Here is a 56,767-nt window from a genome sequence, read left to right on the forward strand (position 1 = left end):
GTTTGTGTATTCCGGTCGTAGGAATACCAAATGTTAATGTCGTAAGTACCGACTACCTCCACGTGGTCCCCGGCCTTCACCGCTTCATACTGGTTGTTAATAATCCAGGCCCCAAGAATACTAGTGGGATTATGAGGCGGTGTGACCGTGTTGGTGATCTGCGAAAATTTGCGACCTTTGCCGCAGACAGCTTTAGTATAGATCTCTCTGCTCTGCACATCTTTATCTAATGACATCCTTTCAACCTCCTCCATACAATCATTCATTACAATTGTATGCAGGACATTCGTCTAGGGTGACAAAAACTTTTCCATCTTTTTGCGAATTATTCCTAGTAGATATAGCAGAGCGGACGCCGGATTTGGCGGCTCGGCTTTTTTTGCATTTTCTTATGCGCGAAACGGCGCTTGGCGTCCCAAAGGCACCCCCGGCAGCATCTGTTTGAGCTGTACCGCGCCTTCGTCTTCTTTCACACCCTATGCGGTATGCCTAGCGCCTATGACGCAATCGGGCGGGCAGCAGCCGCAGCGCTTCCTTTTTAAGCTATGTTAAGCTACTTAATCTATTTAACCCGAACCCCTTCGCACAACGCTTGCCTTCTCCCGGCGGACAGCGCCGCTCATTTGAAATAAAAATGCCCGGGGATCTCTGCGCCTCCGGGCATGCGGTTTATTTTTTGCGGATCAGCTTTCCTTCCAGGTAGGCGACTCCCTGGTACATTAACGTCGCGGCGACCGCAATCAGCAGCACGCTGCCGATCACCAAGGTAAAATTGAATACCTGGAAGCCGTAAATGATTAAGTAGCCGAGCCCTTCCTTGGATACGAGAAATTCTCCTACAATGACGCCGACCCAGGAAAGGCCTACATTTACTTTTAGCGTCGATACGATCGTAGGATAGGAGGCCGGGAGAATTACCCTCTGGAAAACCATCCGTTTATTCCCGCCGAAGACGCGGATGACCTTCGTATAGTTCGGATCGACTTCCTTAAAGCTGTTGTACACTACAAGTATAGTAATAATCACGGTGATCGACAGCGTCGTCGCTATAATGGAAACGACACCCGGTCCGAGAGCGACAATAAACAGAGGGCCGAGCGCTACCTTGGGCAGGCTGTTTGCCACAACGATATACGGATCCAGCACCCGGGACAGGAAAGGGACCACCAGATGATGGCAGCGGCCGCCGTACCGAATAAAGTGCCCAGAATAAATCCCGCGACCGTCTCCCACAGCGTTACGCCCAGATGGATCCATAAGGAGCCGTCCACAGCTTTTGAATACAAGAGCGCAATAATTTTGGTCGGATAGCTAAAAAGAAGCGCATCGATCCACTGCCAGCGCCCGGCCATTTCCCATAGGGCAAGGAACAGGACCAGAATCGCCAGCTGCGTCAGACGAACCTGTATTGTCGTCCTTCGCGCCGCCGTCATAAACCGTTCATATTCGCGGTCCGCCAATTCTTTCACGGCCGCCGCTGTCTGCGCGAGCTCCTCCGACTGCCGGGTCTTCACCTGCTCATCATCCACGATTATCCCCTCCCTTCGTCTCCATCTCTTCGAAATACCCCCATAACCGATGGAACAAATCGTGGAAGCCGCCGGCTTCCCTTGCCTTAAGGGGCAGCGCCTCGCGAATGGCGGACGGCACCTCGACCGTCGTCAAAATCCGTCCCGGATGCGGCTGGAGCACCACAATCCGGTCGCTCATCGCTATGGCCTCCGTGATATCATGGGTAACCAGAATCGCCGTCTTGCCCCTGGATTTCAAAGTAATTGACACGAGATCCTCCAGCTGCAGCTTCGTCTGATAGTCGAGAGCGGAAAAAGGTTCATCCAGAAGCAGAATGTCCGGCTCAACCGCAAGCGTCCGTACGAGAGCCACCCGCTGGCGCATCCCCCCGGAGAGCTGATGCGGATATTGGTCGGCCACATCGCCGAGTCCCATATCCTCGAGCAGCTCCAGTACGAGCTTTCTCGAAGCCTCGTTACGCTTAGCCATCAGCTCCAGCCCGATAGAAGCATTGTCATAGATCGTCAGCCACGGAAACAAGTAGTCCTGCTGCAGCATATAGCCGACCTTCGAGCTCGGCTGCTTGATTTCTTCCCCCGAGACGCGGACCGTCCCCGCCGAGGGCGTCAGCAGGCCGCTGATCAGAGAGAGCAGCGTTGTTTTGCCGCAGCCGCTCGGCCCGATCAGACTGAGGAACTCCCCCTGCCGCACATTCAGCCGGATATGCTCCAATGCAAGAAAGGCGCCCCGTTCGTTCACATACACATGAGAAAGATTGTCAACCTCTACGACGTTACTCACGCTTCCCCTCCTCCTGGGACGGCAGGCTCGCCGCCCCCTTATTTCACCGATTGCTTCGCCTTCTCAGCGAACTGGTTATTGACCAGTGTCTTATAGTCTGCGCGCTGCTTCAGCTCGCCGGCCGACTGCATGACATCCTGCAGATTGTTCCACTCCTGCTCGTCGATAATGCCGTCCGTTGCGAACGAGCCCTGCTCCTTATAGCGTTTGACCGAGCTTTTAATGATTTCTTTGTCCGTATCGGGAAAATACGAAGCGATGGCATCGGCGATTTCATCGACGCTGCTGGCTTGAACCCAGTTCTGCGCTTGCTGAACCGCATTGGCAAATTTTTGCACGACGTCGCCGTTTTTATCGATATAGCTTTTCTTCGTCATAAACACCGTGTAAGGCAGCTTGCCGCTCTCAACACCGAAGGATGCGATAACAGAGCCTTTGCCTTCCTTCTCGAACATCGACGCCTGCGGCTCGAACAGCTGCACGTATTCCCCTGTGCCCGAAGCGAAAGCCGACGCAATGTTGGCAAAATCGATGTTCTGAATCAGATTCAAGTCCTGCTGCGGGTTAATGCTGTGCTTCTTGAGCGTAAATTCGCCGGCCATCTGCGGCATGCCGCCCTTGCGCTGGCCCAGGAAGGTCGAGCCCTTCAGCGCATTCCAGTCGAACGTGCCGTTAACCGCCTTGCGCGCCACCAAAAAAGTACCGTCCGTCTGCGTCAGCTGTGCAAAATTGATCACCGGATCTCCGCTGCCTTGCTGCTGCACGTAAATCGAAGTTTCCGAGCCGACGAGAGCCACGTCGATACCACCGGACAGCAGAGCCGTCATCGTCTTATCTCCACCCGGCGTCGTGGTCAGCTCAATGTCCAGTCCCTGCTCTTTAAAAAAGCCTTTGGCAATCGCCGCATATTCCGGCGCATAAAATAACGACCGCGTCACTTCGCCGATTCTCACCTTGACGGCGTCCTCCGTTTGTTTCGGTCCGCAAGACGTCAGCAGCAGCGCCGATGCCGTCAGCAGGGCAATCGCCCCGCTCATCCATTTGATACGCATAGGCCAGTCCCTCCACCCACATGAAATTGATTTGTTGCGATAGTGTATGCAGATGCCCAAACAATGGTTAACGCCCGCCGCCGGCAAAACCGGTCAGCAATCGAGAAGATAGCTGCTCATAAGACTGCACGCCGCATTTCAAACCGGAAAAAGCCATTCCAGCACGGGAGGTGTCAGGAACAGCTTGTTGAAATGCAGGGTTTCATTTTTTTCGTCGAAACTTGTCATTTCTTTTTGATAATGATTCTCAGAATCATTGACAAGCGAAACACCCGCTTTTACAATTAGATAAGATTGCGCGCTATGCAGGCAATGTACGGCGTGCCCTATTTTATTTTGACGGAAAGCAGGCCTCTATTTTATGGGTACAGAAAATCATCATCAGACTTACAAATGGATCGGGCTTATAGCCGGTCTGCTTGTTTTGGCCGCTGCGTGCGTATGCAGTGTCATGTTCGGCATCAATCACTATACTTGGGATGACATCCTTACCTCTTACACGGCCTTTGACGGCTCCAACAAGGATCTGATCATTCAGTCTACACGCGTTCCCCGGGCGCTTATCGCCGCTCTGGTCGGCGCCAGCCTCGCCGTTGCCGGAACTTTGATGCAGGCGATCACGCGAAATCCGCTGGCATCCCCGAGCATCTTCGGCGTCAACGCAGGTGCTGCCTTCGCTCTTGTGCTTGCCGTCGTATTGTTCAATGCATCCGGCACCCAGCAGTTCACCTGGATTGCTTTCCTCGGCGCAGCCATAAGTGCCGCGGGGGTTTACTTCCTCGGCTCCATCGGCCGCGACGGCCTGACTCCGATCAAGATTACGCTTGCAGGTTCTGCCCTGACCGCGTTCTTCGCTTCCTTGACTCAGGGGCTGCTGCTGTCCAACGGCAAAGCGTTCGACCAAGTACTGGTCTGGCTTGTCGGCTCGGTAGCCGGAAGAACGATGGAAACGTTCCAGTCCGTCTTCATTTATATGCTGGTCGCTCTTCTCGGATCGTTCCTGCTTGCAGGTCATATGAACGTGCTCTCCATGGGCGACGATGTTGCCAAAGGCTTAGGGCAGAATACGATCTACATCAAAGCGGCGGCTGCCGTCGTGATCGTGATTTTGGCAGGGGGCTCTGTAGCTATGGCCGGTCCGGTCGTCTTCGTAGGCATCATCGTACCTCATATTACTAGATATCTGGTCGGTATCGATCACCGTTGGGTTCTGCCTTATTCCGCTGTGATTGGCGGTCTTCTGCTTGTCAGCGCGGATATTGGCGCACGCTTTATCGCAATGCCCAAGGAAGTTCCTGTAGGGGTTACTACAGCGATCATCGGCGTTCCCTTCTTTGTCTATATCGCCCGCAAAGGAGGCAAAGCACAATGAACCCCTGGAATCGGCATCTGGTTTTACGCGGAAAGCTTTTTTCCTACCTTATACATAAAAAAGCGGTTACCGTTACGCTCTTGCTGCTGCTGGCAACGGTAGCGCTTATGATCATCAGCACGGGGATCGGCAGCGTGTTTATTTCCCCGCCGAACGTAGTTCGCGCGATCTTCGGCGTCGGCGACGGCACGAACGATATGATCGTCCGCGCTTTACGGCTGCCCAGAATCGTCGTTGCCTGCCTGGTCGGCGCTTCATTGGCCGTGTCCGGAGCGATCCTGCAAGGAGTCGTCAGAAATTCGCTGGCATCCCCGGACACCATAGGAATTACCGGCGGCGCTACGCTCGGAGCCGTCACGTATTTCTTCTTTTTCTCGGATAAGATTACGATCCATCTGCTGCCCGTATTTGCCGTAGCCGGCGCCTTTGCCGCAGCCCTGCTCATCTACATTCTGGCATGGAAGCACGGTGTCACTCCGCTGCGTCTCGTTCTGATCGGAATCGGGTTTTCAGCAGCCATGAGCTCGATTTCCTACATGATGATGATTTCCGGACCCATTGTGCTGGCGAATCAATCCATGACCTTTATGACCGGCAGCGTCTACGGCGTGTCGTGGGCCAAAGCCGTGCTGCCGCTGCTCCCTTGGATCATCGTGCTGCTGCCGCTCATCTTCGTCTATTCCCGGCATATTAACATTCAAGAGTTGGGCGAAGATGTCGCCCGAAGCGTCGGAAGCCATGTGCAGCGCCAACGGTTCGTGCTGCTGCTGTTCAGCATAGCGCTTGCCGGTGCGGCGGTCGCCTTTGGCGGAGCTATCGGCTTCATCGGCCTGATGGCGCCGCACATAGCCCGGAAGCTTGTCGGTCCGAGCTTCGGCGCTCTACTGCCGGTCTCGGCTTTTATGGGAGCCATCGTCCTCCTGCTGGCGGATCTGATCGGACGGAGTCTTCTCCCTCCGCTGGACATTCCGGCAGGCGTGTTCACCGCTTGCATCGGGGCTCCTTTCTTCGTCTACCTGCTGTACCGTTCGCGTAATCACTAAATGCATCTCTTGCTGCTGAAGGATTCAGCCAAACCTGCAACATGAAGGAGAAATCTGTATGCCAGCCATTCAATCCAAAGATCTATGTCTCTACTACGGTGACACTTGCATATTTAAGGATCTCGACGTTTCCATTCCCAAGGGAAAAATAACCGTCTTTATTGGAAGCAACGGCTGCGGCAAATCGACGCTGCTGCGTTCGCTCGCCCGTCTGCTGCGGCCCAAAAGCGGCCAAGTGGTGCTCGACGGCAGCGACATCGCCTCCATGTCCACCAAAGAAGTCGCCCGCCGCATGGCGATTCTGCCTCAAGGGCCGAGCGCCCCGGAAGGTCTTACGGTGCTTCAGCTCGTGAAGCAGGGGCGGTATCCGTACCAGAACTGGCTGCAGCAGTGGTCCCAGGAGGATGAGAACCAGGTCCGCCGGGCTCTGGAGCTGACCCATATGGAGGAGTTCGCCGGACGCGCGGTCGATTCGTTGTCGGGCGGCCAGCGTCAGCGCGCATGGATCGCCATGACTTTGGCTCAAGGGACGCCGACGATTCTCCTTGACGAGCCAACGACTTATCTCGATCTGGCGCATCAGATTGAAGTGCTGGACCTGCTGTACGATCTGAATGAAAAAGAGCAGCGCACCATCGTCATGGTGCTCCACGATATTAACCTTGCCTGCAGGTACGCTCATAACCTGGTGGCGATCAAGGACAGAAAAATATACGCCCAAGGCAGTGCGAACGAAATCATTAACGAGTCGTTAATGCAGGAGGTATTCGATCTTCCATGCCAGATCATGGAAGACCCGATATTCGGAACGCCAATGGTCGTTCCATACAGCAAAGGCATCTACGCCGGGAAGCAGCGCCCGTCCGCCGAAGCGGTACCGATGGGCTAGTTTTAAGCTCTGCCTGAACCACCCGCCAGCCGGTTTAGGAGGCTCTTCAAGGGCCTCCCTTAATGCCGCAGCAGGGCCAGTAGGTAAGTGCGCTGCTAAGAGGCACTAGTCCAGCAAGCACTAAGAATAAGCAGCCTTGGCGAGGCGGCCGTTCGAACCCCACATCAACAAACAAGCCCGGCGCATACAGGTTAGCATGCGCCGGGCTTGTTTTTATCCTTTTTCCTTCGGTCTACAGCTTGTAAATATCGCCGAACTTCTCATGGAAGTACTGAACCAGATAATCCGGATTCAGCTCCTCCCCTGTCACTTCCTTAATAATTTCATTCGGGCTAAGCAGCTTGCCGTAGCGGTATATTTTATCCGAGAGCCATTCCTTTATCGGAATGAGACTGCCGCTGCTGATCAGTTGATCATAGTTAGGCAGCTCCTTGCGAAGCGTGCGGGTAAACTGTGCCGCATACATGTTGCCGAGCGCGTAAGAAGGGAAGTAGCCGAAAGCGCCGCCTGCCCAGTGAACATCCTGCAGTACGCCCTCGCCATTGTTCGAAGGTGTTACGCCCAAATATTCCTTGTACTTCTCGTTCCATACCTCCGGCAGGTCAGCCACGCGCGCAGCCCCGCTGAACAACGCTTTTTCGATTTCATAACGAACCATAATATGTAGGTTATAAGTCAGCTCATCGGCTTCAATCCGGATTAACGAAGGCTTCACTTCGTTGGACGCCCTGTAGAATTCCTCCGCCGTCACCTGGTCGAACTGCCCCGGATACTGCTTCTGCAGGTCGCCGTAGTAACGGCTCCAGAAGCCGCGGCTGCGTCCGATCATGTTCTCCCAGAAGCGCGACTGCGATTCATGGATCCCCATCGACGTTCCCGTACACAGCGGGGTGCCGATCAGATCAGGCGAAATGTTCTGCTCGTACAGCGCGTGGCCGCCCTCATGAATCGTACCGAACAAAGCGCTGTTGACATCGTCCAGCAAGTAGCGCGTTGTAATGCGAACGTCTCCCGGATTCAGACCTGTGGCAAAAGGATGGACCGTTTCATCCAGCCGCCCCGCCTCAAAGTCGTAGCCCATTTCCTTCAAAATAAATAAGCTGAACTGCTTTTGCTTCTCTTTCTCGAAGGTTTGCTTCAAAAACTGCGTGTTCGGCTTGTGAGGCGATGCCTGAATCGCTGCCAATAACGGAACGACCTTTTCTCTCAGCGCGCCGAAAACCTGATCAAGCTTCTCGACGGTCATGCCGGGCTCGTACATATCGAGCAGCGTATTGTATTTATGCTTCTCATAGCCCCACAGCTCGATAAATTCCAGATTGGTGGCGACGATCTTCTCCAGATAAGGCTGGAATGCAGCGTAATCCGATGCTTCCTTGGCATCCTCCCACACCGCCTCCGCCTGCGAGGTCAATACCACGTAGTCCTGGTACGTTTGCGGCGGAATTTTTTTGCTGCGATCATATTCCTTCTTCGTCTCCGTTACGATCTTGCGGTCGACCCGATCCAGGCGCTCGAACTGTTCCTGCTCGGAGAAATAGTCCAGCATGTCGCCCATTTTGTCGGACACGGACATTTTAAACAGCTCGCCGGACAGTACGCCAACCGCTTCCGAACGGGTCGCGATCCCTTTTCTCGGAGCTCCCGTGCGCATGTCCCAGTACATCAGGCCAATCGCTTCCTCATAGCCTTTCATCGTCTTCAGATACGCTTTGAAGTCTGACAGCCTGCTGTCAAAAGTATCGGTTGTCAAATTGCGGCACCCCTTTTCGGTAGGATAAATTGATCATACTTCGTCTGCACAGGAGAAGCAAATTCCCTGCCGTTATGGTAAACTAACAGGAAAGAGAGGAGTGAGAAGAGATGATCCACATTACTTTTACAGAAGCTGCCTCGGAACGGCTCACGAAGCAATTGGCCGGCCGCCCGGGCGAAGTGAAGCTCGTCTTCGATTCGGAGGGCTGCGGCTGCTCGGCCAACGGCGTACCTACGCTTTGGATCGTTGACCGCGCGGAAGAGAAAGATTTGAGAGCCGAAGGCTCCCCTTTCGAGCTGTTGTACGAGAAAAAGCATGAAATTTACTTCGAGGACCGTATGTCTCTCGATTATCAGTCCGGCAGCTTTGTGCTGAAAAGCACCGGCCAGATTTATAATACGAATATGCAGCTGATCGATAAACGACAGGTGGAAGCATTGAACTAACAGAAGCTTCGCCTAATGAAAAGAGGACATCCGCCCCATGCGAATGTCCTCTTTCCTCTGTCTATCTGCCCATGGGCCCGGCTTAGTTGTCCTCGCCCTTCTCGATAATATCCAGCTTGCCGGTCTCCGGATCGATGACCAGACCATGTACCGGAATATCAGGTACCAGCGGGTGATTCCGGATCAGCTCCACGCTGTTGTGCACGCTCTCCGTTACATCATTGAAGCCTTTCAGCCAACGATCGATGTCCAGACCGGAATGCTTCAAGGTGAGCAGCGTTTCTTCCTTAATCCCTTGCTCGATAAATTTCTCCTTGATTTTCTCCGTATTGACGTTGCTCATCCCGCAATCATAATGGCCGATGACGAAAACCTCTTCCGCCCCCAGCGCATGAATCGCAATAATGATACTCCGCATAATCCCCCCGAACGCTGTGGATACCATCGCGCCCGCGGCTTTAATAATTTTCACGTCGCCATTCTTGATGTTCATGCTTGCAGGAAGCAGCTCGATTAAACGAGTGTCCATACATGTCAAGATGACGATCCGCTTGTCCGGAAATTTGGAGGTTAAATAAGGTTCGTATTTTTTTTGCTCGACAAAAGAACGATTATAATCCATAATTTCTTCTAAAAATTTACTCATGCTGCTCCGCCTTCCTATCCTGTGGTTTCTCTCTACCTCTTGCTGTTCCTGCTTGGTAATAAGGTATTCCTTTTATTTTAAATGATTTTGCTTCATAAATCTAGAATTCATTGTCCCTGCGGTTATTTCTTCATATTCGGGCTCAGACGGCCTTCAAGCAGATCCATCAGCTGCTGTTCTACGTTGTCCGGTACGTCCGCATCGCCGCCCGTCAAAAGCTCGCCGTCATCGGCTTCAAGGGAACCGGGTCCGGCCGGCGCCTGTGCATTGCCGGGATCCTGAGGGTCCAAGTGCTCCTTTTCTCTCTCCTGCCTCCGGTCTTGAAAATCCTTGATCATCTGCTCCCGCTGCTCGGGTGTCAGCTCTTCCCATGGCTTTTTATCCGTAAAGGACTGCTTGCGGTTCTGCAGATGCTCCTGGAACTCATCGACATAAGCTCTCTGCTTTAGCGTAAGCAGCCCGACAATTTGCTGCTGGTCCGATTGGGAAAGCTCGCCGTCCGTGCTGTTGCGTCGAACCAGCGGAAGCATTGCTTCCGCCTGCTGCTTGGTCAGCATGAGACCGTCCTTTTTATCCATCTGAACGAGACCCTGGAACAAGATCACCATGTCGCGCTCCTTCGGGCTCATGATGTCATCCTGCTTCACTTCCGAAGGCTCCGGGGGCTGTTCGACAGCTTTGGATATGCTGCAACCGCTTAACAGAACAGCCATACCGAGCAATAAGCTGATCCATTGTACACGCCGATAGCTCACAGCCCTCCCCCTTCCCGCGCGAAAATATGCCGTCACGCCTTACTTAGTGACAGCATACTTGTTAACTTTGATAAAACTATGAGTGAATTGTAAAAAATGTGTAAATTAATACAGATCGCTATATAAAGGGAAGCGGACCTTAAATTCCGTTCCTTGTCCCGGCGTGCTGCTTACAGCAATGGTTCCTTTCAGCCCGTTGACCAGATGCTTCACAATGGTCAGGCCCAAACCTGTGCCTTCATTCACGGAAGTGCGGGCATGCTCCACTTTGTAGAAACGATCCCAGATCCGCACGAGCTCCTCCTCCGCCATCCCGATCCCCGTATCCCGCACCGTTACAACCGCATGCTCCTCCTCTACGCTTAAAGCCACGGTTACACTGCCTCCGGCCGGAGTGAACTGCCTGGCGTTATACAGTAAATTTTGCAAAATCTGTGAAAACCGGTCCATATCCAGCTCCGCCATAACCGGGCCTTCTTCCTCGGGAGGCAGCTCCTCCCTAAGGATAAGCTGCTTCTCGGCCATTGGGGTCTTGACCAGCTCCAGCACCTCTTGTATGGCTTCCCTCAGCTCTACCGGATACGTCTTGAACACGTCGACACCGTTCTGAATGCGGGCCAGGTCCAGCAGATCGTTAACCAGCCGCTGCAGCCGCTGCACTTCCTCATCGCATATCCGCAGATAGTGGCCGTATTTCTCCTCGGGAATAATTTTGTCGTTCATCGCTATGATGAATCCGCGCAGGGTCGTTAACGGCGAACGCAGCTCATGCGACACATTGGCCAGGAAATCCTGCCGCGCATCCTCCCATTCGTTCAATTGGTCGATCATGAAATTGAAGCTTTTGGCCAGCTCGCCGACCTCATCCCCGCTGGTCACCGGCACTCTGACCGTCAAATCGCCTCCAGCCACCTCCAAGGCGGCGCGGTTCATCTGCTGCAGCGGTCCTGCAAGCTTCCTTGACAGGATATACAAAATAATGCCTACGGCAAGCAGCGAGAACACCAGCGGCGCGATAATGTTCCAACGGACGGCCGTGAGCGCCTGCCTTACCTCGATTACCGGTACGTTCATAAAAATGACGATAGGGTCTCCGTTCAGCTGCGCCGGGGCGTAATAGGTCAGCAGCCCCGAGCTGGAATATTCATCGAACTTGTACTGACCCGCAACAAATCCGGTATTTCCCTTCAAGCCGTCGATAAACAGCCCGTCCATCGATTTGGGGATCAGCGCCCCTTCCTTCTCGGAAGATCCGTTCAGCAGATTCCCCCGGGAATCGACCAGCCAGACATGCCCGTTAAAGCTTCTCGCTATAATCCGGATGCCGAAGCGAAGCTCGCGGGTCGAAATCGTGCTGTCCTGGAACGATGTCAAAATTTTGTTTACCTCGCTTAAGCGCGAAGTCAGCAGCTCCTTTTTATCCTTATAAAACATATCCGTAAAGTAATAATTCCAAAATACGGCCAAGCCGATAAAAAATAAAATACAAGTCGCCAGGAACGACAAAAATATTTTGATATAAAAGCTCTGGTACCATCGTTTAATCATGATGGCTTACCTCAAACGAATATCCGATGCCCCACAGCGTCTGGATCGCCCATTCGTCGCTTGCGCCGAGCTTTTTGCGCAGGTTTTTGACGTGCGCGTCCACGGTCGCGTCCCCCCGCTGAAATCAAAGTTCCAGACAAAGCCGAGCAGATCCTCGCGGGAGTATACTCTGCCCGGATTCGAAGCAAGAAAATGCAGCAGCTCGATTTCCTTGGGCGTCAGATCCACCCTCGCTCCGTTCAGCGTCACCTTATACTGCTCGGGATCGATAATCAGCGATCCGATGCGCTGCACCTGCTTGACCACCTTCACCTGTGCGGTGCTGCCCGTCCCGTTCTGGTACTGCGTGCGGCGAAGCACCGCTTTCACGCGGGCTATCAGCTCGTTGGGATCGAACGGCTTGACGATATAATCGTCTACGCCCAGATTAAACGCCCGCAGCTTGTCGATCGACTCGCCCTTGGCCGTCAGAAAAATAATCGGCGTCTGGGCGACTGGCCCCGGCTCGCTCCGGATCAGAGAGCACAGCTCGAAGCCGGAACGGTCCGGCAGCATAATATCGAGCAGCACCAGGTCGGGCGTGTGCTCCTTCACCATCTGCAGCACCTCGCTGCCCCGGTACACGATCAGCGACTCGTACCCGGCATGCTCCAGATACAGGCGAATCACTTCGACAATGTTCGGTTCGTCATCGACGACAACAATTTTGCCCAGCTTCACGTTGCTCATGACTCATCCCTCTTGCCTGCCGCTTTGCGTCTGCGGCTGCGCTCCCGCTCTTCAATGACGGAGCTCCGGTCCCGCATCGTATGCTTATGAATCAAATAAGTATCGCTCAAGTCGCTGGCGCAAAGCCAGGACAGCTCCTGCTCCCCGCACTGCTGCATACAGAAGTTCATCAATTCAGGGTCTGCAATCGGCAGGTTCGAAATCCGAATAAGGAATACCGGGGGTGTGCAGCGCCTCAAGTCTTTCATTCAGCATCTTCCTCAGCTGGACAGGATCCAACCCGAGACGAAGCATACCGGCGTCCGTCAAATTATGCAAGGCTTGCATCAGCATTTTGACCGCACCCTTCAGGTTGCCTCTGCGATGGTGGTACATCGATACCGCGATTTGGATCAGCCCGACATAGTTCGAAGACAGCGGGTCTTCCGGGTGCTCCTTCCAGTATTCCTCCATGACTTCATGGCATTCGAAAAAATCACGCTCCGCGTGAAAGTACATCAAATAATCGATATAAGCTTTCGGATACAGCATATACTCAAACCGCCTCTACTTGATCGAAAATGATATCTCTTATTATTGTAACAAGAAGGGATAAAAACTGAAACCTTTGTCTAGATTATTCGTAGTACAGCAATGTAACCGAAATCTAAACTTTTTGGAGGGTTCGACGTATGTTGAAAAAAATGTCCTTACTTCTGATGGCTTGCTTGGTCGCTTTATCGTTCAGTGCGGTAAGCGCTGTAGGCGTAGCGGATGCGAAAGCATCGTATAAAGCTCCTAAGAAAAGCTTCAGCCCAGGCACCACTACGCAAACACCGAATACCAACAGCGGCGTCAAAACCGATCCGGCGGCTTCCAAAACGCCGACAACCGGCGCGACAAACCCGACGACGGCTACGAAACCCGGATTTTTCAGCGGCGGCGGCTTCATGAAAGGCATGCTGATCGGCGGTTTGGCCGGTATGCTGTTCGGCGGATTGTTCGGCAATATGGGCTTTCTCGGCAATATCCTCGGCTTGCTGATCAATGTGATGGCCATCTTCGCCGTTATCGCGATCGTGATCAAGATCGTTCAGTATTTCAGAGAAAAGCGCAAGTACAACGAGCAGCCTAAACGTTATTAATCTTAGCTTGTAAACGAGGTCGTAACCATGAGATTAACCGAACAGGACATTATCAATGCGATCTGCCTCCATATGGCGGAACGCAAACAGCTTCAGCCCACCCAGATCGAAGTGGAAATGATGTGGGATGAAGATTACGGCTTTTCCGCCGAGGTGCATGCGGAGGGACGAAGCCAGATTATTATCGCAGCGAACATTCTCGAAGCCGTAGAGCGTTACTTGCTCACTCAGATGAACGTGCGCGTGTTCCGCGATCAGATTCATTTGAAGCTGGAAGACGAGATTATCGCAGATATCGCGTAACATTCTCATACTGCGGTACGAGCGGTATGAGTACGCAAGGTCGCTTTCCCCCTCTTGAACGAGGCGGGGAAAGGCTAGCTTTTTTTATATGAAAAAGCCGACTCTAGCAAGCTACTACAATTTTCCTATGCAACTTATTGCTGCCTTGGTGCGTTTAAGATTAATAGGATAGATTTAGTATCTACTAGAAAGAGGCTGATGCATGTTGTTGAAAAGAAAACCCGTCCTGATCGCTGCAGCGATGGCACTCTTCCTTTCCTCCGCCGGTTCAGCCATGGCAGCTGCGGACAAGACATCCAAATACCGGGTCTATCAGGATGATCGGCTCCTCTTGGAGACGGCGGACTACCCGTCGGCGGAAAGCTACGCAAAGCAGTTCACCAGCAGCCACGTCGAAGAAATCAATACCCGCAAATGGCTGTGGAACAACTATCCGCGCTACAAAGTCTATCAGAGCGGCTACACCAGCTCCGCCTGGGAATTCGCTACCCTCGATCAAGCGGTGCGTGAAGCTTCCCGCTGGGGTCACGCTGCAGTGCGCGATCTTCAAAGCGGCGGCTGGGTATGGGACAATTACCCGAACTACCAAGTCTACCAAGGCGATACGACGCTGGCTTCCTGGTCCTTCGGCACGCTGGGCGAAGCGAAGGCTGAGGCCGTCAAGTGGGGGAATGCCCACATTATCGATCTGAATTCGCACCAATGGGTGTGGGACAACATCCCGGATGCCCGCAAAGCGGAGCTGCGCGCGTCGACCGACAAGGTGTATCGAATCTATCAAGGCACCTACTCTGCAGACAGCTGGTCTTACGCCTATCTGGAGGACGCCGTCAACGCTTCGCTTCAATGGGGGAACTCGACGATTGTCAGCACCGAGAAAAGCAATCAGGTCGTCTTCTCCAACGTGAAGAAATACCAAGTGTATCAGTATGACAATGCCCTGAACTCATTCCTAAGCATAGACGACGCTATCGCGTATGCCAAACAGTTCGACCATACCAAAATTTACGACAGCGAGACCGCGGCCAAGCTTGCTCTGTGGACGAATTATCCTTACTACCAAGTATATCAAAGCGACCGATGGATCGGCGACTTCTCAAATCTGACCAATGCCCTCAGCTACGCCATGGCCTACAGCAACGCTTCCTTACGTCTGCTCGACGGCGGAGCGAACGTGTGGGATAACTTCCGCAAGCTGCAGTTCTGGGGATGGAACGGGAGCTCGAGCGACACTACCATTCGCAATCAGGTGAATGTGACATCCGGACTGGATGTGGTGTCCCCGACCTACTTTACTTTGGCTGACGCCTCGGGCAACCTATCGGATACGTCCAACAAGGATACGGTAACCTGGCTTAAAGCGCAGGGCTATAACGTGCAGCCGCTCATCAGCAATCAATTCGATGCGGCGCTGACGACCCAATTCTTAAGCAGCGCTGACGCGCAAAGCAAGTTTATCGATGCATTGGTCAGCAAAGCCGTACTGCTCGGCGTGAACGGATTGAATATCGACTTTGAAAGCTTGTCCGGAAAAGACCGCGCGGCCTTCACTGCCTTCGTGCAAAAAATAACCGACGCCGCCCATGCCAAAGGCCTGGTCATCTCCATCGATTTGCCTCGCGGCAGCGCCAAATGGAATGCCCAGACCGCCTTCGATCATGAGAAACTCGGCGGCATCGTAGATTACATCATCTCGATGACCTATGATCAGTATTGGAAAGGCAGCACCGAAGCCGGTTCCGTCGCCGGTCTGCCTTGGGTTGAAGAAGGCGTGAAGGAATTTCTCGCCTACGGTATCCCGCGGGATAAGCTGATCATCGGCATTCCCTTCTATGTGAGGGAATGGCAGATCGACAGCGCCGGCAAGCTGGTCAGCACCCGCGCGCTGCTGATGAAGGATCTGCCCGCGCTGATCGCAAGCAAGAATGCGACGCAAACGTGGGACGACCAGTTCCAGCAGTATAAGGTGGAATACAGCGAAGGCGGCTATCGCTACGTCTTCTGGCTGGAGGACGAGAATACCGTCGACGCCAGACTGGATATCGCACAGAAGTACCAGCTGGCCGGCGTAGCGGCCTGGCGGCTTGGATACGACAACGCGGAGCTGTGGAAGTCTATGATTCAGAAGAAATAAAGCTCTCCCGTATAACCGGGAAAGCCTATGTAAAAGCCCGAAGGGAACGGACTTGTTCTAAGTCCGGTTCCTTCGGGCTTTTTTTGCTTGCGCAGAGCTTTTTTTATACGCATGCGAATGCCACACGGTATTCGCCCCGGCGCCTCTTAAACTTGCAGATAGCCCTTTTTTTCAAGCTTTACCCGTTTCCTGCTATATATCTGTTACCAGATCGGCACAAAACCGTTGATTTCCTCAAGTACCGAATCAATTTCATTCAACACATCCGCTGCCAATACAACACCGCTTGCTTTAACATTCTCCTCTATTTGCGACAAGCGGCTTGCTCCAACGATGGCCGAACTTACTCCAGGCTGTCTTAATGTCCAAGCCAGAGCCAGCTGTGACAGCGTTAATCCGAGTCCTGCGGCAATGGTTTCCAGCTTGCCGACACATTCCAGGACATCGTCCTTCAAATAGCTGCTGATCCAGCGATTAATATCGCTATTGGCCGCGCGGCTTTCCGAAGGGATCGGTTGACCCGGCTTGTATTTGCCGCTCAGAATGCCTTGAGCCAACGGTGAAAACACGACTTGTCCCAAGCCTGCTCTTTCCGAGGCCGGCAGCACTTCTTTCTCAATATAGCGGACCAGCATGTTGTAGATCGGCTGATTTGAGATGAGAGGCCGCAAATTTAATTTTTGTCCAATATGCGCAGCTTCCGTTATTTGTGCGGCAGACCATTCGCTGACACCGGCATACAGCACCTTGCCCTGAGCGATCAAATCGTCTAACGCGCGCAGCGTTTCCTCTAAAGGCGTCTCCGGATCAAACCGGTGGCATTGATACAAATCGATATAGTCCACACCCAGCCGCTTCAGACTGGCCTCGCACTGCTCCACAATATGTTTTCTCGACAACCCTCTATCATTAGGTCCCTCACCCATCGGAAAAAACAGCTTTGTCGCAAGGACGTAGCTTTCCCTCGGGAAATCCTGCAGCGCTTCTCCAACGACCTTCTCTGAGGCGCCCCGATTATAGGCGTTAGCTGTATCGAAAAAGTTGATTCCTTGTTCATAGGCAAACTTGATACAATCTGTCGCAGCTTGCTTCTCCACAGCTGTTCCGTAAGTTAACCAGCTGCCCAATGCAATTTCACTTACTTTTAAACCGCTTCTGCCCAAATTTCTGTATTTCATATCGTGCCTCCCGTTATTTAGTCAAGCTTTTTCATTCTTAGCTTAAAATAGTCCTCATTTTGCAGCTCGTCTGCCCGTTCCTGCAATTTCACCGCATCTTCATGGATCGAGACGACCCTGCCGTGATAAGCGTCCAGCTTGCCTTCAGCAATAAGATGCGCCAGCGCCGGGGCCCGATCGGGAGAAGCGTCTCTTTTTCCTCAAACGCCTGTGTAATACGCGGGAAATATTTGCGGCCTGCTTCGGTTTCCCTTTGATATTTGGTCATATCGGTATCATTCAAACCGGGGTCCAGAGCTACCGCCATGATACCGCTGCCCTGAAGCTCTGCATCCAGATTTTCTGTAAAACGGGCGATAGCTGTTTTGGACGTACCGTAGCCGTTTCCGTATTTGAATTCCCCGATTGTGCCTCCGCCTACCACATTAATAATTTTTCCATGTCCCTGTTTGAGCATGAGGGGAACCGCAGCTTGAACGCAATGAAACACGCCGAACAGATTCGTGCTGACATCATTCAGCCATTCCTGCGGATCTACTTCCCAAGTAGGGCCTATGGCAGCGAAAGCCCCTGCATTATTAATCCAGACATCAACGGAATCAACCATGCCGCGTAGTTCTTCCGCCGCTTTTTGTACGGACTCCCGCTTCTGAACGTCCATAGGCAAGCACCGGCTTGCGGAAGAGATGGCGCGAAGCTGCTGTTCAAGCTCACCCAGCAGCTGTTCATTTCTGCCCGTTCCTATCACGGTATAACCATGATTTGCAAAATACATCGCGATGTTTTTGCCGATCCCTCTCGTGGCCCCGGTAATTACAGCTACTTTTCCCGAAACTCCCATACCTTGCACCTCCTTATGAGTAGTTCTATAAAAATCCTTCTTGATTTTTTATGATACATGAATGCAAGAAATTAATGAAGAACTGACTTATTCTTCTATTAGTAACCTTCAAGTAACCAAAAATAATAAAACTTTCCTTACCGGCTCAAACCAAGTACCCCTTTTCATTAGTAGAACATCCTATAACAAACCAGTCCGAGCCACAGAGCGCAAGCGATCCAAACCGCGACGAACAGCGCTCCTATGAACCAGTTTTTCGGCTTGCCATTCTTCCGAATCTCTTCTGCTTTCGCTCTGCAGTCCGTGAGGACAGGCTCAGGAATCATTTTCAGGGCCAATGTAATCCCGAGCGGAACGATAATCAGATCGTCGAGATAACCAAGAACAGGGATAAAGTCCGGGATCAAATCGATCGGGCTGAACGCATAGGCGACGACGCAAATGGCGAACAGCTTGGCATACCAGGGAACGCGCGGATCCTTGTAGGATAGATAGAGGACGAAGACGTTCTGCTTGATGCTTCTAGCCTTGCTTTTCAGTGAGTTAAGCGCTTTCACTTCTGCCATATCGTATTTCATCCTCATTCTCCTCTCTCGTCCGACCGTTCGGATATTACCTTTTCAATGAAAATACGGCTAACCGCTTCTGGACTAAAAAAGACGCCCCCACCCAGCTTATATATTGGATTTGGAGGCGTCTTACAAACCATTTGTGACGGTCTCAATCGGGACTCACTTTGGGAAAATCCTTTTGTTTCCTGCCTATTCATAAGGCTAATGCTTCTACCCAAAAGAATCTAATAACGGGTTGGAGCTTCTTTAGCTTAGCTTGTGCATTCGCTTCAACTCGACCGGATCATTCTATAATCCGATTGATTCACATTGGACAAGCTTTTCACATCGTGCCCGCTTGGCTTTTGGAATATCCGAAGCCCGAACTCCGGTGCAACGGCAAAGATATGGTCAAAAATATCGGCCTGTACGGACTCATAAACAGCCCAGTTGATATCATTAGTGAAAGCATAAATTTCTAAAGGCAGGCCGGTTTCACCAGGAGCTAATTGTCTGACCATAAGGGTCATATCTTGATGAATTTTGGGATGATGCCTAAGGTAATGCTGAATATATACCCTGAAAATACCGATGTTCGTCAGCGATCTGCCATTGACTTTATTCGATGTATTAATTTGATGGTCTATATTGTGCTGCTCAATTTCCCGTTCTTTGTTCATGATGTATTCTGTGAGATAGTGAATCGTTTGGAATTCCGCAATCATGTCCTCTGTGCAAAAGCTGATGCTGGTTGCATCAATATAAATCGACCGTTTGATCCGGCGCCCGCCGGATTTTTGCATCCCTCTCCAATTTTTGAAGGAGTCGGAAACTAGGGCATAGCTGGGGATCGTTGTTATCGTTTTATCCCAGTTCTGAACTTTCACCGTGTTTAATGAGATGTCGATGATATCTCCATCCGCCCCGTATTTGGGCATCTCTATCCAATCGCCGACCCGCACCATATCATTGGAAGCTAACTGAATCCCTGCGACAAGCCCCAATAGCGAATCCTTAAAGACCAGCATGATCACTGCGGATATGGCGCCAATCCCGCTTAGAAGAATAACGGGACTCTCCCCCATCAGGTTAGCAATGACCACGATTCCCCCGATGATAAAAAGTAATATTTTAATCACCTGAATATAGCCTCGGATCGGCTTGACCTTAGATATTTCATAGGTTGTATAAATGTCATTCACCGCGTCTAAAAAGGTGTCAATAACGAATATACCAAGAATAATCATATAGGAGATAGCGCCTTTGGCTATCCAATGTTCATAGTCGGGAAAGACGGAGGCAAAGTAATAAATAATAACGGCAGGCACAACATGAGAAAGCTTATGAAAGACCTGCCTCTCCAATAGAATACTGCCCCACTGGGACTTATTGGTTTTGATGTAATGCGAAATGATGTTTAACACAATTTTTTTGGCAATCACATTCGCTAGAATACTTATGACACTAATACCAATAATTACAATGACATAAGCAAGATAGACAACTGCACCCGGATTTACACCTAGCTCGATAAGCTGATTTTCAACAAACTCCATATTCTCCTCCAATGCTTAGATTTAGTTCAAAGCCCCTGCTGCCCGCATGCTGGACGAGCCCTTCCCAAGCTATTGATCCTTGAAGAGCCGTCATAAAATTTCACCTCCCAGCCTTAATGGCGCCTTGGTCTACCTAAAAGCTTAGCATACCTTGCAAAAGAATGAGAAATTTAATTTTGCCTGGCTTCCCCCAGGCTCCAATGGAGGAATAAAGACAAAGCAGATCAAATGACGAAGCAGATTTCGCTCTACATAGGACCTATGTCCCAAACTTTTGCTTGAAATCCCGCTCTTATTTTCCGATAATACACCTTATGCAGCCTCTTGTTAGGATCAATCAGCCGACGGTACAATAATCAAACGCTGAGGCGAAGGAACACAGCAGCACCAAACACTTCAATATATTTATGTCCGGGGGAAACTCGATGAAATTCGCTGCTTGCTTACTTATGGGGCTGATGGTTTGGTTCAGCGCACCGCTATCGTCTTGGGCAGCGTTACTCGAATTCAACGCAGCTATAGAACAACGGGACCTGCAGCAATGGCATCCCCATGAAGACGGAATCGCGGCTTTGGACGGGCCCTGGGCGTTCTACTGGCATCGTCTGCTGGAACCGGGTGATTTCACCGTCGGCTCGCCTGGGGGAGGGTTAACCGTCACGATTCCGTCCCAGTGGAAGTCCTATTCAGTAGACGGACACGCCTTATCTAATGAAGGATACGGCACTTACCGGATGAAATTTACATTATCCGCCGAGGCGGCCGGGCAGCCTCTTGGATTATATTTTAATAACATCGCCACTGCCTACCGATTCTGGATTAACGGCAAGCCGATGATTGGCATCGGGACTGTCGGCATAGATGCCTTCAGCATGGTTCCAAGCAGCTATCCGAAGGTCTATTTCTTTCTGCCCCGGCCGGGCGATAACGAGCTCGTGATTCAAGTCTCCAATTTCGCCCAGCGCACAGGCGGCATCTGGGAAAGCATTGAATTGGGCGATGCGGAGGAAATAGCTGCGCTGCATAAGAACCGCGTTATGGTTTGGACCTTTGTGGCAGGCTGTTTGCTGGTCATGACCATATTCTCATTCTTCCTCTATTTATCCCGCAAGCAGGAGCGTTCCGCCTTATGGTTCGGCCTGATCTGTCTGGCTATCTGCATAAGGTCTTCTCTGCTTGGGGAATCGTCGGCTTATGTATTGTTCCCCTGGCTCTCTTGGGAATGGGGAGTCAAGCTGGAATATTTATCGGAAATCGTCACGATTCTGAGCATAGCTGCGTTTGTGAACAAGCAGTATCCTCAGGATAAAATTCCACGCATCGTTCCCATTTTTGCCTCTGCCTTGACCGCCTTTGCGGCACTGGTTCTGGCAGCGCCTGCCAAAGTGTATACCCAGCTCATGGTGCCGTACATTATCGTGCTGCTGCTTCCTGTTTTCATTTACGTTTTGTTCATCTATATTCGCGCAGCGCTTCGCCGAAGAACCGGCTCGCGAATTAATATGATCGGATTTCTTGTTTTTTTTGTCTCAGTCATCCATGAAATTTTATATTATACCGGCTTTGTGCCGTTCGGCGGACTCGTTATGTTCGGTCTGCTGTTTTTCCTGCTGACCCAGCTGCTGAACTTATCGTCGCTGTTCACCAAGGCTATCACCCAATCGGAGTCACTGACCGTCGAGCTGAACCAAGTGATTGAATCGCAAGAAGAAACGATCAGGCAGCGAACCTCTTCCTTGCAAGCGCTGAATCTTAAGCTGGAGCAAGGGAATCAGGAGCTGAACCGGATCGAAAATGCGCGCAGCACCCTGATCGCAGAGGCGTATCACGACTTGTCGACCCCGATTACAGCGATCAAAGGCTTCTCCAAGGCCATTCATACTTCCGTCATCTCCAAAGAGGAAGCGCCGCTTTATGCCGGCCGTATCTATGAACGCAGTCTGATGCTGGAGAAGCTGATCGACAATGTCGTTGAGCTAAGCCAATTAAGAACGGGTGAAATTCAGTTTCAGCTTGTTGAAATCCCGCTGCTGCCCTTCCTGCGTCAATTAAGTCAAAGATATGCCGCGGAGACAAGCATTCAGGGAATTGCGTTGACCTGGGAAGAGCCGCAGAACCTTCCGCCCCCCGGCAAGGAGCTGCTGGTTGCTTTGGACCGGTTCCGATTCGAGCGCGTGGCAGCCAACTTAATTTCTAACGCAGTGAAATACACCAACGGCGCCGGCACCATTCGGATCTGGACAGCATTCCATCAGGATGATAATTCGGACGCCGGGCAGGTCGTTATCCATGTGACGGATACCAGTACGGGGATTCCGGAATCCGAGCTGCATCATATTTTTAAAAGGCGCTACCGCATTCCGGGGCTTCCACAGGTCAAAGCCGGGAGCGGTCTGGGCCTGGCGATATGCGCAGAAATCGTGGCACGTCATCAGGGTGAAATCGGTGTGAGCAGCACAATTGGCGAAGGAAGCGACTTCTTTATCAAGCTTCCGGTGAAAATAGGGGTTCCCTCAGACGGTATGGACCGTAGGGAAGAAGGAAAAGAAAAAGGAGAAGAATATGGACACGAGCATTCTGGTGATTGAAGACGATACCGATATCTGCGAGCTGGTCTCCCTCTATTTACGCAAGGAAGGCTTTCGCGTGGATCAAGCTGCGCATGCCGAGCAGGCGCTGGACCTCTTTCAGCGCTCAGCCTACGATCTGCTGATTTCGGACATCATGCTGCCCGGCATGGACGGGATGGAGCTGGTACAGACCATCCGCTCTCACTCGGACATTCCGATTATTTTCTTAACCAGCAAAAAGGGCCCGCAGGATATTATAGCCGGATTAAACGTGGGCGGCGACGATTATGTAACGAAGCCTTTCGAGCCGGAAGTGCTTGTTGCGAGAGTTCATGCGGGACTCCGACGCTATCGTTCGGCAAGCCGAAAAACCGTAGGAGAGAACCCCGGCCTATGGACGGATGGATGGCTTACCATCGATACGAAACGGCTGGAGGTAACTGTGGACGGCAGGCCCATCACCCTTCCCGCCAAAGAACTGCAGCTGCTGCTTCAGCTGCAGGAGCATCCCAAGCAAGTGTTCAGCGTCAGCCAGCTTTACGAAAAGGTTTGGAGCCTGGACGGAACCAGCGATGACCGAACCGTCATGGTCCATATTCACCATCTTCGCAAAAAAATAGAAAAAGATCCGGCGAATCCTCAATATATCGTTACCGTCCGCGGATTCGGCTACAAATTCGGCGGCGGCAAATGACAGCAAGCCCCAAGCATATATCGCTTGGGGCTTTGGTCTGTTTTACATATTACGGGCGAATCATCTTTTTAAGTACAGTGGGTCTGGAACTCACTTTAAGGTCTCCGCCCTTTACATCCTTCAGCTGCTCCTCGGACATTTCCTGCGACAAATCCGTCAGCTCGACGGAAGGTTTCTTCTCAAGCTGCTTCTCGTTAGACTCTCCCATTCTTAAAACCTCCTTTTTCGAATGGACTCATTATAAAACAATTCGTTTAAGTTCTGTTTAAGTTTTGAAAAATAAATGAATCGCTAAAAATCCCTTCAACATGCTAGAATACATTACATGAGCTTAAGAAATGCGAGGAATGCATGTTGAATAAAGCAAACGAAATGGTTCTCTCCGTCCATCATAAAACGATGACCTTAAAGCAGCTGCTTCAAAGGCTGCGGGTAGACGCCTCTCTGGCGGACATCAGCCTCTGCAAGGAAGATCTGACAATCGAAGGCTGGGCTGAGACAGTTGGGCTTGCCGCTGAAAGCACCTCATTGCAAGCAGCCGTCACCCGGTTCCGCCGGGCGAACGGCTTATTTACGGCTGCCCAAGCAAGCGAATGGCTGGAATATCGGGGAATGACGCTGGAAGACCTGGTAGATCTGTTAAGACCGCCAGTGCTTAAGGAAGCTTTGGCCCGGCACTTCGTGACAGACGATGAAATTCAGAGGCTCTTTCTCGAATCGGCCTCCCAGTATGACCGTGCTGAAATTTCACTCCTTGTAACCGGTGAATTTGGAGCTGCTCAAGAATTGCTGTTTCGGGTGGAGGAGGGTTCCGATTTCCACGCGCTGGCACGCCGGTACTCGTCAGATCCGGCGACTGCCAAGTCGGGAGGATACGCCGGGCTCATAAGTCGGGCGGATTTGGAACCGGAAATAGCTGCGGCCGTATTCCACGCAGCCCCGGGAACACTGTTGGGCCCTTTCGAGCGCAAGCATGAATTCTGCCTTATTCTGGTCGAAGAACAATATCCGGCGGAACTGAACGAGACGGTCGCAGCAAGCCTGCGGGAACAGCTGTTTCAATACAAGCTGGAAGCTTATCAGCACACGCTCGAAATTCGCGAACATATTTGGAACTTAGGTGAGGGATGAAGCTTGTGAACGGAATCAGCATACAGCATATGCACCAATTTCCTCTATTCGATGTATTGACTTCCGAAGAGAAGCAATGGCTGAGCGGGCAATTTCATTTGGAAAGCTTTACAATGGGACAAACGATCGTCGATCGGAATCAAACGCCGGATGCCTTGTATATCATCGTCTCCGGCAATGCCAGAAAAATCGGCGTCAACACGGCAGGCAAAGAAACCAATCTTGGACTGCTGCAGCCTGGCGAGCATTTCGGCGAGCACAGCCTGCTCGACGGTGAAGCCGCCCCGCCCGTTACGATCCGCGCATCCACCTCACTGGAGGCGCTCAAGCTGAGCCGCCTGCAGTTCAAGGACATGGTTGCTCAGCATCCTGCCATGGACAACTATTTCAGACAGTTTATCGCCTCGGATATTATACGAACCTTTCTGAAGAATAATACTGTGCTCACCCACGTCGATCCTGCTGCGCTTCGCTCGCTGCTCGACGGGCTGGAGGTTCGCACCTACGAGCCTCAGGACTGCCTTGTACGCGAGGGGGAGACCGGCGATGCGTTCTATATCTTAAAGTCCGGCTCGGCCATTGTGGAGAGAGGCCCTGAGGCTGCCGTTGTCAACCGGTTATATCCTGGGGATTTTTTTGGAGAGCTGGCGCTGTTGACGGGAGAACCTCGCAAAGCGACCATCCGGGCCGCCGAAAGACTTACCGCCTTCCGCCTGTCGAAGCCGGATTTTGATGAGCTGATTCAGAAATATCCGGTCATTCTGGAAGCGATCCGTTCGATCGCCTCCCACTACTCAGCCGCAGCGATGGTTATGGAGAAGGCCCCGGAGGAGTCTGAACCGGCAGAAGCGCTCCCTAATGACCTCCGTTCGGAGGATAAAGTCCAGCCGAGAACTAAGCTTGCCGGAAAACCTTGGAGGCATTGGAAGCGGCACCGAAAATATCCTGTGCTTATGCAGCAAAGCGAGATGGACTGCGGTCTAGTACCTGTCTGACCATGATCTCCCGCTACTACGGACTCCATGCCGGCGTCAACCGGATGCGCGAGCGCTGCAACGTAGGGGCTGAAGGCACTTCGATGCTCGGACTTATCGAAACGCTCGAATCGCTCGGCTTCACGGCCAAAGGCTTGAATACGGCGAGCAGCCTCTTGAATGAGCTGACAACTCCTTTCATCGCCCATTGGAACGGCAATCATTACATCGTCGTGTATGAGGTCGGCGAGCAGAGTTTGGTCGTTGCCGACCCGGCTTTGGGGTATATCGACACTATATCGTTCGACACGTTCAGCCGGCATTGGACCGGATTGGTCATTGACATCCAGCGGACTGAACCGCTTGCTGAGCTGGAGGATAAAGAAATGCTGTGGACACGGTATCTCGAATATATATCCTCCGCCAAAAAGCTGCTCCTGCCCGCAGCCGCTTTATCTATTGCCATCGAGCTTGTCTATCTCCTGTTTCCGGTTATAACACAGCAAATTTTCGACCGGGTGCTGCCTGCCGCAAACTGGCCGCTGCTCCATATTATTGCGGTTGCCATGCTTGCCCTGATCGGCTTCAACACCGTTAGTATCGTCATTCGCCAGCTGCTGATCGGGCGGCTTGCCTATATTATCGATCATGCCATGCTCGACAGCTTCTACCGTCAGCTGTTTCGTCTTCCTTATTCGTATTTTACGAAACGGACGTCAGGAGATATTTTGACCCGCGTTTACGAAAACGAAAAGATCCGCCGGCTGATGACCGATCATGCCATCGAGCTGCTGCTTGATTTAGTGACCCTGCTCGTGTACGGAGGATTAATGGTGTATTACCATGCCTTCCTGGCTATCATTTCCTTCGCTCTTATGCCGCTTTATATAGGTCTTTATGCTTTTATTTTGCCTAAAATGCGGCTCAACCTCCGCAAGCAGCTTATGGCCGAAGGAGAAGCCCAGACGCAGATTGTGGAGGCGGTTCAGTCGGTCGCCGCCGTCAAAGGATTATCCATGGAGCGTCAAATCCGCAGTAAGCTTATGGGCAAGCTGGGCCGGCTGTTCGCTCTGCGGCTGCAAGGAAGCCGATTGGAAGCAGCCGCCAAAGCTGCGTCCTCGGGCTTGCGATCCTTAAGCAATGTGGCGCTGCTTTATTTTGGCTCCACATACGTTATGAACGGACAGCTCAGCCTAGGCGAGCTCGTAGCGTATACGGTACTGTTCACCTCGTTTATGTTCGCTCTGGAAATGATTTCTCAGCGCAGCAGCGAGCTTTCGGAAGCGCGCATTTCTATGGAACGGCTGAACGACGTATTCGAGTCGACTCCGGAGCACCCTAAGCCTGAGCAGATGCGGATGCTTCCTTCGATTCAAGGGCATATCCGATTTGATAAGGTATCGTTCCAGTATTATCGCGGAGGTAAAATGATTCTGCAAAATCTTGATCTGGAGCTGAAGCCCGGACAAACCGTCGCACTTGTCGGCCGGAGCGGATCGGGCAAATCGACGATCGCCAATTTGCTGCTGAAGCTGCTGGAGCCGTCAAGCGGGGAAATCTATGTTGACGGTTATCCGCTTCGCGAGGTGCATGCCGCCTCCATACGCAGGCAAATCGGGGTCGTACAGCAGGACCCCTGTTGTTTCGCGGATCGGTAAAGGAAAATATCGCCCTAGGCGTTGAAAACGTCGCTGTGGAGGAGATCGAGCAGGCAGCCCGGCTTGCAGGAGCCCATGAGTTCATCGAAGCTCTGCCGCTCGGCTATGATACGGTCATTGGAGAAGGCGGCCTCCGGCTGTCCGGCGGCCAGCGTCAACGGATCGTCATTGCGCGGGCGCTCATCCGCAATCCGCGGATTCTCCTATTCGATGAAGCAACGAGCGCACTGGATACGGAATCCGAGCGAATCATTCAACAAAACATGGATAAGCTGCTTCAAAACCGGACAACGCTCATTATCGCACACCGGCTGAGCACAATCCGCCATGCAGATCTGATTGTCGTCCTGGATCAAGGGGCCGTCGTCGAGAGCGGCACGCATGAGCAGCTTTACCGGCAGAAAGGAATTTACCATTACCTGCTCCAGCAGCAGTCCATGTAAAGCCGCTTAGCTTAAACCGCTCATGAAATAAAAAGCATAGATATGCATGCCTCGGCAAGCCGTCTATGCTTTTACCTATTAAACCTACGCTTTAAATTTATCGATCAAGGCCTGCAAATCCTCAGCCATCTTGGTTAACGCATTGGCAGAAGCCGTGATTTCCTCCATCGAGGCAAGCTGCTCCTCGGTAATTCCCGCCACCTGCCGGATCCGGCCCGCCGTCCCTTCCGACACCTCGGTGACGACATCCATCGCCGATGCCGCCTTCCGGGAACTATCAGACATGCTGTGGGATACGGCGGCGGTTTCGCCGATTTGCTCTACCAGTGCATCCACGGATACAGTGATCTCCTCAAAGGACGATCCGGCCGTCTGAACTGCCTTTACGGCTTCCTGCACCTCCAGCTTTACATTTTGCATGTTAACGATGGTTGCATCCGTTTCCTGCCGCATGCCCCCAATCAAGCCGGAAATTTGCTTCGCCGACTCGGAGCACTGCTCGGCCAGCTTTCGTATTTCCTGGTATACCACGGCAAAGCCCCGGCCATGCTCCCCGCTCTTGCGGCTTCAATCGCAGCATTAAGCGCAAGCAAATTGGTGCGCGCCACAATTTCGGTAATGACATCAATGATTTTGACGATCTCCGACTGACCGCTCGTCCAAGCCGTGAATGACCTGCGCCAGGTGATTGACACCCGCTCCGATAGAGCTCATTTGATTGACGGCCCGCTGAATGGCTTCGTTGCCTTCGGCAGCTCTTTCCTTGGCATGAGAGGCGGAAGAAGCGGCATGCTCCGCATGGGCAGCGATCCGGTCCACCTGCCGTTCCATCTCGGTCATCGCCTGCTGCGTCTCTTCGGTGCTGCGCACCTGCTGCTCCGTCCCGGACGCCGCTTCCTGCATAGCAGCGGCAATCTGCTCGCTAGCCTCCGAGCTAACCTCCGAGCTTGTCGCAAGCTGTTGCGCCGAAGCGGACAGCTGAATCGCGTTCTCGCTCACCTGATAGATGACCGACCGCAGCGATCGGGACATTTCGTTGAAGCTGTACCCCAGCCGGCCCAGCTCATCCTCCCGGGTAACCGCAATTTGCTCGGTTAGATCCCCTTCGGTTATTTTCATCGAAACCCGGTTCATCTGCTTCAGCGGCCGGATAATGGAATAAATAACCCAATACAGCAGCAGCCCGCCAAGCAGGAGTGCAACGATAAGCACGATAACGGTTCGATGCAAAATAGGCGCCGCCTCATCGGCTGCCTCTCGTTCATACATCGTACCGGCTATTTTCCACCCGGTTTGTGCATTGGTGGCGAATACCATCTTCTTTGGTCCTTCCCCCGACAGGTAGGTAAAATAACCGGATCCGCTTTTATACAGGCTCACGGTCGTCGGTTCCGCCGATACATCCGTACCGGGCGCCACTTGCGGATGAACGATCATTTTACCGTCCTGATCGAGTATGTAGATGAGCCCTTCCCGGCCGATTTGCACACTGCGTGTAATTTCGGCAAGCTGTCCGATGCCGACGTTAATTGCCGCAACCCCTTGACCGTCCTTGGTCGCCTGAGCAACCGTAAGCACCTGCTGATTCGAGGATTTGGATACATACGGCGCTGTCACGATAGCTTTGTCTTTATTGGCCATCGCCTGCTGGTACCAAGGTCTTTTGCGCGGGTCGTAGTCCGGCGGGTTTTTGAAAGAATCCGGCGCATTCATAAACAATCCGTCTTCCGTACCTACATATACCTGCTCAATTTCCGGATGTACCGCTCGGTACCCCTCCAGCTGTTTGCGAGCGTTCGGGCTGCTGCCGATATTTCCGCCGTCCAGCGACTTCATCCCGGCCAGCTCCATGCGGTATGCAAGCCCTGCCACATCCTGCAGCTTGGCAACGATAAACTCGCTGAACACGTTGTTTAGCAAACGGACACTGACTTCTGCGGCCATGGTGACCTGCTCGTCCACTTTCTTTTTCGCCGTCTGATAGGAATTCCAAGTTAGACATAAAGCCGGAACGAGTAAAACGATAAGGAAGGAAGCGGCCAATCTATTTTTGACTGAAAAAAACGTCCCTCCGGCTGGTGCATTAAATCGTATAAATGGCCATGCGAAGCGTTTCATAGTTGTCTCCTCTCGATGCATAACATGCTTCTTGTTTCCTGCCGAATGCAAAAAAACTATCCGCCGAATCAAGGATAGTCCTTCTTCCGTCACTAGCTGACGCAAGCTTCATAGCAGCCATTGAATTTGATTCCCGCTTGAGGAACTCCCTTTCGAAAAGAGCCGCTTGTCCCTTTCCCGAAAAGGAGTGCCAAGAAGTAATAATATAGTATAGACTAACGATAGAGTAAACAGAGCATTTTGAATTTCACAAGAATGTCACTTATGCTGGCATGACGATACAGAGCGATCTAGGGAGCTTATCCTTACAGCACCTTTTTATAGTCGCTGTTCATGATGCTCTTCACTAAAACCGGCCAGTTGGAATTCGCCCCGCAGTATTTACGGGCTACCTTCTCAAGGCTTGTCAATCCTCTGTCAAAATAAAACTCCGAAATAATGTGTCCGAACTGCTTGACGCTTTCTCCCTTGGTTTTAAAGCTAAGCGCTTTATTGTAAGCATCGCTGTCAATGGCATTCAAGCCGAATAAATTGTTTTTGGTTCGCGCCAGCTGGCTTTTTCCGTGACCGCTCTCCAGCTTCATCACGGCAATCGTAAAAAATGAATTAATGCCGTACATACGCTCAATCTCCAGAATGGCTTCCTCCAGCCCTTCCCCTTCGAGGGCGGTATCTTTGATGACGGCTGCAATCTGCTCTTCCGTAAGTCCGGAAGTGGAGTTCACCGCAGAGGAGGGTTTATTAGGCTCGGCAGGCTTGGCATGGACGATTGGCTGCGGGGCTTGTACAGCTATAGCTTCTCCGGCGGCCTGTTCCTCCGCTTTAGCTGCAGCTTGCGGGGAGGGCTTAGCTTCTTCGCTGATCCGTTTAGCATACCCGCCATGGATATATCCTCCGCCTGTCAGCTCCAGCCACCCATTGTCGGTTGGTTTCGAAACTTCAAGAATCGTGCCTTGCGTCACGACGTCCATGATCTTAGAAGTCCCGTCCGCTTCAGAGCGTACGTTGAGATAGTAAGCCGTGACTTCATACTTGGCTACCGTGATCTCCGGATTCACCGGTTGTTCGTTCGTCTGCTCCTCGGGTTGCTGTACCGCTGGAAGGGACGGAGCAGGTGTTGCTAGCGAAGCCGATGCAGCAGTTACAAGCTCCGGCTGATTTAGAGCTGATTGGTTACTATTGGAGAATGGAGCCTTCGGACCGATTTCCACCGTGGGACGGGTTGCTGTCCCCGCTTGATCGTTCAGCCGGGTTTCGATACCGAAGCCCATCGTAAAGAGCAGTGTCACGCATAGTAAACAAACGACAAGGTTATGTTTAAGTAGATTACGCATGTTCAGCAGCACCTCTCTAATCGATTTAATGAGTGATTCCTATGTAATTAATAAGCAATGAATCTTCTTTTTATTCCTCTTTGAGGATAATAGAGGATAAGCTACCCTGATTGTACACAAACCTTCTCGAAAAGCTTGTCACTTTGTCGTTGACTGTTTTGGACTTAATTTGTCGCAATACTAGGCAAACCGTCAGAGCATATAGGTTTGCGTCTGCGCGCTGTGAAAAAAATGCAATAAAAAAAGCATCCTCGCGGATGCTTCAAGCTCGTTCATTCTTTCCATAACATTCGACTCTCGGATGATTATTGAACGACATCTATTTTAAATACGTTATCCAATTTACCGGATTCATCGAGTCTTTTCTTTAAAGGTACTTTAATGTCTCTTCCTAATTCCTTGAAAAAGGTATTGATATCACAGTTGACATTGTCCAATAATACTTTCAAGGTTCCCTCTGCTTTAATGTCCTGATTCACATCAGCCGGGACGGAAATAACCACATCGTAACGTTTCGTTAGCGTATGGATATACCTTGTAAAAATTTCGATCAATTCTCCATTATTGAAATTGTCGATGGCGATCTGCCCTCGGTTTGTAAATTTCAAATTCACTCTCATTCTTAGTTCCCCCATCTCTATTAAAGGCTGCGGTTGTTCGATAAACGGCTGTCGTTCCAATGCTATTTAGAAAAAAAAGCCGCTCCTTGAAACGAAGGAGCAGCTTTGATTTTGATTAATAAATTTTGGTAACGTTTTCGGCCTGCGGGCCGCGGTTGCCTTGAGCTACGTTGAATTGAACGCGTTGGCCCTCGTCCAGCGATTTGTAGCCTTCGCCTTCGATCGCGCTGAAATGTACGAATACATCACTGCCGCCTTCCACTTCAATAAAGCCAAATCCCTTTTCACTGTTGAACCATTTCACTGTACCTGTTTGCAAAATAAAATCCCTCCAAAATCGTTTTGGTAACATGATCATTTTCTCATAAAAAAATTCACACATTGAAAAAGGTTCCATTTAAAAAATGAGACTTTTTTCAACATGTGAATTAGTTTCAAGATTTATAATATATACTTTACCACATCCCATTCAACAAAGCAAGAAATGCCGACCAAAGCCCGTAAATTACCAATTATTCTATGCAGTCAGCCTGACATGGACGGCGGCAGTGCGACGCAGATTTTCGCGACTTAAGGTGTATTTGTTTAGGCAGAGGTAAATGATACTATTGGAAGGTAGACAAGCATCCATCATTAACCAATTAGGAGTGAAGCTCGTGTCCGTTGACGTTTATTTGAATTTTAATGGAAACTGCCGTGAAGCCGTAGAGTTCTATGCAAAGGTTTTTGGTACGGAGAACCCTCGAATTATGACCTTCGGTCAAACTCCGCCTAATCCCGAGTTCGTTATGCCTGAGGAAGCGAAAAATTTAGTCATGCACACCCGGCTGAATATCGATGGCAGCAATGTCATGTTTTCCGATGTTTTTCCTGGGATGCCTTTTGTGGCAGGGACGAACATCAGCTTGTCTCTGATCAATAAAGACGTAGAACAGCTTAAAACCTGGTATCATCAATTGAAGGAAGGCGGCCAAGTGGTCATGGAGCTCCAGGAAACGTTCTGGAGTAAATGCTATGGGAGTCTCACCGATAAGTTCGGCATTCACTGGCAGTTCAATCATGACGACGGCCAGCCGGGCATGTAATTCTTTTAGTTGCTTTAGAAGCAACGACGATACATCCGCATATGAACCAGCTGATTTGTTAATAAATCCGCCCCAGCCTTTGAGCCGGGGCGGATTTGCCATTTTCTAACACTACATCCGATCCTCTTTTCCCGGCACGATAATGATATGATCCCAAATAAAATCGCGCTCCTCCTGCGTCAGCTCCGTTTTCATCAGCAGACGGTTCACTTCGCTTTCCAAATAAGCGATGACCGCTAAGAAGCGGTCGACATCCTCGCTGTGTACTCCTCCCATGGCGTGCCCTCCTTCGCCAATTCCCAAATCGACAACGATCTGTGTATAATGAAATCAATACGACAAGTTAAGGTGAGGTCTCATGTATATCCGTATTCGCCCATCTACTCTACTTATATTCAGCCTGGCTTGTTTGGTGTGCTTTGGAACGATCGCTTTTTATATCGGCGGCCCTACGCTGGAGCGGTTCGATCATGCCTTAACGGCCTGGATTCAAAGCATACGCTCGCCTTGGTTGACCGCCCTGATGAAGCCGATCACGGCATTGGGCTCGCTCGGATGGATCGCTCCGCTCGCCTGCCTGGCGCTTGCCGCGGCCTGCTTCACGCCTACGCGGCGCATCGTACTTGCCATGTTCACAGCCATGATAGCCGGCTCCGCGCTCCTCAACTACGGGCTAAAGCTGGCGTTCCGCCGCGAAAGGCCTGCTCTGGACCTTTTCATTGAGGAAAGCGGATTCAGCTTTCCAAGCGGACATGCCATGCAGTCCTTCGCTTTTTTTGCCGCGCTTGTCTTCTTATTGTGGGGCATTGTCCCTTCCCGGACAGGCAGAACCGTTCTGCTTGCCGCGGCCGGAGGTATGACAGGCATCATTGGGCTGAGCCGCATTTATTTGGGCGTCCATTACCCCAGCGACATAGCTGCAGGCTACTTGGCCAGCGCGGGCTGGCTGGCCGTATGCGCTGCGTGCTGCCTCAAGCTTCAGTCAGGCTCCCAGCCGTCCCATCCGAACGAAAAAAAGCTCCGGACAGCGTCATAGTTCCATGACCTTCCGGAGCTTTTCCATTTGTGCAGCAGGTTGGCTTAGATCGAAACGGAAACCTGCTGATCGATCGTTTGAATAATATCACGGACGATAAGTGCTGAGGCATGCTTCTTTTGCAGGCCGATCATTCGGCTCTCAACCGCTTCGATGAGTCCCGGATTCGTTAACAAAAACTGAATCTGTGCGGATAGCTCCTCCACATGATGAGACACCGATGCTACGCCCATCCCGGCCAAATAGCGCGCATTCTCCCGTTCCTGTCCGGCATAGGGCTTATAAATGAAGATAGGAAGCCGAAGAGCAATCGCCTCCGTCAGTGTAAGTCCGCCCGCTTTGGTAATAATGCACGAGGAAGTAGACATCAGCTCATGAATACGGTCCACGTAACCGAGCACCTTCAGCTGGCGAAACGATGCATACTGCAGCTCCAGCCTCTGCTTCAGCTTCTCGTTGCGTCCGCAAACGACTACAATGCGATAGCTGCCGAGCAGCAGCAGCATCTGCAGCATTTCTTCTATATAACTAACCGCCCCGCTGTCGGCAGCCATAATCAGAATCGTTTTCTTGTCCGATCTTCTCATTAATGCGCCCCGGTTAAAGGACATTTCGTCGAACTCCTTGCGGATCGGGATCCCGCTGACTTCAACGCGTTCTTTGGCGAAGCCTTTCGATATAATATCCTGCTTCAAATCTTCCGTTGCCACATAATATTTATCCACAAACGGATGAATCCACGTGGAATGCAGCGCATAATCCGTAATGACCGTGAAATTCTGAATACCCATCGTGCTGCACACCTCCGGGGCGGCTCCAAATGGAAACGCGTTGACCACCGCGTCGGGCCTTTGTTGATGAATGACCTCCATCAGCTTTTTTCTGCCCAGCACCTGCATGGAGCGGTTAAACAGCGCCGTATGCTTCGTTTCCCGGGTCAAATAATAACTCCAGCCGTAATAATCGAGGCCCATTCTCGAGCTTTGCGGGCTTTTTTTGTACAGCGACGTCGTTATCTTGTTTAGAAAAGGGTGGCCTTCTTTCATCAAATCAATGATGGTTGCCTGCTCAATCCCTTGTTTGATAAATTGCTGTTGAATGGCGTGAGATGCTTGGATATGTCCATTTCCATAGCTAGCCGTTAGAATCAAGACGCGAGGATTGACATTTCTCATCCAGCGAACCCCCTTAACACCGGTTAGATCAGTCCTTGATGCATTTCTACTGTCAACATTCCGTTGCTTTGTTTTTATTTTATATTGTAAGCAATCCGCTCATTCCATTGTAATGCCTTCTCCCCTATTTGTCGCGCTGTATCGATAGAATCCCCATACTTTTCTAGGCCGGCTCATCCCGTGTACTATTTTATCACGATCCTTGCCGATTGTGGTAATCCAACCCGGAGTGTGCCGAAAAAACTTGGCGATCCCGCTTCCGCACGATTTCCTGCTATCCTACTATGCACCAATCCTCACCCGCTTGGCAAGCTCATTGTACTGACAGAACCTGCATGCTCAGGAGCCCTTTACTAATAGATGCAGGTTGGAATGAAGATATCCGCTATTTCTCCGGAAGCTTGTAAGTTTTAATAAGAAAAAAAGCCGTCTCTTCAGAAGAGACAGCTTTAAGCTAAACCGAATCCGGTTCAATCAGCTTTCATCGACATACTCATCCTGATCGCTTCCCCAAATAAAATCTTTGGAATAATCGATCCCTTCGGTAAGCTCCTGCTGCTCGGCCGAGACGGATGAAGCATACGACTCTTGGTTCGGCTGCTTGAGAGTATCGTTCTCTTCCTCGTGCATACGGGTTATCCTCCTTCGCATTATTCTCACGATATTTTCACCTTTGGAAAATAATAATATACGCGTCCAAAAAAGGCGCGGCCGCAAATACAATCTTTCAAAGCAAAATTATCAGAATATTCTAAAAATATATTGACTTGTAAATGCTTACAGCTTTACGCTTTTCTCTATAGACAACCAATTCAATGGATAGGGGCGGAGCCTATGAGTTCTATTACAGTCGTTCAACCCGTCGTCACCCGAGCTAACTCATGCTATGAGGATTATGTCAAATTCAGCAAGCTTCCTCCGTTTGAGCTGAACCGAACGCAAAAAAGCAGCTATGCGGAGCTTCACGCATTACGTAATGAGCTGACACAGCTGTTGAACGAATTCCGCGATCTGCTGAGCGCACGCTCCCCTGCCTCGCAGTGCCGCCGTACAGCCTAAGCTTTACAGCCGCTCAGACAGCGAAGCCGATGAAAGTGAACTCCCTAAGCCGCCCATAAAAAGAGTGCAGCCCTCGGCCTGAACTGCAATCGCAAGAAGGATCGTATTTTCACAGCATCCTTCTTGCGGGTGACAGTTCAACCTTAGCCGGGGGCTTCTCTTTATTTCCCTGCATTTCAGGTATAATGGTTGCAGGAGGCTGATGATAATCATGAGTTCAACGACCGCATTTATTTATGCTCATCCTGACGATGAAACCTTTCTGAGCAGCTGCTTGATCCGGCAGCTCGCCGATCAAGGAGACCCTCCAAGCCTGCTGCTGGCCACCAAAGGCGACGCGGGAAAAAAGAACGGACACGTCTCTCATCTGACCAACGATGAGCTCGCTTCCGTAAGAGTAAAAGAAATGGACAAGGCCGCCGAGATTCTCGGCATTTCCGTCGTCGAGCATTTGGGCTATCCTGACGGAAAGCTGGGCCTTGTCAACGAGGCTGAAGCCGTCGAAGCCATCATATCTTTCATAAATCGGCACAAGCCGGAGTCGGTGTTCACCTTTCCGAAAGATGGAGGGAACGGCCATCCGGACCATGTAGCCATCTCCAGGCTGACGACGCTGGCCGTGACGAGCGGCCGCTGCCCATCCGTGCAAAGATTATACTATCATGCCTCAGGCACCTTACTGAGCCAAGGCTGCCTGCCCGCCGTCACCGTAGATACGGAGCCGGACTGGAGGGTAAAAGCGGAGGCGCTCCGGGCGCATGCGTCGCAAATTTTTGCGATAGAACGCTACTTCGGCGATTTAAGCGTGTTCCCGGAGCAGCGCCGATTCGAAGCCTTCATCCTCGCCTGGGAGAACGGCGTCTCGTTTCCGCCGGCTACCTGAGGGGAGCTTCGGCTCCGAAGAAATTCCGATTAGTTACCGGAGGGATGATGGGGGGAATTAAAAGAGCCTCCTATTTATTACCGCAGGTTATGGGGTGACTATCAAAAAAAAGCCTTCGCACCGGTTCTTTGGTACGAAGGCTTCCTTTGTTCTGCAGCTGTTATGCACAGCTGCGCGAGGGCAGTAGCAATAGCCAGCTGCAGCCTGGCTGGCAGATGACCATAAAGTCAAGGGAGCGCCCCGCCCCTGCCGCAAAAAGCCTCTGCCGGCAATTCCCCCCGGCGCCGGCAAGCTCGCAGCGGCAGCTACAAAGAGCCTTCCCCCGCCACAATCCGTTCCGGGTACGTATACACATTAAAGGAATCTCCGCGGATGAAGCCCGCCACCGTAATGCCCAAATCCTCCGCCAGCTTCAGCGCAAGCTCTGTAGGCGCCGATTTCGAAAGCAGCAGGCCGACGCCAAGCTTGGCAGCCTTCAGCAATATTTCTGAGGAAATGCGGCCGCTGACCGCAAGCAGCTTGCCCTTCATGCTCATACGCTGCTGAAGACAGCTGCCGTATATTTTATCGATTGCGTTGTGCCGGCCGATATCGGAGCGGATGAGCAGCACGCCATCCGGGCTGCAGAGCGCTGCGTTATGCAGGCCGCCCGTTTTATGGAAATCAACCGAGCTTTGCTGCAGCTCCCGCATCAGGCGGATGCACTGCTCCGCCGTGATCGTATCCCGGGAAACGATCGTTTTGGCCGTCCGGGCGTCATTATGAAAGTAGAACTGGCGGCTTTTGCCGCAGCAGGAGGCAATGAACCTTTTTTGATGCCAGTCCTTGCCGGCATACTGCTGACCCTGCAGCTCGACGTCGGCAAAGCCGCGCGACGCATCCAGAGAAAGCCGGCGGATTTCCTCCGCCGTTCGAATCAATCCCTCCGACGCCAAAAACCCGATGACCAGCTCCTCCATATAGGTCGGCGTGCATACCATGGTCGCGAATTCCTCCCGATTTACCTTCACCGTCAAAGGAACCTCCGTCACCACGTCATCCGCTTTAAGGCTGAACCGGCCGCCCTCATATCTTGTGATTGTCCGCTTTACCGTTACGTCCTGCTCCACTGCAGCCTCACTCCATTTCCGTTTCCAGCTCGGCAATCCGCTTCTCTACATATTTAGTGTCCTTGAAGGCGTGGAACGTTTCCGCTTTTTCCACGATGACGGACGTATTGTATTCCGGAATCCCGGCATGAGGCTCATACACGCCCTTCGGGATCAAGCCGTTGCCCTCCGGCCAGTGCACCTCCAGATTGCCCTTCTGCACCGGTACCGGCTTCACCCGGCCATGCATCAGGCCGTGGCGGTTGTAGACGACGATGGCGTCGCCCGGCTTTAAGCCAAGCGATTGGGCGTCCGTCTCATTCATCAGAACGTCATACCGGTCCGCCCCGTTAAAAGGATCGGTTTCACTGTAGATCATCGAGTTGAACTGCTTCCCGCGCCGCGTCGTGACAAGGAAATGTCCCTCCGGCTTGCGAAGCTCCGGCAGCTCGATCGGGATGAGTTGACCGCGTCCGTCCTTCGTCGGGCAAATACCGCCCTCGCACAGCCAGGCTCCTCCCCACTGGAACACGTCCCCGCGCTGAGACAGGTGCTGGATGCCGTCATAATAAGGCACGGTCCGGGCAATCTCACGGCGGATTTCCTCCGCGCTGCGGAAGGCGACCTGCGTTTCATATTCCGGGTTCACGCGCCGGGCCAGCTCGATGTAGATTTGCCATTCCGCACGCGCCTCTCCAATCGCGGGACCGCCTTCAATCTGCGGAGAGTAATAAACCATCCGCTCTGTCGAGGTCGACGTGCCGCCTCCCGGCTGCTCATAGCGGGTCATCGCAGGCAGCACAAGCACCGCTTCCTTCGCGTCCGCCAGCGTCGACGTGTTCAGCACGATATCCTGATGCACGCGGATATCTACGCTTTCCAGACATTTCCGGACAAAGTCAGGGTCCGGCATCGTCTCCAGAAAGTTTCCGCCTGAAGTGTAGAACAGCTTCAGCTTCCGGTCATGCGTCTCCGGCAGCAGCGCGTTCTCCAGCGAAACGCCGACGATATCCCCCTGCCATGCCGGCAGCTTGAAGCCCCATTCCCGCTCGATACGGGCAATGTCTTCGCCTTTAAACTCCCCTCCGGGCAGACTGAACGGGTCGGCCCCCATCTCGCCCGAGCCCTGCACGCCGCTGTGGCCGCGGATCGGCATTAAACCGCAGTGCTCGCGGCCCAGAAAACCCCGCAGCAGCGCAAGGTTCGCCACCTGCGAAATGTTGTCCGTCCCGAAGCGGTGCTGCGTCAGCCCCATGCTCCAGACGAACACCGCGGACTTCGCGCCGGCCAGCAGTTGGGCGAATTCGAGCATTCTTGCCCGGCTCAGACCGGAGGAGCGCTCCAGCAGCTCCCAGTCCTGCTTCCTGACATGCTCTCTGAGCGCGTCGTACCCGTTCGCATGCGCCTGCACAAAAGCATGGTCGACCGCGCTGCCCGGCGCCTGCTCTTCCATCTCGAACCAATGCTTCATGACGCCGTTCATGAAGGCAATGTCGCCGCCGATGTTCACCTGGTAGAAATCGTCGGCGATCTTCGTGCCGAACAAGGCGGATTCCGGAATGGACGGAATCCAGTACTGCTCCATCGACGGCTCGTAGTACGGGTTGATGACGATAATTTTCGTCCCTTTCCGCTTGGCCGCATACATATATTTCGTCGATACCGGCTGATTGTTCGCCGCGACGCTGCCCCAGAAGATCAGCACGTCGGTGCCGATCCAATCCTTGTAGCTGCAGCTGGAAGCGCCGATGCCGACCGAACGCTTCAATGCCGTCTTCGACGGGGAATGGCAGATCCGGGAGGCATTGTCGATGTTATTCGTTCCGAGCAGGCGGGCGATCTTCGCGGCCGCATAGTAAGACTCATTCGTGATTCCTCTCGCCGTCAAGTAAAAAGCGAGCTGTTTCGGATCGATGGATCGGATCTTGTCTGCAATCATTCCGAGCGCATCGTCCCAGGACAGCCGGGAAAAGCGCTTCTCTCCCTTGCGCCGGATCAGCGGATACGGAATGCGGCCCAGCTTGCGGAGCGCCGTGCTGTCGAGCTTGCGCAGCTCGCCGATCTCCTGATGCAGATGATCCGGCGCGATCGCGGGCATCGTGTTCAGGCGCAGCACATTCAGCCGCGTCGTGCAAAGATGCGGTCCTTCCAGCGTCCGGTCGTACAGCCCCGAGACGCCGAGCGCACAGCCGTCGCATACGCCTTGAGTCAGAATGCGATAAGCGTAAGGCAGCTGGTCGCGGTTATCCCAGGCAATTTTCAGCGTATCTTTGATGTGGTGGGGCTTTACGTGTCCAAGCCCGAAAGGAACTTTACTGACCCACAGCTTCGGGTCCAGCTGCTTGGGGAGCCGGATCGGCCCCGTATGTACCGTTCTTCCCATAGTTTAAACCTCCTGCGTGTTTTTCTTCTATCTAAAACCGGGCTTGCTTGAGCGAAGTCTGCTTCATGGATCTTGATCGAAAAATATTCGCGCAATAGAAAAGCCGCAGCAGACCTGCCTCCTTTTTCCTGAAAAAAAAAGAAAGTAGATCTGCTGCGGCTGTTAGTCTTAAGCAGGGTCGCTGCCAAGTGCCAACGGCACTTCTATGCAGTTATTTGGATGCAAATTTGTTTTGAATGTTCTGATCGAACACAAAGATCGACATGCCGAAGTCCTTTTCCAAATCGATATCGAGATATAATTCCAGAAACTTGGCGCCCAGCAGCTCTTCCATTTCAACTGGCGGATGGTTGCGGTACATTTCCTTCACCATCTCCGTTCTAGCGGTGCGCAGCACATGCCTGCCTTCGCTGCCGGAGGCAATGAACTTCTCAACCGGCGAGAGGTTGCCCTCCATTTCGCAAATCGCCCAATGATTGCAGAAGGTAGTCCGGATCTCCCGGGGGCCTTTACCCATATGGCGCTTTCGAAACGCTTTCACCAAATTGCTGAATTCCGCTTCCATTTTGTTCATGCATGAAATCCCCATTTACCCGAGTCTATGTTCCAAATTTTATCACGGACTTCCCGATAGTTCAATGCTTTCCTCCGGCTCGCGGCAAGGTGGATGCCCGCTTCCATACGCGTACGGACTGCCCGGCAAAACGCATAAACGCATCAAGGAAGAACGCGGCAGCGTTTACTCGCGGGAGCTGGAACGCTGCAGCAGTCATATCTGTCCAACCGGAGCATAGAATAGACTACGTGTCCATTTCTATTATAACAAATAGGACTACAGCTGAAGGAGAGGATGAATCGTATATGTGGGAAAGCGTACTGAAGAAAGATCATTGGGAGATTCAAGTCAACCCGGCCAACAAATCGATTCAAATTCATGTGGACCAGATGGAGACCGGTAACGAGCGGATTTCCCTGGAACTTGGCCAGACCGACTTGTTCGAACTGCTGCATACGTTCCTATCCATCAACCGGTCATTCAACAAAGAAACGATGTACTATGACGATCTGGAGAGCGACCCCGTCTAGCCTGACTTGCTCCCGGATAAACATACGGCTTCTCCATAAAGCCCGCTAACGAAAAGCCTGCCCGGATATTCGAGACAGCCGAAGCCGATACAAATCCATCGCAGCTTACGGATCCTGATCCTGCTTCCAAGTGCTGTGCTCCGCAACTTTCTTGGGTTGTCCTCTAGGTAAGAGGACGAATCCCCGGATAAGAACGGACACTCATGCCACTACGGAACGGTTCCGCACGCTCCGTCCGTTTGTCATCGGACATTCGGATCGGATTATCCACCGGCAGGCATTTGACTAAGCGCTCTAAATCAGCTGCCGCTTTCCCCGTTCAACCGGCGCAAAATATAACGGGCAACGCCATCGTCCGTGTTCGCTTCAATCACCTCGTCGGCCAATGCTTTCAGACCCGGCTGCGCATTGGCTACGGCCAACCGGGTTCCGCCCGCGCGGAACAATCCGATATCGTTCAGATTATCTCCGAACACGGTAACCTGCTCCGGGCGGCAGCCGACATGCCTCGCCCACATCAGCAGCCCGCTGCTCTTGTTCGCATCGGGGTCGCTGATTTCAAGGAAGTAATGATCCTTCAAATACCCGTCCGGCATAAAGTGGACATGCACTCTTTCGCCGTACTGCTGCTTCACAGCCTCATACAAAGGTTCAAGCTCCTCATACATCCCGATATAGGTCAGCATCATCGTTTGAAAGTCCTCCGGGCACCGCAGCGCGACCGTCTCGCGAAAGCGGGGATCTTGATGGCGGCTTGCCCTGAACTGCCGGTCTCCGCTCGTGTCAAAGGCTCGTGAAGGACACGTTCCGTGTCATGCTCATCGAGCGCGAACAGCAGCGGGCACAGGCCGAACGTTTTGCCGAAGGCGATCAGGTCATTGGTCATAGCGGGCGGCAGAAAAGCACCGTCGAGCTTCGAAGCCGTCACCGGATCGTACAGCAAAGCTCCATTGTACAGGACGATCGGATGCTGCCAGGGAATCCTGTCCGCTACAGCCTGGGAGCTTGTATAGCTTCTTGCGGTAGCATAACTGATGACATGCCCGCTCCGAATCGCACCGGTCACGGTCTCGACGGTAAGCTCCGATAGCGTGGCATCCGGCCGCAGCAGCGTCCCGTCCAGGTCGGTCAACATATACATATACAGCTTGTCCATATCGCGCGCTCCTCGCCTGCAAGAATAAAACCAACGCCATGCCGGCGTTGGTTTGTTGAGTTGGCTGCTTCGCCGCTTGGCGAAGCGGATTCAGCCCTGGGCCAGCTGCTCGTACAGCTCTGCATACAGCTGCGCCGAGCGGTGCCAGCTGAAATCCTTTTCCTTGATATTGTTCAGCAGGTTCGTCCATACTTCTTCCTGGTTGTAATAGCTTACCGCCCGCTGTACCGTATACAGCATATCGTGGGCGTTATAATGGGCGAAGCTGAACCCGGTGCCTTCTCCCGTAAATTCATTATAAGGCTGCACCGTATCCTTCAAGCCGCCGGTTTCACGAACCAGAGGAACGGAGAGATACCGCATTGCAATCAACTGGCCGATGCCGCACGGCTCGAACTGCGAAGGCATCAAGAACAGGTCGGAGCCTGCATAGATCTGTCTGGCCAGCCCTTCGTCGAACGTAATGCAGGCGGCCATTTTATCCGGGTACCGTTCCGCCGCCCAGCGAAACATCTGCTCGTAACGCTGCTCGCCCGTCCCCAGCACAACCCACTGCGCATTGAGCTGCATCAGCTCTTCGATGACACGATCGATTAGGGAGAGTCCTTTTTGCTCTACGAGACGCGTCACCAGAGCAATCATAGGGACATCCTCCCGTACCGGAAGGCCAAGACGTTCCTGCAGCTTAAGCTTGTTCTTCCGCTTGTCCTCAACGGAATCGCGGTAATGGACTTCCAGATGCGGGTCTGTCATCGGATCCAGCTCATCGTAATCGATCCCATTCACAATCCCCTTCAACCGGAAGCTTTGAGAACGCAGCAGGCTGTCCAAATATTCGCCGTAAAACGGCGTCTGAATTTCGTCCGCATAGCTCGGACTTACCGTCGTTATGTAATCCGAATAGAGCAGCCCGCCCTTCATGAAGCTGGCGCCCCCGTATTGCTCCAAAGCATAGCCCGTAAAGTGCTCGTCCCCTAAAGCGAAATAATCTTTGAACTGCTCTTTTCCGAACACGCCTTGATATTTCAAATTATGTACGGTCATGACCGTTTTGATATGAGCATACCTCGGCTGATAGCTGAAATGGGCCCGGTACAGCACCGGAATCATCCCTGCCTGCCAATCATGGCAGTGAATGACATCCGGAATGAAATCGATATGCTGCATCGCATCCATGACGGCGAGGCAATAAAACGCAAAGCGCTCGGCGTCATCCCCATAACCGTAACAGCCCTTCCGGCGGAAATAATATTCGTTGTCCACAAAATAGAAGGGAATGCCTTCGTGCTCCAGCTTCAATATGCCGCAGTACTGCTGTCTCCAGCCCATTCTGACGGTAAGCACGGCGACCGTTTCCATTCGCTCCGTCCACTGCGCCGGAATATCTTCATATTTGGGCAGGATCACTCTGACATCCAGTCCCTGTTTGGCCAGCTCCTTGGGCAATGAGCCGATGACATCGGCCAAGCCCCCTGTTTTGGCAAAAGGTACGGCTTCCGATGCGGCAAATAACACTTTCATGGGCCCTACCACTCCTTTGAAGTTGAGCGTGCGGGGAAGGTAGGTTTTATCCTCTATCAGCCTCAACAAACCTGCCCCGCAGCGCGGGGGTCTCAACTAGATTACCTTCGTCTTGGATGCAATAAACGGCGCCTGCTTATCTCCGGTCAGCACGCGGCCGCGGCTGATGAACACATCCTTGTCGAGAATCGCATTCTCGATGATGACATTCTCTTCAATCTCGCAGTTTTGCAGGATGATACTGTTTTTCACATAAGCGCCTTTACGGATCTTGACGCCGCGGAACAGAATGCTGTTCTCGACCTTGCCCTCAATAATGCAGCCGTTGGCGATCAAGGAATTGCGCGCATGCGCGTTATCCGTATATTTGGCCGGAGGTTCGTCCTTTACCTTCGTGTAAATCAAATTTTTCTGGAAGAACAGCTCCCGCCACACCTTCGGGTTCAGCAGCTGCATGCTGTGCTTGTAATAGCTCTGAATCGTGTTCACGATGCCAGTGTGCCCTTCATGGCGGTAGGCGTAAACCCCCAGCTTACCGATATTTTTCATAATGCCGTCGCGAACGAGGTGGTCATATCCCTGCGCCAGGCAAGATTCCACCATATCGAGCAGCAGCTCCTTGCTCATCACGTACATTTCCATCGAAATGTTGTCCGTGCGCAGACGGCCCGAATGATCCTCCATGACGGTAACCTGCCCGTCGTCCTTGACCGCCAGCCGGCGGAATTTGGCGAACTCCTCTTCATCGGCCTGCTTATAGATCACGGTGATATCCGCATTCTTCTCCAGGTGGTAATCCAGCACATCGTTTAAATCGATATTGCAGACCATATGGCTTCGGGAGATGACCACATACTCCTCGCGTGCCCGGTAGAAATAGTCTCTGTGGCTGTAAAATTGGAACAAATCGCCGCGGGCCATGCCCGTAGCTTCATGCAGCACCGCCGGAAGGATGAACAAGCCGCCGCGTTTGCGGTCCAGGCCCGATTCCTTGCCGGAACCGAGATGATCCATCAGGGAACGGTATTTATGCTGCGTGAAGACAGCTACGTTCTCCAGACCGGAGTTGACCATGTTCGATAAGGTAAAATCAATCAGCCGGTATCTTGCCCCGAAAGGCACCGAAGCCACGCAGCGCGAATAGGTAAGCTCTTCCAAGTCATCCGGTTCATTGACCAGATTAATAACGCCCATCATCCGTTTCATACGAACTCACCCTTTCAAATTGGCCATGGTAGACATACTGATAGTTTCGTTGCTGCCGATCAATATAATGTCCTGCTGATCCTCCGGTTGGCCAATGACGCTGCCGTCCTCCACCACTGTCCCTTCGCCGATGATCGCTTTGTATATTTTTACGTTGTTCCCGATCTGTACATTCGGCATAATAACGGAATCTTTTATGACACTTCCCTCGCCTACCTGCACGCCGTAGAACAATACGGAATGTTCCACTTCACCAAACACACTGCAGCCTTCGTTAACCAAGGAGCGCCGAATTTGAGCGGTAGGCGCCACGTATTGTCCGGGCTGGCACGGATTTACCGAGTAGATCCGCCATTCCCTGTCGTTCAGATTGAAATCGGGCTCGCTTTCCAACAGATCCATGTTGGCTTCCCATAGGCTTTCAATCGTACCGACATCCTTCCAATAGCCCTGGAACGGATAGGCGTACATGTTCAACTGGTCTCTGAGCATCAGAGGAATGACGTCCTTGCCGAAATCTTTGCTGGAATCGGGGTTCTCCTCATCCTTCGTTAAATATTCCTTGAGCACCTTCCAGTTGAAAATATAAATGCCCATGGACGCGAGATTGCTCTTCGGTTCCTTCGGCTTCTCGGAGAATTCGGTAACTCTCTCCTCCGAATCGGTGCTCATAATGCCGAACCGGCTGGCTTCCTCCCATTTCACCTCGATTACGGCGATCGTCGCATCCGCACCTTTGGCTTTGTGGAAATCCAGCATCAAATCATAGTCCATCTTGTATATGTGATCCCCGGAAATCACAAGCACATATTCGGGGTCATATTGCTCGATAAAAGAAATGTTGCGGTAGATGGCATTGGCCGTTCCGCGGTACCAGTCTCCGCCTTTCTGCTCCATATACGGGGGCAGGACAGTGACGCCGCCGTTCTTGCCTGGCCAGGCCCCACGGGGTTCCAATCCCGATATAAGTATTTAACACAAGGGGTTGATATTGGGTCAGGACGCCGACGGTGTCGATCCCCGAATTCGTGCAGTTGCTTAAGGTAAAATCGATAATACGATATTTTCCGCCGAAATGGACTGCGGGTTTGGCCAGATTGCTTGTCAAAACCCCCAGCCTTCTTCCTTCGCCGCCCGCGAGCAGCATAGCTACACATTCTTTTTTCCGCATGGACCCCTAGCCCCTTTCTCTTTTTGCAGTGCCCGCTTTACGACGAAGCTTGGCCGGCTTCAGCACGACGGTTGCAAGCGGAGGAATCGTCATCCGCAAGCTGTACGGCTGATAGTGCCACGATTGATTCTCTGTTAGAAGCGGACTGATATTCATCTGTCCGGAACCGCCATATACGGGGATATCGCTGTTAAAACGCTCGACATACTCTCCCGCTCTCGGTACGCCAATACGGAACCCTATATGCGTTACTGGCGTAAAATTGCATACAATGATCAGAAAATCATCCGGATCGCTCGACATGCGGATAAAGGAAGCGATGCTCTGATCGTTGTCGTTCGGATCGATCCACGAAAATCCTTCAGGACGGTGGTCAAGCTCCCACAGCGAACGTTCCTGCAAGTACAAGTGGTTCAAATCGCGGACATAATGCTGCATCCCGCGATGGCTGTCGTAGCCGAGCATCTCCCAATCCAGATCTTCTAAATCCTTCCATTCGTCAAATTGACCGAACTCGCCGCCCATAAACAGCAGCTTTTTCCCCGGGTGCCCCATCATATAGCCATACAGCGCACGAAGGTTGGCGAACTTCTGCCAATAATCCCCCGGCATCTTGTTTAATAAGGACTTCTTGCCGTGCACAACCTCGTCGTGGGACAGAGGCAGCACGTAATTCTCGGAGTACGTATACATGATCGAGAAGGTGAGCAGGTTGTGGCTCCCCTTGCGGAACAGCGGATCGAGCTCCATGTACTTGAGCATATCGTTCATCCAGCCCATGTTCCACTTGTAATTAAAGCCGAGCCCCCCGGCATACACCGGCGCCGTAACCAGCGGCCAATCGCTCGAATCCTCCGCCATCATCAACGCTTGCGGATAGCGGGCGAATACGGCTTGATTCAATTTTTTCAAAAAGTCAATGGCCTCGGGATTCTCATCCCCTCCATGCTCATTGGTGGTCCATGCTTCACGCGGTTTGCCGAAGTTCAAGTACAGCAGGCTTGCCACCGCATCGACCCGAAGCCCGTCAATATGGTACTTATCCAGCCAGAACAAGGCGTTCGAGATCAGGAAGCTGATGACCTCCGGCTTCGTAAAATCAAACGAAAGCGTGCCCCACTCGGGCTTCTCCGCCCGCTGCGGGTCGTTGTACTCATACAGCGCCTCGCCGTCGAACTGACGCAGGCCGTGATCGTCCTTCACGAAATGACCCGGCACCCAGTCCATGATGACGCCGATGCCCGTCTGGTGGCAGCGGTCGACGAAGTACATGAAATCCTTCGGCGTGCCGAACCGGCTGGTGACGGCATAATAGCCTGTCGCCTGATACCCCCAGGAGCGGTCGTATGGATGCTCCGCCAAAGGCAGCAGCTCGATGTGGGTGTACCCCATATGGGCGACATAGTCGATCAGCTCGTCCGCAAGCTCGCGGTACGTATAATATTCGCCTTCAGCCTTCTTCTTCCAAGTACCCATGTGCACTTCATAAATGTTCATCGGGCGGTTATACGCGGAATGCTGCCGCTTGCTCTCCTGCCATGCCTGGTCCTTCCATTCGTACCCGTCGAGATCGTAAACGCGCGACGCGGTTCCCGGCTTCAGCTCCGAGTAAAACGCGTAAGGATCCGCTTTCCACACCGTCGTACCGTGCGATGTCACAATTTCGTACTTGTAATACTCGCCTTCTCCGACGCCGGGAACAAACAAGCTCCAAACGCCCCAGGTACTCACCCGGTTCAGCGTATGCCCGCTTCCATTCCAGAAGTTGAAATCGCCGATCACGCGTACCTCGCGGGCATGCGGCGCCCATACGGTAAAACGGACCCCGCGGGTTCCCTCATGCTCGGTAAACTGCGCCCCCATCACCTTGTAGCTTTGGTACAAGCTCCCCTCGTGAAACAGGTAAAGGTCTTCAGAACCGGGGATTACGCTCATCATGGACATTCATCCCCTCTGTTGTTCAAAATTTTTGGCCTCTAAAGAGAAATACTACATTGGACTTCAAATTCCTCTTGTATCATTTAAATTCTTCATCTATTCAGAAAATAGTGTTTATCCAACAAATTCCGCGCTGCAAGCCGTGTTGAATGCTGCAGGAATTTGTCGTTTTAAGTGGAATTTAATGTAGGTGTACGAAACTACCCTGAGAGGAATGAAGCAAGTCATGAAAGAAAAAGTAAAAGGTCTGGTGCTCGGTTTGTCCATAGGCATCATGCTCACAGGCTCGGTAGCCTATGCCAGCGGCAATGGGACCCAAATTGAAGTCTATTTCAAAAACCTCAAATATATGTTTGACGGCACGGAAAAAAATCCGACCTCCGAGCAGGGTCAAGGTTTTATTTATAACGGCACCACCTATGTCCCGCTGCGCTTCGTCAGCGAGGCTTTGGGCAAAGAGGTGCAGTGGGACGGCGATACGGATACCGTCTGGGTCGGCAAAAAAATCGACTTATCCTCCATTGTCGCCACCTACCAGGGAGGACAAGTCACGCTCGGCGAGTTTCAAAAATTCGGCTCCATGCTCAGCTTGATTTATCCGAGCTACGTACAGCATGAAAATGACCCTGAGTATAAACAGTATGTACTTCATGAGCTGATCGGCTACCGTCTGGCCAATACCCGTCTGTCCGAAGACAGTCGGAATTCTTTACCCACTTTGGTGGACAATCAAATCACGGCGACCCAAAAAAATGTCGAATCCGGCGGTCAGAGCCTCGCTTCACTGCTCGGTCAAAGCGGGCTGACCGAAGCCGATTACCGAAATTACCTTGAACTGACAACGGGCGCGGAGCTGTGGTTCAAAAGCCAGGTAACGGACGACCAGGCCAAGGCGGCCTACGATCAGAAGGTGGACAGCGGCGATGAAAGTCTTGTCCGCGCTTCCGTACGCCATATTCTGATCCAATTTAAGGATGCCCAGGGCAACACCCGAAGCCAGGAGGACGTCGACAAAACGGTCAGGGAAGTCGAGGATAAGCTGAAGAACGGCGGCGACTTCGCTGCGCTGGCCAAGCAGTATTCGGAAGACCCGGGCTCCAAGGACAACGGAGGACTGTACGAAAACGAAGCCGTCACCGACTGGGTGGAACCGTTCAAAAAAGCGGTGCTCCAGCTGGAGCTGAACAAGATCAGCGAGCCAGTCAAAACCGAGTACGGCTATCATATTTTGCGCGTCGAAGCCCGCAGCAATGCTTCTTATGACCAGATGAAGGGCCAAATCCTAGCCGGACTTAAAAACGATTTTGTCCAAAAATTCATGAATTCGGAAGTGCCTGCCCTGATTACGAAGACCGATCTGCCCCAATAGTTTCATCCGCCCAAAATCAAAGAAATTCACTGACAAACGCAATAGGAAGAATGATTCGTACGGCAGAGATGTGGTTTTCTGGAGTCCTGCACCTCTCCGGACTTGTCTTTCGGCCTTCCTCATGGCATAACCGCATCAATTAGTGTAAAATGTGGTAGGATATTCGATATATTTCGAAGCCCAGCACAAACGGTAAAACGTTAGAAGGAAGGTTTAATTCATGTTTGCAGCACACGATTGGAAGGATTACGAATTAATCGATACCGGCGACGGAGAGAAATTGGAGCGCTGGGGCGATATCGTCCTCCGCAGGCCCGACCCTCAAATTATTTGGCCGCTGGCCAAGGAAACCGGCGCTTGGCGCAATGCCGACGCCCATTACCATAGAAGCTCCAGCGGAGGCGGACAATGGGAATACAACAAGGATCTTCCGGAACGCTGGACGATTGCTTACGATAAATTAAAGTTTCATATCAAGCCTACCAGCTTCAAGCATACGGGCTTGTTCCCGGAGCAGGCCGCCAATTGGAAGTGGATGATGGATAAAATCCAAGGCTCCGGCCGCAAAATCAAGGTGCTGAACCTGTTTGCTTATACCGGAGGGGCCAGCGTCGCCTGCGCCTATGCCGGCGCCGAGGTGTGTCACGTAGACGCCTCCAAGGGCGTCGTTCAATGGGCGAAGGAAAACCTGCAGCTGTCTGGACTTGGGGAACGCCCGGTGCGTTTCATTACCGATGACGTGTTCAAATTCGTGCAGCGCGAACAGCGCCGCGGCAGCAAATACGATGCGATCATTATGGATCCCCCTTCCTACGGCCGCGGTCCGAATGGGGAAACCTGGAAGCTGGAAACGAATCTGTACCCGTTCGTCGAATCCTGCATGCAGATTATGTCGGACAGGCCGCTGTTTATGCTGATCAATTCGTATACAACCGGCATTTCGGCGACCGTGCTGAAAAATATTCTCGCCATGTCGCTCGGCAAAGCCTACGGCGGCAGCATCACCTGCGGCGAAATCGGGCTGCCGATCACCGCTTCGAAGCTGATGCTGCCCTGCGGCATCCTGGGACGTTGGGAGGCGTAGCCCATGGCGCAAGCCTCCCTCCCCTTCATTGAGGTGCTGTACGAGGACAATCACGTCATCGTCGTGGTCAAGCCGATCAATGTGCCGACACAGGAGGACGACTCTCATGATCCCGACCTGCTGACGATGATCAAGCAGGATTTGAAGCACCGGCACGGGAAGCCGGGCAATGTGTACCTCGGCCTCGTCCACAGGCTCGACCGGCCTGTCGGCGGCGTGATGGTCTTCGCCAAGACGTCGAAAGCGGCAAGCCGTCTTTCGGACGCCGTCCGGACGCACAGCATCCGCAAGATTTATACGGCCGTCGTGAACGGCAGGCCGAAGCAGCCGCAGGGGACGCTGAAGCATCATCTGCTGAAGGATGCCAAGACGAACATGGTATCGGTCGTGCCTGCAGGCAAAGCGGGCGCGAAGGAAGCGGTTCTCGATTATACGGTAACCGATCATGCGGAAGGGCTGTCGCGGGTACGCGTGGAGCTGCATACCGGAAGACCGCACCAGATTCGCGTGCAGTTCGCCGCCATCGGCTGCCCGCTTGTCGGAGATCAGCGCTACGGCGCGCATCTGACCAAGCCCGGGCAGCAAATCGCTCTATGGTCGACAGAGCTCAGCTTCGAGCATCCGACGACCAAAGAAACCTTGAGCTTTACGTCCAAGCCTCCGAAGGCCTATCCTTGGTTCTTATGGAACGAACAGTCATAAATTCAATGCCCAAACAAGCCTATCGCGGCCTGGATGCTTTAGCCAAGCATGTGCCGGATAGGCTTATTTGGGCATTTTTTTAAGAAATCGATCTCAGCCGGTCATCCTCGGTGAACCATAGACGATGACTCAGCAGGCTTAGCAAAATGCTCGTTAATGCAGCGGAGGACACCAGAGCAAACATAATCAGCACCTGATAGCGTACCGCCTCCACCGGGTTGGCGCCGGCCACGATCATCCCCGTCATCATGCCCGGCAGCTGCACCAAGCCGACCGTTTTCATCCCGTCGATCGTCGGAATCATACTGGATCTTACCGAGCGCTTCAACGAAGTATGAATCGCCTGGCGGGTCGATGCGCCAAGAGCCAGCAGCGCCTCAATCTCGCCGCCTGATGCCTGAACCTCACGCTTCATATTGTTGACGAACAGTCCGGCGACGACCATGGCGCTGCCGATCGTAATGCCGCTCATCGGGATGATGTACTGCGGTGTCGGTTCGATAATGGACAGACCGAGCAGCAGTCCCATCGTCAGCACCTCCGTCACTGTCAAAGCGGCGGCAATCCGCCAGCGGATACCCCGAAGTCCCCGTCCCCGCTGTCCTGCGTTCCAGGAAGCTACGGTGAGCATAAGACAAATAATGAGGACAAGCCAAGCCTTGTTTTCCGTATTAAACACAAATTGAAGCACATAACCCACCAGCAGCAGCTGAACTGCCGAGCGGATCGTTCCGATAATGATTTCTTTTTCCAGACCGAGCTTCTGCCACATCGAGGCGACGATCGTTACTGCGACAAAAATCAGCGTGCATCCTAAAGCTAAGTTCGACATTCCTTGCTACACTTCCGTTTCATCAGATATCTGCAAAAATCGGCGGGCCTGCCTCGTGTTGGGCCTTGTGAAAAAGCGCGATGAAGGGCTCGCTTCCAGCAGGGTATGCTCGTCCATATACCAGACGTCATCGCTGATCAGCTTCGCCTGCTCCAAATCATGCGTTACCCACAGCATTAGCGTGCCGTGCATCTTGTGCCAGTCCAGCAGCAGCTGTTCGACCGCTTGCTTGCTGTGGGTATCGAGCGAAGCCGTAATTTCGTCCAGCAGCAAAAGCTCCGGCTCGAGCAGCAGCGAACGGATCAAGGCAACCCGCTGCTTCTCTCCGCCGGACAATTCGGCAGCACGCTTGCTCCATTCCATCGCTCCAAGGCCTGCTTTCATCATCAGCTCGCGCGCCAGCGCCGAATCGAACGGCTTCCGGTGCAGCACGCTTACCGCCCTTAAATTATCCTCAACGGTCCCATCGAGCATCACGGCGAATTGGGCGACATATGCTATCCTCTTCCGCCATTCCTGCGGAGAAGTTTCCTCGGCCGCACGGCCGTAAAAACGGACGGTTCCTTCATCCGCGCGGTCCAGCCGGCCCAATATGCGCAGCAGGGTGCTTTTTCCTTGACCGGATGCGCCTAGCAGCACAACAACGGCAGGCGTATTTATTTGTACCGATACGTTCCGGAACAATTCCCTCTTTTCCCCTTGGGGTCCTGTTAATATTTTGCCTAATGCGGCTATTTCCAATATCGGTGCTCCCGCCACCTGATGCTCTCCTCCTGAATATCGCTTCATACGTCCCAAGGCTGAAAAAAACCGAAGCCCTCGCTGCCATAAGCTGACGAGGGCTAAAACCGGCCGGATCGGCCGTTCCTGTTATCCTTATGTATACCTGAACACCCAGCCGGCATATAATTAGGCGTTGGCCACCTTGCCGAGCAAATAGACCAGCAGCTGTTGGTTGTGAGAAGAAATGCGGCTCAAGTAATTCTGAAGAAAACGCTCCCGGATTTGGACGCCCCTCTGGCACTCGGACTTTCCTTTATCCGTCACCTGAACCCATACGATTCTACGGTCTTTCTCATCGCGTTCCCGCGCTACCAGCTCAGCTTTTTCCATGCGATCTAGCAAGGTGGTAATCGCCGCCGGCGTAGTGGCCAGGAATCCGATGAAATCCGAAGGCTTCATCCGCTGCTGTCCCGACAACAGCTCCAGTACGGTCAGCTGGCCTTCCGTCAACGTCGGAGCCAGCTCCGACTCCATATGCTGGCGCAGATCCTTGGATAGCTTCCACCATAGCTTCGCAAATTCTTGAGTAATCAAAACCCATCACTCCCGTAATTAACTTGTCCTACGGCTTTCTTAAACGAACGTCACTTTCCTTATTATACCATCGACTTCAGGCAGTTTAAAGGTTAACCGTCTAAATATTTTAAGACATTAAACGATAAAAATCAGGCACGTTAGACCCTTTTCAACATATACTGCATTATGGGCGAATGACTAGTGACGGAGCTTGTCAATATTTGAATTGGAGTGATGATGCGATGGAAGCGTGGAAACAGCTGATAGGAGAAAAGGCATTGCAAAAAGGCATTATAAACGACCCACGCTGGCTTGAAAAGCTCGATGAGCCGATGCCGGTGTGGGCCGTTCTGGAACTGTTTCTTCAAATTGTGGATACTATGGAGCCGAATTACAACAGCTACGATTAAGAAGATCGAAGCCTAGGTATTCGAAAATAAGCTCCTAATCCGTTTTCAACACATCGTGAATGAGATCGGTCTTCGTCACGGGAATCACTTGCTTGCCGGTCGATTTGCGCTGCTCTATCGGCGTTTTTTCCGAAGAGAAGGAAATCCGTTCCCCGCTCTGAAGAACGGCCGTTACCAACACTTCCTCTTTAACGACAAAGCCTTTGACCAGAGACGTGCCGTTCGGCTTCACGCGCTTGCCGTCCCGGAATTCAAAGGTGAAAATCCCTTTGCCGCCGCGGCCTTGCACCGGATAATCGAGAATAAGCGACCGCTTCGCATAGCCCAAATCGGAAATAACGAGCAGTTCTCCTTCCTCCCCTTGTATCCATTCCGCACTAATGATTTCATCTTCATCCTTGAGCTGGATGCCCCGCACACCTGCAGCGGCGCGTCCCATCGGATTGACTTCATCCTCACGGAAACGTATGGCACTGCCCTGCTTCGTAATGAGCAGCAGGTCCTGATCATTGGTGCTGACCTTCACGTCAAAGACGGCATCGTTCTCTCCAACCTTACATGCGACGATTCCGTTAGAGCGGTTCGTCATATACTCTTTCAGCTCGGTCCGCTTCACTTGCCCTCTGCGGCTGATGAAGACGAGCGACTTGCCGGGGTCCTCAAAATCTTTAATAGGAATCACATTCACGATCCGGTCATCCTTCGGAATCGGAATGACATTTACAATGGCCGTGCCGTTGTCCTTCCATTTATACTCCGGCACCTGATGGACCGGCAGTAAATAATATTGGCCCTTCTGCGTAAAGATGAGCAGATTCTCCAATGTATTCACTTCCAGCAAATAGCGGACGAAGTCCCCTTCCTTCAGGCCGGTCTTCTCCACCTCGCCTCCGGAGCGGGTAAAGGACAGCTTGCTGGTACGCTTGATGTAGCCTTCGTTGGACAGCGTAACGAAGACGTCTTCGGCGGTAACCATAACCTCCAGATTGACCTTCAGCTCTTCGACCTCATCCTGGATATCCGAACGGCGTTCGATCCCGTATTTATCGCGGATCTCCGTCAATTCGTTCTTGATGACGCCCATCAGCTTCTTCTCGCTGCCCAGAATCGCTCTGAGATTAGCGATCGTCTTCTGCACATCCTTCAGTTCCTTCTCAATCGAATGAATTTCGAGGTTGGTAAGACGATACAGCTGCAGCGTCAGAATCGCATCGGCCTGGCGCTCGGTGAAACCATACTGCTCAACGAGATTGTTCTGAGCGTCTGCGCGATTTTTGGAAGCCTTGATCGTCGCGATAACCTCATCCAGAATGTTCAGCGCTTTGCCTAAGCCCTCCAGCACGTGGGCGCGGTCATCCGCCTTCGCCAGATCGAACTGGGAGCGGAAGGTCACGACCTCCTTCTGGTGCCCGATATAGGCGTGAATAATTTCGCTGATGCCCATCTGCTTCGGCGTCTTGTTGACGATAGCGACCATATTGAAATTATAAGTAACCTGCAGGTCGGTTTTCTTGAACAAATAAGCCAGAATCCCTTGAGCGTCCGCATCCTTCTTCAGCTCCACGACGATGCGCAGCCCGTTGCGTCCGCTCTCGTCCCGCACGATAGAAATGCCTTCGATTTTCTTCTCGAGGCGAATGTTTTCCATCGCCGTAACAAGACGCGCCTTCACTACCTGGTACGGAATTTCCGTAATGACAATCTGCTGCAGCCCGCCGCGGACATTCTCGATCTCGGTGCGCGCCCGCAAATAAATGCGTCCTTTCCCTGTGCGGTAAGCTTCCCGGATCCCGTCGGAGCCCATAATAATACCGCCGGTCGGAAAATCCGGCCCTTTAATGATTTTCATCAGCTCGTCCAATTCGATGTTCGGCTGATCCATCGCGGCAATACAGCCGTCGATGACTTCCTTCAGGTTATGCGGAGGAATCTCCGTCGCAAAGCCGGAGGAAATGCCGCTGACCCCATTGACCAGCAAGTTGGGGTAACGCGACGGAAGCACGACCGGCTCCTTCGTCGTATTGTCGAAGTTGTCTTTGAATTGTACCGTGCGCTTCTCGATATCGCGCAGCAGCTCCATCGCGATTTCCGATAGGCGGGCCTCCGTATAACGCATCGCCGCCGGAGGATCGTCGTCCTGCGAACCCCAGTTGCCGTGTCCGTCGACCAGCATATGCCCCATCTTCCACGGCTGCGCCATCCGCACCATCCCGTCATAGATGGACGCATCGCCGTGCGGATGATAGTTGCCCATGACGTCGCCGACGGTTTTGGCGGACTTGCGGTAGCCCTTATCCGGCGTATTGCCGGCATCATACATTGCATACAGAATGCGCCGCTGAACAGGCTTCAGTCCATCCCGCACATCGGGAATCGCGCGGTCCTGAATAATATATTTAGAGTAGCGGCCGAACCGGTCCCCTACCACTTCTTCCAAAAAAGCGGGTAAAAAGCTTTCTAATATCGTCACGTTTCATCTACTCCTCGAACTCGGTAAAGTCGACAT

Annotated in this window: 56 protein-coding genes and 4 pseudogenes (2 of these 60 running past the window's edge); 22 read left to right on the plus strand and 38 right to left on the minus strand. The window is 52.4% G+C overall.

The genetic code is table 11. From position 1 onward, the window contains the following. From cotE to ACHHV8_RS19395, 4 genes and pseudogenes are all read right to left on the minus strand, one after another. Positions 1-236, minus strand: the 5' portion of a protein-coding gene (cotE, locus tag ACHHV8_RS19380) for an outer spore coat protein CotE (RefSeq protein WP_395160714.1). Its footprint begins 331 nt before the window's first position; 236 of the gene's 567 nt are visible here — the first part of the coding sequence; its start codon is at positions 234-236; the stop codon falls past the left edge of the window. A 433-nt stretch (positions 237-669) separates the two neighbouring features. Then, positions 670-1,433, minus strand: a pseudogene (locus ACHHV8_RS19385) (ABC transporter permease). Positions 1,434-1,521: 88 nt separating this feature from the next. Continuing rightward, the gene (locus ACHHV8_RS19390) at positions 1,522-2,313 is read right to left on the minus strand and encodes an ABC transporter ATP-binding protein (protein ID WP_395160716.1); all 792 of its coding nucleotides are present in this window, start codon (positions 2,311-2,313) and stop codon (positions 1,522-1,524) included. A 38-nt stretch (positions 2,314-2,351) separates the two neighbouring features. Continuing rightward, a complete protein-coding gene (locus ACHHV8_RS19395) occupies positions 2,352-3,365 on the minus strand; it encodes an ABC transporter substrate-binding protein (protein ID WP_395160718.1) in 1,014 nt (337 codons plus the stop codon). Positions 3,366-3,726: 361 nt separating this feature from the next. Between ACHHV8_RS19395 and ACHHV8_RS19400 the strand changes: the two genes are divergently transcribed. From ACHHV8_RS19400 to ACHHV8_RS19410, 3 genes are read left to right on the plus strand one after another with little or no spacing between them, the layout of a single operon-like run. Beyond that, positions 3,727-4,737 carry a FecCD family ABC transporter permease gene (locus ACHHV8_RS19400; protein WP_395160720.1) on the plus strand — a complete coding sequence of 337 codons (1,011 nt, stop codon included), beginning with the start codon at positions 3,727-3,729 and terminating at the stop codon, positions 4,735-4,737. Next, complete coding sequence (locus ACHHV8_RS19405; RefSeq protein WP_395160722.1) at positions 4,734-5,780, plus strand: FecCD family ABC transporter permease; 1,047 nt, start codon at positions 4,734-4,736, stop codon at positions 5,778-5,780. Before ACHHV8_RS19400 ends, ACHHV8_RS19405 begins: the two co-directional genes overlap by 4 nt. A 58-nt stretch (positions 5,781-5,838) precedes the next feature. After that, on the plus strand, positions 5,839-6,669 hold the full coding sequence (locus ACHHV8_RS19410; RefSeq protein WP_395160724.1) for an ABC transporter ATP-binding protein: 831 nt from the start codon (positions 5,839-5,841) through the stop codon (positions 6,667-6,669). 232 nt (positions 6,670-6,901) lie between these two features. On the opposite strand, the gene ACHHV8_RS19415 is transcribed toward ACHHV8_RS19410, so the two are convergent. Further along, positions 6,902-8,422, minus strand: coding sequence for a carboxypeptidase M32 (locus tag ACHHV8_RS19415; protein ID WP_395160726.1), 1,521 nt, complete (start codon positions 8,420-8,422; stop codon positions 6,902-6,904). A gap of 110 nt (positions 8,423-8,532) precedes the next feature. Here ACHHV8_RS19415 and ACHHV8_RS19420 point away from each other — a divergent pair, with 110 nt between their 5' ends. After that, positions 8,533-8,871, plus strand: coding sequence for an iron-sulfur cluster biosynthesis family protein (locus ACHHV8_RS19420; RefSeq protein WP_395160728.1), 339 nt, complete (start codon positions 8,533-8,535; stop codon positions 8,869-8,871). A gap of 82 nt (positions 8,872-8,953) precedes the next feature. On the opposite strand, the gene ACHHV8_RS19425 is transcribed toward ACHHV8_RS19420, so the two are convergent. From ACHHV8_RS19425 to ACHHV8_RS19450, 6 genes and pseudogenes are all read right to left on the minus strand, one after another. Further along, entirely contained in the window at positions 8,954-9,517 is a 564-nt protein-coding gene (locus ACHHV8_RS19425) for a beta-class carbonic anhydrase (protein WP_395160730.1), read from the minus strand. A 122-nt stretch (positions 9,518-9,639) separates the two neighbouring features. Then, positions 9,640-10,272 carry a hypothetical protein gene (locus ACHHV8_RS19430; RefSeq protein ID WP_395160732.1) on the minus strand — a complete coding sequence of 211 codons (633 nt, stop codon included), beginning with the start codon at positions 10,270-10,272 and terminating at the stop codon, positions 9,640-9,642. A 105-nt stretch (positions 10,273-10,377) separates the two neighbouring features. Then, positions 10,378-11,820 carry a sensor histidine kinase gene (locus tag ACHHV8_RS19435; RefSeq protein ID WP_395160734.1) on the minus strand — a complete coding sequence of 481 codons (1,443 nt, stop codon included), beginning with the start codon at positions 11,818-11,820 and terminating at the stop codon, positions 10,378-10,380. Further along, positions 11,813-12,549 (minus strand): annotated as a pseudogene (locus tag ACHHV8_RS19440) (response regulator transcription factor). Before ACHHV8_RS19440 ends, ACHHV8_RS19435 begins: the two are co-directional and overlap by 8 nt. Next, on the minus strand, positions 12,546-12,719 hold the full coding sequence (locus ACHHV8_RS19445; RefSeq protein WP_395160736.1) for a hypothetical protein: 174 nt from the start codon (positions 12,717-12,719) through the stop codon (positions 12,546-12,548). The pseudogene ACHHV8_RS19440 and the gene ACHHV8_RS19445 overlap by 4 nt, the downstream one beginning before the upstream one ends. Positions 12,720-12,723: 4 nt before the next feature. Beyond that, on the minus strand, positions 12,724-13,080 hold the full coding sequence (locus tag ACHHV8_RS19450; protein ID WP_395160738.1) for a DUF309 domain-containing protein: 357 nt from the start codon (positions 13,078-13,080) through the stop codon (positions 12,724-12,726). Positions 13,081-13,220: 140 nt separating this feature from the next. Between ACHHV8_RS19450 and ACHHV8_RS19455 the strand changes: the two genes are divergently transcribed. The 3 genes from ACHHV8_RS19455 (at position 13,221) to ACHHV8_RS19465 (ending at position 16,110) form a co-directional block, all read left to right on the plus strand. Further along, positions 13,221-13,673, plus strand: coding sequence for a hypothetical protein (locus ACHHV8_RS19455; RefSeq protein ID WP_395160740.1), 453 nt, complete (start codon positions 13,221-13,223; stop codon positions 13,671-13,673). A 27-nt stretch (positions 13,674-13,700) separates the two neighbouring features. Beyond that, entirely contained in the window at positions 13,701-13,976 is a 276-nt protein-coding gene (locus ACHHV8_RS19460; RefSeq protein ID WP_395160742.1) for a YxcD family protein, read from the plus strand. A gap of 202 nt (positions 13,977-14,178) precedes the next feature. Then, on the plus strand, positions 14,179-16,110 hold the full coding sequence (locus tag ACHHV8_RS19465) for a glycosyl hydrolase family 18 protein (RefSeq protein WP_395160744.1): 1,932 nt from the start codon (positions 14,179-14,181) through the stop codon (positions 16,108-16,110). 203 nt (positions 16,111-16,313) lie between these two features. On the opposite strand, the gene ACHHV8_RS19470 is transcribed toward ACHHV8_RS19465, so the two are convergent. The 4 genes from ACHHV8_RS19470 to ACHHV8_RS19485 form a co-directional block, all read right to left on the minus strand. Then, positions 16,314-17,288: an aldo/keto reductase family protein gene (locus ACHHV8_RS19470; protein ID WP_395160746.1), complete on the minus strand. Its 975-nt coding sequence runs from the start codon at positions 17,286-17,288 to the stop codon at positions 16,314-16,316. A gap of 88 nt (positions 17,289-17,376) precedes the next feature. Continuing rightward, the gene (locus ACHHV8_RS19475; protein WP_395160748.1) at positions 17,377-18,129 is read right to left on the minus strand and encodes an SDR family NAD(P)-dependent oxidoreductase; all 753 of its coding nucleotides are present in this window, start codon (positions 18,127-18,129) and stop codon (positions 17,377-17,379) included. A gap of 167 nt (positions 18,130-18,296) precedes the next feature. Then, positions 18,297-18,707 carry a YkvA family protein gene (locus ACHHV8_RS19480; RefSeq protein WP_395160750.1) on the minus strand — a complete coding sequence of 137 codons (411 nt, stop codon included), beginning with the start codon at positions 18,705-18,707 and terminating at the stop codon, positions 18,297-18,299. 263 nt (positions 18,708-18,970) lie between these two features. Beyond that, on the minus strand, positions 18,971-20,236 hold the full coding sequence (locus ACHHV8_RS19485; protein WP_395160752.1) for a mechanosensitive ion channel family protein: 1,266 nt from the start codon (positions 20,234-20,236) through the stop codon (positions 18,971-18,973). Between the two features lie 425 nt (positions 20,237-20,661). On the opposite strand from ACHHV8_RS19485, the gene ACHHV8_RS19490 reads away from it, so the two are divergent. Next, the gene (locus ACHHV8_RS19490; RefSeq protein ID WP_395160754.1) at positions 20,662-22,824 is read left to right on the plus strand and encodes a sensor histidine kinase; all 2,163 of its coding nucleotides are present in this window, start codon (positions 20,662-20,664) and stop codon (positions 22,822-22,824) included. Beyond that, positions 22,799-23,500, plus strand: coding sequence for a response regulator transcription factor (locus ACHHV8_RS19495; RefSeq protein ID WP_395160756.1), 702 nt, complete (start codon positions 22,799-22,801; stop codon positions 23,498-23,500). Before ACHHV8_RS19490 ends, ACHHV8_RS19495 begins: the two co-directional genes overlap by 26 nt. Before the next feature lie 49 nt (positions 23,501-23,549). Here ACHHV8_RS19495 and ACHHV8_RS19500 read toward each other — a convergent pair whose 3' ends face one another. Further along, on the minus strand, positions 23,550-23,708 hold the full coding sequence (locus tag ACHHV8_RS19500; protein WP_395160758.1) for a hypothetical protein: 159 nt from the start codon (positions 23,706-23,708) through the stop codon (positions 23,550-23,552). 143 nt (positions 23,709-23,851) lie between these two features. On the opposite strand from ACHHV8_RS19500, the gene ACHHV8_RS19505 reads away from it, so the two are divergent. From ACHHV8_RS19505 to ACHHV8_RS19520, 4 genes are read left to right on the plus strand one after another with little or no spacing between them, the layout of a single operon-like run. Beyond that, entirely contained in the window at positions 23,852-24,631 is a 780-nt protein-coding gene (locus tag ACHHV8_RS19505) for a peptidylprolyl isomerase (protein ID WP_395160760.1), read from the plus strand. 5 nt (positions 24,632-24,636) lie between these two features. Next, positions 24,637-25,626, plus strand: coding sequence for a cyclic nucleotide-binding domain-containing protein (locus tag ACHHV8_RS19510; protein ID WP_395160762.1), 990 nt, complete (start codon positions 24,637-24,639; stop codon positions 25,624-25,626). 2 nt (positions 25,627-25,628) lie between these two features. Next, a complete protein-coding gene (locus ACHHV8_RS19515; protein WP_395160764.1) occupies positions 25,629-27,263 on the plus strand; it encodes a peptidase domain-containing ABC transporter in 1,635 nt (544 codons plus the stop codon). Next, the gene (locus ACHHV8_RS19520) at positions 27,245-27,706 is read left to right on the plus strand and encodes an ATP-binding cassette domain-containing protein (protein WP_395160766.1); all 462 of its coding nucleotides are present in this window, start codon (positions 27,245-27,247) and stop codon (positions 27,704-27,706) included. The genes ACHHV8_RS19515 and ACHHV8_RS19520 overlap by 19 nt, the downstream gene beginning before the upstream one ends. 84 nt (positions 27,707-27,790) lie before the next feature. Here ACHHV8_RS19520 and ACHHV8_RS19525 read toward each other — a convergent pair. The 5 genes and pseudogenes from ACHHV8_RS19525 to ACHHV8_RS19545 form a co-directional block, all read right to left on the minus strand. Continuing rightward, positions 27,791-28,401 (minus strand): annotated as a pseudogene (locus tag ACHHV8_RS19525) (methyl-accepting chemotaxis protein). Next, complete coding sequence (locus ACHHV8_RS19530) at positions 28,331-29,824, minus strand: methyl-accepting chemotaxis protein (protein ID WP_395160768.1); 1,494 nt, start codon at positions 29,822-29,824, stop codon at positions 28,331-28,333. Before ACHHV8_RS19530 ends, ACHHV8_RS19525 begins: the two are co-directional and overlap by 71 nt. A gap of 305 nt (positions 29,825-30,129) precedes the next feature. Then, a complete protein-coding gene (locus ACHHV8_RS19535; RefSeq protein ID WP_395160770.1) occupies positions 30,130-31,158 on the minus strand; it encodes a glucosaminidase domain-containing protein in 1,029 nt (342 codons plus the stop codon). Positions 31,159-31,463: 305 nt separating this feature from the next. Next, the gene (locus tag ACHHV8_RS19540; RefSeq protein WP_395160772.1) at positions 31,464-31,778 is read right to left on the minus strand and encodes a hypothetical protein; all 315 of its coding nucleotides are present in this window, start codon (positions 31,776-31,778) and stop codon (positions 31,464-31,466) included. Positions 31,779-31,893: 115 nt separating this feature from the next. Continuing rightward, positions 31,894-32,097, minus strand: a complete 204-nt coding sequence (locus tag ACHHV8_RS19545) for a cold-shock protein (RefSeq protein ID WP_395160774.1) — start codon at positions 32,095-32,097, stop codon at positions 31,894-31,896. 337 nt (positions 32,098-32,434) lie between these two features. On the opposite strand from ACHHV8_RS19545, the gene ACHHV8_RS19550 reads away from it, so the two are divergent. After that, positions 32,435-32,863 (plus strand): VOC family protein, encoded by a 429-nt coding sequence (locus tag ACHHV8_RS19550; protein ID WP_395160776.1) that lies wholly within the window; start codon positions 32,435-32,437, stop codon positions 32,861-32,863. Positions 32,864-32,974: 111 nt separating this feature from the next. On the opposite strand, the gene ACHHV8_RS19555 is transcribed toward ACHHV8_RS19550, so the two are convergent. Further along, the gene (locus ACHHV8_RS19555; protein WP_395160778.1) at positions 32,975-33,139 is read right to left on the minus strand and encodes a hypothetical protein; all 165 of its coding nucleotides are present in this window, start codon (positions 33,137-33,139) and stop codon (positions 32,975-32,977) included. Positions 33,140-33,221: 82 nt separating this feature from the next. On the opposite strand from ACHHV8_RS19555, the gene ACHHV8_RS19560 reads away from it, so the two are divergent. Beyond that, positions 33,222-33,899, plus strand: coding sequence for a phosphatase PAP2 family protein (locus ACHHV8_RS19560; protein ID WP_395160780.1), 678 nt, complete (start codon positions 33,222-33,224; stop codon positions 33,897-33,899). A gap of 44 nt (positions 33,900-33,943) precedes the next feature. Here the strand turns inward: ACHHV8_RS19560 and ACHHV8_RS19565 are convergent, their stop codons facing one another. Both ACHHV8_RS19565 and ACHHV8_RS19570 read right to left on the minus strand, forming a co-directional pair. Next, positions 33,944-35,074 carry an MGDG synthase family glycosyltransferase gene (locus ACHHV8_RS19565; protein ID WP_395160782.1) on the minus strand — a complete coding sequence of 377 codons (1,131 nt, stop codon included), beginning with the start codon at positions 35,072-35,074 and terminating at the stop codon, positions 33,944-33,946. A gap of 474 nt (positions 35,075-35,548) precedes the next feature. After that, positions 35,549-35,704: a hypothetical protein gene (locus ACHHV8_RS19570; RefSeq protein ID WP_395160784.1), complete on the minus strand. Its 156-nt coding sequence runs from the start codon at positions 35,702-35,704 to the stop codon at positions 35,549-35,551. A 204-nt stretch (positions 35,705-35,908) separates the two neighbouring features. Between ACHHV8_RS19570 and ACHHV8_RS19575 the strand changes: the two genes are divergently transcribed. Next, positions 35,909-36,133, plus strand: coding sequence for a hypothetical protein (locus tag ACHHV8_RS19575; RefSeq protein WP_395160786.1), 225 nt, complete (start codon positions 35,909-35,911; stop codon positions 36,131-36,133). Between the two features lie 211 nt (positions 36,134-36,344). Next, positions 36,345-37,016 carry a PIG-L deacetylase family protein gene (locus ACHHV8_RS19580; RefSeq protein WP_395160788.1) on the plus strand — a complete coding sequence of 224 codons (672 nt, stop codon included), beginning with the start codon at positions 36,345-36,347 and terminating at the stop codon, positions 37,014-37,016. Positions 37,017-37,321: 305 nt separating this feature from the next. Here the strand turns inward: ACHHV8_RS19580 and fdhD are convergent, their stop codons facing one another. The 3 genes from fdhD to ACHHV8_RS19595 all read right to left on the minus strand — a co-directional run bounded on the left by fdhD (position 37,322) and on the right by ACHHV8_RS19595 (position 41,061). Next, positions 37,322-38,125 carry a formate dehydrogenase accessory sulfurtransferase FdhD gene (gene fdhD, locus ACHHV8_RS19585; RefSeq protein WP_395160790.1) on the minus strand — a complete coding sequence of 268 codons (804 nt, stop codon included), beginning with the start codon at positions 38,123-38,125 and terminating at the stop codon, positions 37,322-37,324. Between the two features lie 7 nt (positions 38,126-38,132). Continuing rightward, a complete protein-coding gene (locus ACHHV8_RS19590; RefSeq protein ID WP_395160792.1) occupies positions 38,133-40,487 on the minus strand; it encodes an FdhF/YdeP family oxidoreductase in 2,355 nt (784 codons plus the stop codon). A gap of 211 nt (positions 40,488-40,698) precedes the next feature. Continuing rightward, complete coding sequence (locus ACHHV8_RS19595; RefSeq protein WP_395160794.1) at positions 40,699-41,061, minus strand: Na-translocating system protein MpsC family protein; 363 nt, start codon at positions 41,059-41,061, stop codon at positions 40,699-40,701. Between the two features lie 287 nt (positions 41,062-41,348). Between ACHHV8_RS19595 and ACHHV8_RS19600 the strand changes: the two genes are divergently transcribed. After that, the gene (locus tag ACHHV8_RS19600; protein WP_395160796.1) at positions 41,349-41,573 is read left to right on the plus strand and encodes a hypothetical protein; all 225 of its coding nucleotides are present in this window, start codon (positions 41,349-41,351) and stop codon (positions 41,571-41,573) included. A gap of 299 nt (positions 41,574-41,872) precedes the next feature. On the opposite strand, the gene ACHHV8_RS19605 is transcribed toward ACHHV8_RS19600, so the two are convergent. The 6 genes and pseudogenes from ACHHV8_RS19605 to glgB all read right to left on the minus strand — a co-directional run bounded on the left by ACHHV8_RS19605 (position 41,873) and on the right by glgB (position 48,565). Beyond that, positions 41,873-42,262: an HAD family hydrolase gene (locus tag ACHHV8_RS19605; protein ID WP_395160798.1), complete on the minus strand. Its 390-nt coding sequence runs from the start codon at positions 42,260-42,262 to the stop codon at positions 41,873-41,875. Continuing rightward, positions 42,259-42,729: an HAD family hydrolase gene (locus ACHHV8_RS19610; RefSeq protein WP_395160800.1), complete on the minus strand. Its 471-nt coding sequence runs from the start codon at positions 42,727-42,729 to the stop codon at positions 42,259-42,261. Before ACHHV8_RS19610 ends, ACHHV8_RS19605 begins: the two co-directional genes overlap by 4 nt. 90 nt (positions 42,730-42,819) lie before the next feature. Next, positions 42,820-44,250 (minus strand): glycogen synthase GlgA, encoded by a 1,431-nt coding sequence (gene glgA / locus ACHHV8_RS19615; protein WP_395160802.1) that lies wholly within the window; start codon positions 44,248-44,250, stop codon positions 42,820-42,822. A 96-nt stretch (positions 44,251-44,346) separates the two neighbouring features. After that, the gene (gene glgD, locus ACHHV8_RS19620) at positions 44,347-45,447 is read right to left on the minus strand and encodes a glucose-1-phosphate adenylyltransferase subunit GlgD (RefSeq protein WP_395163563.1); all 1,101 of its coding nucleotides are present in this window, start codon (positions 45,445-45,447) and stop codon (positions 44,347-44,349) included. A gap of 15 nt (positions 45,448-45,462) precedes the next feature. After that, a pseudogene (locus ACHHV8_RS19625) lies at positions 45,463-46,627 on the minus strand (glucose-1-phosphate adenylyltransferase). Between the two features lie 6 nt (positions 46,628-46,633). After that, complete coding sequence (gene glgB / locus ACHHV8_RS19630) at positions 46,634-48,565, minus strand: 1,4-alpha-glucan branching protein GlgB (RefSeq protein ID WP_395160804.1); 1,932 nt, start codon at positions 48,563-48,565, stop codon at positions 46,634-46,636. A 226-nt stretch (positions 48,566-48,791) separates the two neighbouring features. Between glgB and ACHHV8_RS19635 the strand changes: the two genes are divergently transcribed. The 3 genes from ACHHV8_RS19635 to ACHHV8_RS19645 all read left to right on the plus strand — a co-directional run bounded on the left by ACHHV8_RS19635 (position 48,792) and on the right by ACHHV8_RS19645 (position 51,720). Beyond that, positions 48,792-49,934: a peptidylprolyl isomerase gene (locus tag ACHHV8_RS19635; RefSeq protein WP_395160806.1), complete on the plus strand. Its 1,143-nt coding sequence runs from the start codon at positions 48,792-48,794 to the stop codon at positions 49,932-49,934. Between the two features lie 220 nt (positions 49,935-50,154). Beyond that, entirely contained in the window at positions 50,155-51,018 is an 864-nt protein-coding gene (locus ACHHV8_RS19640) for a class I SAM-dependent methyltransferase (RefSeq protein WP_395160808.1), read from the plus strand. Between the two features lie 3 nt (positions 51,019-51,021). Then, a complete protein-coding gene (locus ACHHV8_RS19645; RefSeq protein WP_395160810.1) occupies positions 51,022-51,720 on the plus strand; it encodes an RluA family pseudouridine synthase in 699 nt (232 codons plus the stop codon). 79 nt (positions 51,721-51,799) lie between these two features. Here the strand turns inward: ACHHV8_RS19645 and ACHHV8_RS19650 are convergent, their stop codons facing one another. From ACHHV8_RS19650 to ACHHV8_RS19660, 3 genes are all read right to left on the minus strand, one after another. Continuing rightward, the gene (locus ACHHV8_RS19650; RefSeq protein WP_395160812.1) at positions 51,800-52,552 is read right to left on the minus strand and encodes an ABC transporter permease; all 753 of its coding nucleotides are present in this window, start codon (positions 52,550-52,552) and stop codon (positions 51,800-51,802) included. Positions 52,553-52,558: 6 nt separating this feature from the next. Beyond that, positions 52,559-53,311, minus strand: coding sequence for an ABC transporter ATP-binding protein (locus ACHHV8_RS19655; RefSeq protein ID WP_395160814.1), 753 nt, complete (start codon positions 53,309-53,311; stop codon positions 52,559-52,561). 150 nt (positions 53,312-53,461) lie between these two features. Then, positions 53,462-53,869, minus strand: coding sequence for a MarR family winged helix-turn-helix transcriptional regulator (locus tag ACHHV8_RS19660; protein ID WP_395160816.1), 408 nt, complete (start codon positions 53,867-53,869; stop codon positions 53,462-53,464). 224 nt (positions 53,870-54,093) lie between these two features. On the opposite strand from ACHHV8_RS19660, the gene ACHHV8_RS19665 reads away from it, so the two are divergent. Beyond that, positions 54,094-54,261: a hypothetical protein gene (locus tag ACHHV8_RS19665; RefSeq protein WP_395160818.1), complete on the plus strand. Its 168-nt coding sequence runs from the start codon at positions 54,094-54,096 to the stop codon at positions 54,259-54,261. A 34-nt stretch (positions 54,262-54,295) separates the two neighbouring features. On the opposite strand, the gene gyrA is transcribed toward ACHHV8_RS19665, so the two are convergent. Together gyrA and parE are read right to left on the minus strand one after the other, a co-directional pair. Beyond that, entirely contained in the window at positions 54,296-56,731 is a 2,436-nt protein-coding gene (gene gyrA, locus ACHHV8_RS19670; protein WP_395160820.1) for a DNA gyrase subunit A, read from the minus strand. Positions 56,732-56,738: 7 nt separating this feature from the next. Next, on the minus strand, positions 56,739-56,767 hold the 3' end of the coding sequence (parE, locus tag ACHHV8_RS19675) for a DNA topoisomerase IV subunit B (RefSeq protein WP_395160822.1). Its footprint extends 1,948 nt past the window's final position; 29 of the gene's 1,977 nt are visible here — the last part of the coding sequence; its start codon lies off the right edge, out of view; its stop codon occupies positions 56,739-56,741.

This window comes from Paenibacillus sp. TAB_01 (genome assembly GCF_043945595.1).
In the GTDB taxonomy this organism is placed as follows: domain Bacteria; phylum Bacillota; class Bacilli; order Paenibacillales; family NBRC-103111; genus Paenibacillus_S.

Bases quoted from the DNA above. Each gene is read 5' to 3' on its own strand.
- ACHHV8_RS19395 (WP_395160718.1), bottom strand. From the start codon at position 3,365: ATGCGTATCAAATGGATGAGCGGGGCGATTGCCCTGCTGACGGCATCG.
- ACHHV8_RS19400 (WP_395160720.1), top strand. From the start codon at position 3,727: ATGGGTACAGAAAATCATCATCAGACTTACAAATGGATCGGGCTTATA.
- ACHHV8_RS19405 (WP_395160722.1), top strand. From the start codon at position 4,734: ATGAACCCCTGGAATCGGCATCTGGTTTTACGCGGAAAGCTTTTTTCC.
- ACHHV8_RS19410 (WP_395160724.1), top strand. From the start codon at position 5,839: ATGCCAGCCATTCAATCCAAAGATCTATGTCTCTACTACGGTGACACT.
- ACHHV8_RS19420 (WP_395160728.1), top strand. From the start codon at position 8,533: ATGATCCACATTACTTTTACAGAAGCTGCCTCGGAACGGCTCACGAAG.
- ACHHV8_RS19425 (WP_395160730.1), bottom strand. From the start codon at position 9,517: ATGAGTAAATTTTTAGAAGAAATTATGGATTATAATCGTTCTTTTGTC.
- ACHHV8_RS19435 (WP_395160734.1), bottom strand. From the start codon at position 11,820: ATGATTAAACGATGGTACCAGAGCTTTTATATCAAAATATTTTTGTCG.
- ACHHV8_RS19445 (WP_395160736.1), bottom strand. From the start codon at position 12,719: ATGAACTTCTGTATGCAGCAGTGCGGGGAGCAGGAGCTGTCCTGGCTT.
- ACHHV8_RS19450 (WP_395160738.1), bottom strand. From the start codon at position 13,080: ATGCTGTATCCGAAAGCTTATATCGATTATTTGATGTACTTTCACGCG.
- ACHHV8_RS19455 (WP_395160740.1), top strand. From the start codon at position 13,221: ATGTTGAAAAAAATGTCCTTACTTCTGATGGCTTGCTTGGTCGCTTTA.
- ACHHV8_RS19460 (WP_395160742.1), top strand. From the start codon at position 13,701: ATGAGATTAACCGAACAGGACATTATCAATGCGATCTGCCTCCATATG.
- ACHHV8_RS19465 (WP_395160744.1), top strand. From the start codon at position 14,179: ATGTTGTTGAAAAGAAAACCCGTCCTGATCGCTGCAGCGATGGCACTC.
- ACHHV8_RS19470 (WP_395160746.1), bottom strand. From the start codon at position 17,288: ATGAAATACAGAAATTTGGGCAGAAGCGGTTTAAAAGTAAGTGAAATT.
- ACHHV8_RS19475 (WP_395160748.1), bottom strand. From the start codon at position 18,129: ATGGGAGTTTCGGGAAAAGTAGCTGTAATTACCGGGGCCACGAGAGGG.
- ACHHV8_RS19480 (WP_395160750.1), bottom strand. From the start codon at position 18,707: ATGAAATACGATATGGCAGAAGTGAAAGCGCTTAACTCACTGAAAAGC.
- ACHHV8_RS19485 (WP_395160752.1), bottom strand. From the start codon at position 20,236: ATGGAGTTTGTTGAAAATCAGCTTATCGAGCTAGGTGTAAATCCGGGT.
- ACHHV8_RS19490 (WP_395160754.1), top strand. From the start codon at position 20,662: ATGAAATTCGCTGCTTGCTTACTTATGGGGCTGATGGTTTGGTTCAGC.
- ACHHV8_RS19495 (WP_395160756.1), top strand. From the start codon at position 22,799: ATGGACACGAGCATTCTGGTGATTGAAGACGATACCGATATCTGCGAG.
- ACHHV8_RS19500 (WP_395160758.1), bottom strand. From the start codon at position 23,708: ATGGGAGAGTCTAACGAGAAGCAGCTTGAGAAGAAACCTTCCGTCGAG.
- ACHHV8_RS19505 (WP_395160760.1), top strand. From the start codon at position 23,852: ATGTTGAATAAAGCAAACGAAATGGTTCTCTCCGTCCATCATAAAACG.
- ACHHV8_RS19515 (WP_395160764.1), top strand. From the start codon at position 25,629: ATGATCTCCCGCTACTACGGACTCCATGCCGGCGTCAACCGGATGCGC.
- ACHHV8_RS19530 (WP_395160768.1), bottom strand. From the start codon at position 29,824: ATGAAACGCTTCGCATGGCCATTTATACGATTTAATGCACCAGCCGGA.
- ACHHV8_RS19535 (WP_395160770.1), bottom strand. From the start codon at position 31,158: ATGCGTAATCTACTTAAACATAACCTTGTCGTTTGTTTACTATGCGTG.
- ACHHV8_RS19540 (WP_395160772.1), bottom strand. From the start codon at position 31,778: ATGAGAGTGAATTTGAAATTTACAAACCGAGGGCAGATCGCCATCGAC.
- ACHHV8_RS19555 (WP_395160778.1), bottom strand. From the start codon at position 33,139: ATGGGAGGAGTACACAGCGAGGATGTCGACCGCTTCTTAGCGGTCATC.
- ACHHV8_RS19560 (WP_395160780.1), top strand. From the start codon at position 33,222: ATGTATATCCGTATTCGCCCATCTACTCTACTTATATTCAGCCTGGCT.
- ACHHV8_RS19565 (WP_395160782.1), bottom strand. From the start codon at position 35,074: ATGAGAAATGTCAATCCTCGCGTCTTGATTCTAACGGCTAGCTATGGA.
- ACHHV8_RS19570 (WP_395160784.1), bottom strand. From the start codon at position 35,704: ATGCACGAGGAAGAGAACGATACTCTCAAGCAGCCGAACCAAGAGTCG.
- ACHHV8_RS19575 (WP_395160786.1), top strand. From the start codon at position 35,909: ATGAGTTCTATTACAGTCGTTCAACCCGTCGTCACCCGAGCTAACTCA.
- ACHHV8_RS19580 (WP_395160788.1), top strand. From the start codon at position 36,345: ATGAGTTCAACGACCGCATTTATTTATGCTCATCCTGACGATGAAACC.
- ACHHV8_RS19590 (WP_395160792.1), bottom strand. From the start codon at position 40,487: ATGGGAAGAACGGTACATACGGGGCCGATCCGGCTCCCCAAGCAGCTG.
- ACHHV8_RS19595 (WP_395160794.1), bottom strand. From the start codon at position 41,061: ATGAACAAAATGGAAGCGGAATTCAGCAATTTGGTGAAAGCGTTTCGA.
- ACHHV8_RS19600 (WP_395160796.1), top strand. From the start codon at position 41,349: ATGTGGGAAAGCGTACTGAAGAAAGATCATTGGGAGATTCAAGTCAAC.
- ACHHV8_RS19605 (WP_395160798.1), bottom strand. From the start codon at position 42,262: ATGATGCTGACCTATATCGGGATGTATGAGGAGCTTGAACCTTTGTAT.
- ACHHV8_RS19610 (WP_395160800.1), bottom strand. From the start codon at position 42,729: ATGGACAAGCTGTATATGTATATGTTGACCGACCTGGACGGGACGCTG.
- glgA (WP_395160802.1), bottom strand. From the start codon at position 44,250: ATGAAAGTGTTATTTGCCGCATCGGAAGCCGTACCTTTTGCCAAAACA.
- glgD (WP_395163563.1), bottom strand. From the start codon at position 45,447: ATGATGGGCGTTATTAATCTGGTCAATGAACCGGATGACTTGGAAGAG.
- glgB (WP_395160804.1), bottom strand. From the start codon at position 48,565: ATGATGAGCGTAATCCCCGGTTCTGAAGACCTTTACCTGTTTCACGAG.
- ACHHV8_RS19635 (WP_395160806.1), top strand. From the start codon at position 48,792: ATGAAAGAAAAAGTAAAAGGTCTGGTGCTCGGTTTGTCCATAGGCATC.
- ACHHV8_RS19640 (WP_395160808.1), top strand. From the start codon at position 50,155: ATGTTTGCAGCACACGATTGGAAGGATTACGAATTAATCGATACCGGC.
- ACHHV8_RS19645 (WP_395160810.1), top strand. From the start codon at position 51,022: ATGGCGCAAGCCTCCCTCCCCTTCATTGAGGTGCTGTACGAGGACAAT.
- ACHHV8_RS19650 (WP_395160812.1), bottom strand. From the start codon at position 52,552: ATGTCGAACTTAGCTTTAGGATGCACGCTGATTTTTGTCGCAGTAACG.
- ACHHV8_RS19665 (WP_395160818.1), top strand. From the start codon at position 54,094: ATGGAAGCGTGGAAACAGCTGATAGGAGAAAAGGCATTGCAAAAAGGC.